Annotated in this window: 47 protein-coding genes and 1 pseudogene (1 of these 48 cut by a window edge); 36 read left to right on the plus strand and 12 right to left on the minus strand. The window is 65.8% G+C overall.

Annotation, left to right across the window (positions count from 1 at the left end):
- Positions 1-43: 43 nt before the first annotated feature.
- Positions 44-430, minus strand: a pseudogene (locus LFL96_RS07670) (transposase); the annotation flags it as partial.
- A gap of 409 nt (positions 431-839) precedes the next feature.
- On the opposite strand from LFL96_RS07670, the gene LFL96_RS07675 reads away from it, so the two are divergent.
- The 9 genes from LFL96_RS07675 to truB all read left to right on the plus strand — a co-directional run bounded on the left by LFL96_RS07675 (position 840) and on the right by truB (position 13,729).
- The gene (locus LFL96_RS07675; RefSeq protein WP_280999808.1) at positions 840-1,742 is read left to right on the plus strand and encodes a LysR family transcriptional regulator; all 903 of its coding nucleotides are present in this window, start codon (positions 840-842) and stop codon (positions 1,740-1,742) included.
- A 217-nt stretch (positions 1,743-1,959) separates the two neighbouring features.
- Positions 1,960-3,267 (plus strand): pyridoxal phosphate-dependent aminotransferase, encoded by a 1,308-nt coding sequence (locus LFL96_RS07680; RefSeq protein ID WP_280999810.1) that lies wholly within the window; start codon positions 1,960-1,962, stop codon positions 3,265-3,267.
- A gap of 359 nt (positions 3,268-3,626) precedes the next feature.
- Positions 3,627-4,733 carry an SMC-Scp complex subunit ScpB gene (scpB, locus tag LFL96_RS07685; RefSeq protein ID WP_280999811.1) on the plus strand — a complete coding sequence of 369 codons (1,107 nt, stop codon included), beginning with the start codon at positions 3,627-3,629 and terminating at the stop codon, positions 4,731-4,733.
- Positions 4,734-4,797: 64 nt separating this feature from the next.
- Entirely contained in the window at positions 4,798-6,675 is a 1,878-nt protein-coding gene (rluB, locus tag LFL96_RS07690; protein WP_280999813.1) for a 23S rRNA pseudouridine(2605) synthase RluB, read from the plus strand.
- Between the two features lie 503 nt (positions 6,676-7,178).
- Positions 7,179-7,637, plus strand: coding sequence for a ribosome maturation factor RimP (gene rimP / locus LFL96_RS07695; RefSeq protein ID WP_280999815.1), 459 nt, complete (start codon positions 7,179-7,181; stop codon positions 7,635-7,637).
- Entirely contained in the window at positions 7,634-9,109 is a 1,476-nt protein-coding gene (gene nusA, locus LFL96_RS07700; protein ID WP_280999816.1) for a transcription termination factor NusA, read from the plus strand. Before rimP ends, nusA begins: the two co-directional genes overlap by 4 nt.
- A 94-nt stretch (positions 9,110-9,203) precedes the next feature.
- Positions 9,204-12,176, plus strand: a complete 2,973-nt coding sequence (gene infB / locus LFL96_RS07705) for a translation initiation factor IF-2 (protein WP_280999818.1) — start codon at positions 9,204-9,206, stop codon at positions 12,174-12,176.
- 247 nt (positions 12,177-12,423) lie between these two features.
- Positions 12,424-12,789: a 30S ribosome-binding factor RbfA gene (gene rbfA, locus LFL96_RS07710; protein WP_105509910.1), complete on the plus strand. Its 366-nt coding sequence runs from the start codon at positions 12,424-12,426 to the stop codon at positions 12,787-12,789.
- Position 12,790: 1 nt separating this feature from the next.
- On the plus strand, positions 12,791-13,729 hold the full coding sequence (gene truB, locus LFL96_RS07715; RefSeq protein WP_280999822.1) for a tRNA pseudouridine(55) synthase TruB: 939 nt from the start codon (positions 12,791-12,793) through the stop codon (positions 13,727-13,729).
- Positions 13,730-13,880: 151 nt separating this feature from the next.
- On the opposite strand, the gene LFL96_RS07720 is transcribed toward truB, so the two are convergent.
- The 4 genes from LFL96_RS07720 to LFL96_RS07735 form a co-directional block, all read right to left on the minus strand.
- On the minus strand, positions 13,881-15,443 hold the full coding sequence (locus LFL96_RS07720; RefSeq protein WP_280999825.1) for a DHA2 family efflux MFS transporter permease subunit: 1,563 nt from the start codon (positions 15,441-15,443) through the stop codon (positions 13,881-13,883).
- A 35-nt stretch (positions 15,444-15,478) separates the two neighbouring features.
- Positions 15,479-16,711, minus strand: a complete 1,233-nt coding sequence (locus tag LFL96_RS07725) for an EmrA/EmrK family multidrug efflux transporter periplasmic adaptor subunit (protein ID WP_280999827.1) — start codon at positions 16,709-16,711, stop codon at positions 15,479-15,481.
- Positions 16,712-16,804: 93 nt separating this feature from the next.
- Entirely contained in the window at positions 16,805-18,316 is a 1,512-nt protein-coding gene (locus LFL96_RS07730; protein ID WP_280999829.1) for an efflux transporter outer membrane subunit, read from the minus strand.
- Between the two features lie 49 nt (positions 18,317-18,365).
- A complete protein-coding gene (locus LFL96_RS07735) occupies positions 18,366-18,881 on the minus strand; it encodes a MarR family winged helix-turn-helix transcriptional regulator (protein ID WP_280999831.1) in 516 nt (171 codons plus the stop codon).
- A 357-nt stretch (positions 18,882-19,238) separates the two neighbouring features.
- Here LFL96_RS07735 and typA point away from each other — a divergent pair, with 357 nt between their 5' ends.
- The 6 genes from typA to LFL96_RS07765 all read left to right on the plus strand — a co-directional run bounded on the left by typA (position 19,239) and on the right by LFL96_RS07765 (position 29,150).
- The gene (gene typA, locus LFL96_RS07740) at positions 19,239-21,065 is read left to right on the plus strand and encodes a translational GTPase TypA (RefSeq protein ID WP_280999833.1); all 1,827 of its coding nucleotides are present in this window, start codon (positions 19,239-19,241) and stop codon (positions 21,063-21,065) included.
- 409 nt (positions 21,066-21,474) lie between these two features.
- Positions 21,475-24,336, plus strand: a complete 2,862-nt coding sequence (locus LFL96_RS07745; RefSeq protein ID WP_280999834.1) for a 2-oxoglutarate dehydrogenase E1 component — start codon at positions 21,475-21,477, stop codon at positions 24,334-24,336.
- A 141-nt stretch (positions 24,337-24,477) separates the two neighbouring features.
- Complete coding sequence (gene odhB / locus LFL96_RS07750) at positions 24,478-25,752, plus strand: 2-oxoglutarate dehydrogenase complex dihydrolipoyllysine-residue succinyltransferase (RefSeq protein WP_280999836.1); 1,275 nt, start codon at positions 24,478-24,480, stop codon at positions 25,750-25,752.
- A gap of 147 nt (positions 25,753-25,899) precedes the next feature.
- A complete protein-coding gene (gene lpdA / locus LFL96_RS07755) occupies positions 25,900-27,330 on the plus strand; it encodes a dihydrolipoyl dehydrogenase (RefSeq protein ID WP_280999838.1) in 1,431 nt (476 codons plus the stop codon).
- 88 nt (positions 27,331-27,418) lie between these two features.
- Positions 27,419-28,516 carry a cell division protein ZapE gene (gene zapE / locus LFL96_RS07760; protein WP_280999841.1) on the plus strand — a complete coding sequence of 366 codons (1,098 nt, stop codon included), beginning with the start codon at positions 27,419-27,421 and terminating at the stop codon, positions 28,514-28,516.
- A 184-nt stretch (positions 28,517-28,700) separates the two neighbouring features.
- Positions 28,701-29,150, plus strand: a complete 450-nt coding sequence (locus LFL96_RS07765) for a transposase (protein WP_280999843.1) — start codon at positions 28,701-28,703, stop codon at positions 29,148-29,150.
- Between the two features lie 103 nt (positions 29,151-29,253).
- Here LFL96_RS07765 and LFL96_RS07770 read toward each other — a convergent pair whose 3' ends face one another.
- The 4 genes from LFL96_RS07770 to LFL96_RS07785 form a co-directional block, all read right to left on the minus strand.
- A complete protein-coding gene (locus LFL96_RS07770; protein WP_280999845.1) occupies positions 29,254-29,739 on the minus strand; it encodes a DUF2147 domain-containing protein in 486 nt (161 codons plus the stop codon).
- Between the two features lie 318 nt (positions 29,740-30,057).
- Positions 30,058-31,776 (minus strand): POTRA domain-containing protein, encoded by a 1,719-nt coding sequence (locus tag LFL96_RS07775; RefSeq protein WP_280999847.1) that lies wholly within the window; start codon positions 31,774-31,776, stop codon positions 30,058-30,060.
- Between the two features lie 419 nt (positions 31,777-32,195).
- Positions 32,196-33,680, minus strand: a complete 1,485-nt coding sequence (locus LFL96_RS07780; protein WP_280999849.1) for a collagen-like triple helix repeat-containing protein — start codon at positions 33,678-33,680, stop codon at positions 32,196-32,198.
- 306 nt (positions 33,681-33,986) lie between these two features.
- Positions 33,987-35,525 carry a collagen-like triple helix repeat-containing protein gene (locus LFL96_RS07785; protein WP_280999851.1) on the minus strand — a complete coding sequence of 513 codons (1,539 nt, stop codon included), beginning with the start codon at positions 35,523-35,525 and terminating at the stop codon, positions 33,987-33,989.
- A 656-nt stretch (positions 35,526-36,181) separates the two neighbouring features.
- On the opposite strand from LFL96_RS07785, the gene LFL96_RS07790 reads away from it, so the two are divergent.
- From LFL96_RS07790 to LFL96_RS07855, 14 genes are all read left to right on the plus strand, one after another.
- Positions 36,182-36,358, plus strand: a complete 177-nt coding sequence (locus LFL96_RS07790; protein ID WP_280999853.1) for a Flp family type IVb pilin — start codon at positions 36,182-36,184, stop codon at positions 36,356-36,358.
- Between the two features lie 138 nt (positions 36,359-36,496).
- Positions 36,497-37,006: a prepilin peptidase gene (locus LFL96_RS07795; protein ID WP_280999855.1), complete on the plus strand. Its 510-nt coding sequence runs from the start codon at positions 36,497-36,499 to the stop codon at positions 37,004-37,006.
- Positions 37,003-37,515, plus strand: a complete 513-nt coding sequence (locus LFL96_RS07800) for a TadE/TadG family type IV pilus assembly protein (protein WP_280999857.1) — start codon at positions 37,003-37,005, stop codon at positions 37,513-37,515. Before LFL96_RS07795 ends, LFL96_RS07800 begins: the two co-directional genes overlap by 4 nt.
- Positions 37,516-37,627: 112 nt before the next feature.
- Complete coding sequence (gene cpaB, locus LFL96_RS07805; protein ID WP_280999859.1) at positions 37,628-38,590, plus strand: Flp pilus assembly protein CpaB; 963 nt, start codon at positions 37,628-37,630, stop codon at positions 38,588-38,590.
- A 41-nt stretch (positions 38,591-38,631) separates the two neighbouring features.
- On the plus strand, positions 38,632-40,077 hold the full coding sequence (locus tag LFL96_RS07810; RefSeq protein ID WP_280999861.1) for a type II and III secretion system protein family protein: 1,446 nt from the start codon (positions 38,632-38,634) through the stop codon (positions 40,075-40,077).
- A 141-nt stretch (positions 40,078-40,218) separates the two neighbouring features.
- Positions 40,219-41,460 (plus strand): fimbrial protein, encoded by a 1,242-nt coding sequence (locus LFL96_RS07815; RefSeq protein ID WP_280999863.1) that lies wholly within the window; start codon positions 40,219-40,221, stop codon positions 41,458-41,460.
- A gap of 3 nt (positions 41,461-41,463) precedes the next feature.
- Entirely contained in the window at positions 41,464-42,888 is a 1,425-nt protein-coding gene (locus LFL96_RS07820; RefSeq protein ID WP_280999865.1) for a CpaF family protein, read from the plus strand.
- Positions 42,881-43,915 carry a type II secretion system F family protein gene (locus LFL96_RS07825; protein ID WP_280999868.1) on the plus strand — a complete coding sequence of 345 codons (1,035 nt, stop codon included), beginning with the start codon at positions 42,881-42,883 and terminating at the stop codon, positions 43,913-43,915. The genes LFL96_RS07820 and LFL96_RS07825 overlap by 8 nt, the downstream gene beginning before the upstream one ends.
- A 5-nt stretch (positions 43,916-43,920) precedes the next feature.
- Positions 43,921-44,946: a type II secretion system F family protein gene (locus tag LFL96_RS07830; protein WP_280999870.1), complete on the plus strand. Its 1,026-nt coding sequence runs from the start codon at positions 43,921-43,923 to the stop codon at positions 44,944-44,946.
- Positions 44,947-44,958: 12 nt separating this feature from the next.
- The gene (locus LFL96_RS07835) at positions 44,959-45,843 is read left to right on the plus strand and encodes a pilus assembly protein (RefSeq protein ID WP_280999872.1); all 885 of its coding nucleotides are present in this window, start codon (positions 44,959-44,961) and stop codon (positions 45,841-45,843) included.
- Positions 45,844-46,140: 297 nt separating this feature from the next.
- Positions 46,141-46,500 carry a DUF3613 domain-containing protein gene (locus tag LFL96_RS07840; RefSeq protein WP_281000614.1) on the plus strand — a complete coding sequence of 120 codons (360 nt, stop codon included), beginning with the start codon at positions 46,141-46,143 and terminating at the stop codon, positions 46,498-46,500.
- 211 nt (positions 46,501-46,711) lie between these two features.
- On the plus strand, positions 46,712-48,370 hold the full coding sequence (locus LFL96_RS07845) for a TadG family pilus assembly protein (RefSeq protein ID WP_280999875.1): 1,659 nt from the start codon (positions 46,712-46,714) through the stop codon (positions 48,368-48,370).
- 9 nt (positions 48,371-48,379) lie between these two features.
- Positions 48,380-49,771: a sigma-54 dependent transcriptional regulator gene (locus LFL96_RS07850; RefSeq protein WP_280999877.1), complete on the plus strand. Its 1,392-nt coding sequence runs from the start codon at positions 48,380-48,382 to the stop codon at positions 49,769-49,771.
- Positions 49,772-49,818: 47 nt separating this feature from the next.
- Positions 49,819-50,535 (plus strand): DUF2968 domain-containing protein, encoded by a 717-nt coding sequence (locus LFL96_RS07855; RefSeq protein ID WP_280999881.1) that lies wholly within the window; start codon positions 49,819-49,821, stop codon positions 50,533-50,535.
- Positions 50,536-50,726: 191 nt separating this feature from the next.
- Here the strand turns inward: LFL96_RS07855 and LFL96_RS07860 are convergent, their stop codons facing one another.
- Positions 50,727-50,930 (minus strand): hypothetical protein, encoded by a 204-nt coding sequence (locus LFL96_RS07860; RefSeq protein ID WP_280999883.1) that lies wholly within the window; start codon positions 50,928-50,930, stop codon positions 50,727-50,729.
- A gap of 312 nt (positions 50,931-51,242) precedes the next feature.
- Here LFL96_RS07860 and LFL96_RS07865 point away from each other — a divergent pair, with 312 nt between their 5' ends.
- On the plus strand, positions 51,243-51,470 hold the full coding sequence (locus tag LFL96_RS07865) for a hypothetical protein (RefSeq protein ID WP_281000616.1): 228 nt from the start codon (positions 51,243-51,245) through the stop codon (positions 51,468-51,470).
- 29 nt (positions 51,471-51,499) lie between these two features.
- Here LFL96_RS07865 and hfq read toward each other — a convergent pair whose 3' ends face one another.
- The gene (gene hfq, locus LFL96_RS07870; RefSeq protein ID WP_280999885.1) at positions 51,500-51,991 is read right to left on the minus strand and encodes an RNA chaperone Hfq; all 492 of its coding nucleotides are present in this window, start codon (positions 51,989-51,991) and stop codon (positions 51,500-51,502) included.
- A 369-nt stretch (positions 51,992-52,360) separates the two neighbouring features.
- On the opposite strand from hfq, the gene LFL96_RS07875 reads away from it, so the two are divergent.
- The 6 genes from LFL96_RS07875 to LFL96_RS07900 all read left to right on the plus strand — a co-directional run bounded on the left by LFL96_RS07875 (position 52,361) and on the right by LFL96_RS07900 (position 56,830).
- Positions 52,361-52,513 (plus strand): hypothetical protein, encoded by a 153-nt coding sequence (locus tag LFL96_RS07875; RefSeq protein ID WP_280999888.1) that lies wholly within the window; start codon positions 52,361-52,363, stop codon positions 52,511-52,513.
- Between the two features lie 38 nt (positions 52,514-52,551).
- Entirely contained in the window at positions 52,552-53,082 is a 531-nt protein-coding gene (locus LFL96_RS07880; RefSeq protein ID WP_281000618.1) for a sigma-70 family RNA polymerase sigma factor, read from the plus strand.
- Entirely contained in the window at positions 53,082-53,927 is an 846-nt protein-coding gene (locus LFL96_RS07885) for an anti-sigma factor (protein ID WP_280999890.1), read from the plus strand. Before LFL96_RS07880 ends, LFL96_RS07885 begins: the two co-directional genes overlap by 1 nt.
- Positions 53,928-54,206: 279 nt before the next feature.
- Positions 54,207-54,689, plus strand: coding sequence for a hypothetical protein (locus LFL96_RS07890; RefSeq protein WP_280999892.1), 483 nt, complete (start codon positions 54,207-54,209; stop codon positions 54,687-54,689).
- Positions 54,686-56,287: an FAD-binding oxidoreductase gene (locus tag LFL96_RS07895; RefSeq protein ID WP_280999894.1), complete on the plus strand. Its 1,602-nt coding sequence runs from the start codon at positions 54,686-54,688 to the stop codon at positions 56,285-56,287. Before LFL96_RS07890 ends, LFL96_RS07895 begins: the two co-directional genes overlap by 4 nt.
- Positions 56,288-56,359: 72 nt before the next feature.
- Entirely contained in the window at positions 56,360-56,830 is a 471-nt protein-coding gene (locus LFL96_RS07900) for a hypothetical protein (RefSeq protein WP_280999896.1), read from the plus strand.
- Here the strand turns inward: LFL96_RS07900 and LFL96_RS07905 are convergent.
- Positions 56,769-57,671: the 3' portion of a DUF1571 domain-containing protein gene (locus tag LFL96_RS07905; protein ID WP_280999898.1), read on the minus strand. The gene runs 21 nt beyond the window's last position; the window shows 903 of its 924 coding nt (coding positions 22-924); its start codon lies beyond the right edge, outside the window; it ends in the stop codon at positions 56,769-56,771. The two genes, LFL96_RS07900 and LFL96_RS07905, sit on opposite strands and share 62 nt — an antisense overlap.

Consider the following 57,671-nt stretch of genomic DNA (forward strand, 5'->3'; position numbering starts at 1 on the left):
CCGCAGGCGCCCGGATGCAGATTGAGTCGCGTCAGGCCATCTTGACCGGCGCGCGCCACGATTCCGGATTGGTCCAGAACGCGCCACGCAGACGGTCGCGGCTCGGCGGTGCCGGCGGTTTCGCCGCCGTCGCGCCGATCCGGCCGCGCAGCGAAATCTCGCGGCCGCTCGTGCCGAGTCGCTTGACTATTTCGGCGAGCGTACCATCGGCCTGCCACTCGTCGAAACGACGGCGGCACGTCGGCGGCGACGGATAGCGGCCCGGCAGCTTGGACCAGCCTTCGCCCGTCGACAGTACCCACAGCACGGCGTTGACCACCGCACGCGCTTCCACGCGTGGCCGACCGCGCCGTTCGCTCCGTGCTGGCTCCGCACAGAACAACGCCTCGACCAGCGCCCACTCGTTGTCTCTCAAATCGTCGAACAGCATCATGTTTCACCTCAGCGAAGCTAACTCCGGTGCGCTGCCCCGCGCCGCGCACTCTCCATGTACCCGATAGGCGGGTACCAAGGAGGGTCGGGCTTGCCACGGTCTGCTATGCAGTCAGAATCATGGCGCCGACCCTTGTCTGCAGGTAAATGCAGGAAGTGTGCCAATTTGAGTCCAACCGCCTGAAAGCCCCGTGACAGCGGGCCAGCGCGGGCGCCAGCTAGGGGCGTATGAGAATCCAAAAAACCCATCCCGCAAATCAGGACAATCACCAATCTTGTGCAATCAGGCCCGTCCAGCGTGCGTTTGCGCCTTATTGCTGCATTGCAGCGATTGATGAGAAAACCCATCTGGTGGGCGCTTTCGTCATACAATGCGCATCAAACGCGGTTATTGATGAGGATGGTAAATGAATGTCACCCTGCGTCAGCTAAGGGTTTTCATTGAGGTCGCGCGCTTGCAGAGCTTCAGCCGGGCGGGGGATGAAATCGGCCTGACGCAGTCGGCGGTCAGTCGCTGCGTGCGCGAACTGGAGGGCGAGATCGGGCTCAAGCTGATCGACCGCACGACGCGCGAGGTGCAGCTCACGGATGTCGGCGGCAACCTCGTCGCGAGCGTGTCGCGGCTGCTGACCGATCTCGACGACGCGCTGCGCGAGATCCGCGAAATCGGCGAACAGCGTCGCGGCCGGGTGGTGGTGGCGGCCAGTCCGACCGTCGCGTGCCGCCTGATGCCCGGCGTGGTGGCGGCCTGCGGACGGGAGTTTCCGTACGTCACGCTGGGTTTGCGCGATGACGTGCAGAGCGACGTGGTGCGCAAGGTCAAATCGGGCGAGGTCGACTTCGGCGTGATCATCGGCCCGTTTTCCGCCGACGACCTCGTGAGCGAAACGTTGATGACCGATTCGTTCTGCGTGGTCGCGCGCGACGATCATCCGCTCGGGCAGAAGACGCAGGTCTCGTGGACCGAGCTGGCGGGCCAGCAGCTCGTCATGCTCGATTACGCGTCGGGTAGCCGGCCGATTATCGACGCGGTGATGCAGGAATACGGCGTGAGCGCCACGGTGGTGCAGGAGTTGGGGCACTCCGCGACCGTCTTCGGGCTGGTGGAGGCGGGCGTCGGCGTGAGCGTGTTGCCGTGGCTGGCGCTGCCGCTGCCGGCGGGCTCCTCGCTGGTGGCGCGGCCGCTGGTGCCGCGCGCTGAGCGCACGGTGGAGCTGGTGCGGCGGCGCGACCGGTCGCTGTCGCCGGCGGCCGAGGCGGTGTGGGGACTGATCCGGCAATTGCCGGCGCGGGCGGAGGATCTGGCGTGAGCTGGCGACGGGCCTCTGCGGCTTCGGCGTCCGAAAACGGGCTTGCGCGCTAAACTGTCGCGGCTGCGTGGCAGTGCCCGGCAATAACCCACGGTGACCCGTGCACAGTGACTCGCAGTGACCCGCGACTCGCAGGGGCCCGTGGCACGCAACCGGCGACCGGCGACCCGCGTTGGCCGCCCCTTTTTCCTCCTCACCCGTTTGCCTGGAAGTCTCGATGAGCGAATCGGATCAGCCTGTACCTGCCGTGCCTTACCTCCCGAATGCCCGCGATGCCGTCCGCGCGCTGCGTCCTTCGCAAATCCGCGAAGTCGCGAACGCCGGTTTTGGCGTGGCCGACGTGCTGCCGTTCTGGTTTGGCGAATCCGACCGCGTGACGCCGGCGTTCATTCGCGATGCCGCGAGCGCTGCGTTGTCCGCCGGCGCGACGTTCTACACGCATAACCTGGGCATCGCGCCGCTGCGCGAGGCGCTCGCGAAATACGTCGGCGGACTGCATGGCGCGACATCGCCGGAGCACGTGGCGGTGACGAGCGCGGGCGTGAATGCGTTGATGCTCGCGACGCAACTGGTTGTGGGCGCGGGCGATCGCGTCGTCGCGGTGACGCCGCTGTGGCCGAACCTCGTCGAGATTCCGAAGATTCTCGGCGCGCATGTGGAAACGGTTGCGCTGCGTTATGGCGAGGCCGGCTGGCAACTCGACATGGCGCAACTGCTCGCCGCGCTGACGCCCGGCACGCGCATGCTGCTGATCAATTCGCCGAACAATCCCACCGGCTGGGTGATGAGCCGCGACGAGCAGCGCACCGTGCTGGCGCATTGCCGGCGTCACGGCATCTGGATCGTCGCGGACGAGGTCTATGAGCGCCTCTACTACGCGGATGGGGGCGAGGACGCCGCCGTGGCGCCTGCTTCGCATGACACCGGGCGCAACGAGATTCCGGGCGGCACGGAGAGTCCAGTGGGCGCCGACGCCGCGCGCGCAGTAGTCGCTCCATCGTTCCTCGATCTGGCGACGCGCGACGAGCGCGTGATCTGCGTCAACTCGTTCTCGAAGGCATGGCTGATGACCGGCTGGCGGCTCGGCTGGATCGTCGCGCCCGCCGCGTTGATGGACGATCTGGGCAAGCTCGTCGAATACAACACGTCGTGCGCGCCCGCGTTCGTGCAGCAGGCTGGCATCGTGGCCGTCCGCCAGGGCGAGGCGTTCACGCGGGAGCTCGTGCGCGACCTGCGGGTGTCCCGCGACCATCTGGTGCGCGCGCTCGCCGACGTGCCGGGCATCGACGTCAAAACGCCGCGCGGCGCGATGTACCTGTTCTTTTCGATGCCCGGCGCCGCCAGCAGCCTCGAACTGTGCAAGGCAATGGTGCGCGACGTCGGCCTCGGGGTCGCGCCAGGCAGTGCGTTCGGGCCGCAGGGCGAGGGCTTCGTGCGGTGGTGCTACGCGTGCGACCCCGCGCGGCTGGATGCGGGCGTCGAACGCTTGAAGCGCTTCCTCGCGAAGCAGGGCGCGGGCGGTTGAGCGTGCTGCGAGAAGCGCCGGGCGGTCGATGTTCGAGCGGAATCGGGCGGAAATCCGTGCTTTCCGGTCGATAGCTCCGTTTTTTCCGGAAAGCACGTCCGCCAACGCATCGGCGGAAAAATGCGCGGGGGATTTCGCCTTTACGCACCGATTGTTTTTGCGTAATATGGCGCTCAGTCACGCGGTTCCCTTCAGGAATATCGCTGCTCCGTCCGGCTGGGTTTGGCTCGATAGTCTGTTTCGCCTCCCCCCGGTGCGTGCTCCCATCAATATGACCGATCAGAATCGGGCGAGCGCGTCTTCAGTTCCACATCGTCTGTTTGATCCGGTTCTTTGACCACAGGGTCTGACCTAGCTGCATGAATACCCAAGAGGCGAAGATCGTCCTCGAGACTGCCTTGATCTGCGCGCAGGAGCCGTTAAAGCTCAACGATTTGCGCAAGCTTTTTGCCGACGGCGTGTCGGCAGACACCGTTCGAACTTTGCTCGAAGACCTCCGTCGGGATTGGTCGGGGCGCGGTGTGGAGCTGGTCGGGCTGGCGTCGGGCTGGCGGTTTCAAAGCAAGCCCGCGATGCGCTCGTATCTGGATCGTTTGCATCCCGAGAAACCGCCGAAATATTCGCGCGCGGTGCTCGAAACGCTGGCGATCATTGCCTATCGGCAGCCGGTCACGCGCGGCGATATCGAAGAGATTCGCGGCGTAACGGTGAATACGCAGGTCGTGAAGCAGCTCGAGGATCGCAGCTGGATCGAGGTGATCGGTCATCGCGACGTGCCGGGGCGTCCGGCGCTGTACGCGACCACGCGTCAGTTCCTCGACGATCTTGGGCTGAAGGCGCTCGATGAACTGCCGCCGCTCGCCGATCCGTCGGCGCAGCTGAACGCGGATCTGCTGGGTCAGCATGCGATCGAGTTTGCCGAAGCGGGCGCCGCGCCGGCTGACGAGGCAGAAGAGGACGGCGCGGCGGAAGTGCCGATGTTGTCTAATGACGGCACGCTCGACGCACCGGAAATGGCCGCCCAAGCGCGAAGCGACGTTGATGCCGCGACGGAACCCCCAGTCGCGGCGCAGCCCCCGGCTGAAGCCGAAGTGGCGACGGAATCCGAAACCACTGCCGAGCCTGCAACTTCAGCCACCGCTGAGGTTGAAGCATCGATCGGAAGCGAATCAGCAGGGCTGACCGAACCGGCCCCCGGCGACACCGCCGGGCAAGCCGCCGTGGAAGCGGCACATGTTGAAGTTGAACCGCGAACCGGCATTGCCGAGTCCGCCATGCATCACGATCCGGTCTCCCAGGCCGATCCTGCAATACCCGCGCACGGCTCCGGCGTACTCCGCGATTCGGAGCACGTCACCGGGCCGAACCCGACCAAGGCGGCGCACGGCGATTCCGAGGATCGCCGCGATGCCGCGCAGGACGCGGGCGTTCTGACCGACGACGAACCCGAGTCGCGCAGCGCCTGACGTAACCGAACTTTTTTTGCCGCGCCCGCAACGGGCGCGCGCGACCTGACATTTTGAGGTTGTTTTGACACATACCCACGACACCGATTCGTCCGAATCCGAGCGCGCCGTGCCGTCGGCGCGCGCTGACGAAACGCGCAACACGCAAGCGTCGGCCGGCGAGGGCGAACGCCCCGCGCAAAACGCGGAAGGCGACGGCGAAGACCGTCCGCGCCGCGGCTTGCGTCGCGGTCCACGCAGCCTGATCGCGCGTCGTCGCGCCGGTGCGAAGACGAAGGGCGCCGAAGGCGCGGCCGCGCAGGGTGCGCCGGTCGTCACCGAGGCGCCGCCGGACGGCGAGGTGGTCGCGCAGGTGCGGATGCCGCGCAAGGACGCGGGTGCCAAGGGACAAGGCGCGCGCCGCAACGCGAACGGCGGTGCGCGGCGCGAAGGTGGTCCGCGTGACGGCGCGCCCCGCGAAGGGCAGCGTGAAGGTGCGCCGCGCGAGCGTCAGCCGCGCGAAGGCGGTCAGCGTCAGAATCGCCGCGGCGCCGAAGCACCGGCGGCGGTGGCGGCGGAAGCCGGCCAGGACGATCTGTTTTCGTATGTCACCTCGCCCGCGTTCGACGCGGACAACAGCGCGACCGGCGGCGTGCGTGCACCGATGCTGCGCCGTGGCAAGCCGGCCGCGCCCAAGCGCGTGCTGTCCGCCGACGACGACGCGCCGAAGCTGCACAAGGTTCTCGCCGAAGCCGGCATGGGCTCGCGCCGCGACATGGAAGAATTGATCGTCGCCGGCCGCGTGTCGGTGAACGGCGAGCCGGCACACATCGGCCAGCGCATCATGCCGACCGACCAGGTCCGCATCAACGGCAAGCCGGTCAAGCGCAAGCTGGCCAACAAGCCGCCGCGCGTGCTGCTGTATCACAAACCGACCGGTGAGATCGTCAGCCATGCCGACCCGGAAGGCCGTCCGTCGGTATTCGACAAATTGCCGCCGATGAAGACCGCCAAGTGGCTCGCGGTCGGCCGCCTCGACTTCAACACCGAGGGGCTGCTGATGCTGACCACGTCGGGCGATCTGGCGAACCGGTTCATGCATCCGCGCTATAGCGTCGAGCGCGAATACGCGGTGCGGGTGGTTGGTGAACTGGCCGAAGGCATGCGTCAGAAGCTGCTGCACGGCGTCGAACTCGACGACGGCCCGGCGAATTTCCTGCGCATTCGCGATGGCGGCGGCGAAGGCACCAATCATTGGTATCACGTCGCGCTCGCCGAAGGGCGTAACCGCGAAGTGCGTCGTATGTTCGAGGCGGCCGGCCTGATGGTCAGCCGTCTGATTCGTACCCGTCATGGTCCGATTTCGCTGCCGAAAGGCCTGAAGCGCGGCCGTTGGGAAGAGCTGGAAGACAATCAGGTGCGCGCGCTGATGGCGTCGGTCGGCCTGAAGGCGCCGGCGGAAGAGCGCGGCAGCCGCAATTCGGCGCCGGAGCGCAAGCAGCCGGATCCGATGCAGACGTCGATGGGCTTTATCGGCCGCGAACCGGTGCTGATGTCGCACGGACGCTTCGATCAGCAGCAGCCGCGCGGGCAAGGCCGGCGTGGTGCGGCGGGCGGCGGCGCGGCCGGTGGCGGGTTCGGCAATCGTGGTGCGGGTCGCGGCGCCGGTGGTGCTGGCGGCTTCGGCGGCGGTTTTGGCGGTGGCTTCGGCAACTCGACGGGCGGCGCGGGTGGCCCGCGCGGTGGCCGTGGTGACGTCGACGGCAATCGGGCGCCGTCGGGTAATGGCAACCGGGCTGGCGGCAAGCGCGCCGGCGGCAGTAACCCGAATCCCGGCAACGGCGGCAGTCGCGGGCCGGCCGGTAATCGCGGCGGCAACGGCGGCCGGGCAGCCAACGGCAACGCCAATCCGGGCGGCGCCAATCGTGGCGGCGCGCAGCGCGGTCGCACGCGCGGGCGTTAAAACCGTTTGGACCTGCCGCGCATAAACCTCGCATTCAACCCTTTTTCGCATCGTCATACACCGCGCGTTTCATGTAACGCATAAAACTGCGGCGTCGACATAAGTAGGGGCAGAGGTATTTCGGGAAATTTCCTGGACGCGGCCCGCGTGGGGCCAGAGCGCCGCGAGCCGTATCGCAAAAGGCTCGCGGCGCTGTCATATGCGCGCAAGATTGCCGTGAAATCGCGCTTGAGCGGGCGTCTCGGGGCGTTCTGCGGTTTGCGTTTGGCGCGAAAAATGGCTACAATCGCGGAGTCGCTGGGCGTGCGGCTTTCTATGTGCGGCTCAGGTGCGACCACCGGCAATAAGATGATGGGCGTTTAGCCCATTTTTTTTTTGCCGATCAGTTCATCGTGGTTCGGCATCTCGGGTAGCACGAACGTGCGCCAGCTTGGCGCGCGGCCCGCATTGGTTGTTTGCAAAACAAGCGGCAGGCTCGCTGCGCGAACATCTAAGAGGGCACTGTGCAACTGACGGAACTGATTGAAACCACGGTCGTGGGACTCGGCTACGAGCTCGTCGATCTCGAGCGCACCGGGCGCGGCATGTTGTGTGTCTATATCGACCAGCCGGGCGGTATCGGGATTGAAGACTGCGAGAAAGTCACGCGTCAGCTCCAGCACGTTCTGACGGTCGAAAATATCGATTATGAGCGGCTTGAAGTGTCGTCGCCGGGACTCGACCGCCCGCTAAAGAAACTGGCGGATTTCGAACGCTTCGCGGGCAGCGAGGCGGTAATCACATTGAAAAAGCCATTGGACGGACGGAAATCGTACCGGGGCATTCTGCATGCTCCGCAAGGCGAGACGATCGGTCTGGAATTTGAAGGGAAGGAAGGCGCCGCGATGCTCGATTTCACGCTCGCGGACATGGACAAGGCCCGCCTCGTTCCGAAAGTTGACTTTAGGAGCCGCAAACAATGAGTCGCGAAGTGTTGATGCTGGTGGATGCGCTGGCACGCGAGAAGAATGTCGACAAAGACGTGGTATTTGCCGCGCTCGAAGCGGCTCTCGCTTCGGCCTCCAAGAAACTCTTCGAAGAAGACGCGGATATTCGCGTCCATATCGACCGTGAAAGCGGCGAGCACGAAACGTTTCGCCGCTGGAAGGTGGTGCCGGACGAAGCCGGCCTGCAGGAGCCGGATCAGGAAATCCTGCTGTTCGAAGCACGCGAACAGCAACCCGAGATTCAGCTCGATGAATACATCGAGGAACCGGTGCCGTCGATCGAATTCGGCCGTATCGGCGCGCAGGCCGCCAAGCAGGTGATCCTGCAGAAGGTGCGCGACGCCGAACGCGAGCAGATCCTGAACGACTTCCTCGAGCGCGGCGAGCACATCATGACCGGCTCGGTGAAGCGTCTCGACAAGGGCAACTTCATCGTCGAAACCGGCCGGGTCGAAGCGCTGCTGCGCCGCGATCAGCTGATTCCGAAGGAAAACCTGCGCGTGGGTGACCGCGTGCGCGCCTACATCGCGAAGGTCGATCGCACCGCGCGCGGTCCGCAGATCGAACTGTCGCGTACGGCGCCTGAATTCCTGATGAAGCTGTTCGAAATGGAAGTGCCGGAAATCGAACAGGGCCTGCTGGAAATCAAGGCAGCGGCTCGCGATCCGGGCGTGCGGGCGAAGATCGGCGTGGTCGCGTACGACAAGCGCATCGATCCGATCGGCACCTGCGTCGGCATTCGCGGCTCGCGCGTGCAGGCTGTGCGTAACGAGCTCGGTGGCGAAAACGTCGACATCGTGCTATGGTCGGAAGATCCCGCCCAGTTCGTGATCGGCGCCCTCGCGCCGGCAGCCGTCCAGTCGATCGTCGTCGACGAAGAAAAGCATTCGATGGACGTCGTCGTGGACGAAAACGAACTGGCGGTCGCGATCGGCCGCAGCGGCCAGAACGTGCGTCTTGCCAGCGAACTCACCGGCTGGCAGATCAACATCATGACGCCGGACGAATCCGCGCAAAAGCAGAATCAGGAACGCGGGGTACTGCGCGACCTGTTCATGGCGCGTCTCGATGTCGACGAAGAAGTCGCCGACATCCTGATCGACGAAGGCTTCACGAGCCTCGAAGAGATTGCCTACGTGCCGCTCAACGAAATGCTCGAAATCGAAGCATTTGACGAAGACACCGTTCACGAACTGCGTAACCGCTCGCGCGACGCGTTGCTCACGCAGGCCATCGCGAATGAAGAAAAGGTCGAAAATGTAGCGCTCGACCTGAAGAGCCTGGACGGCATGGACGCCGACCTGCTCGCGAAGCTGGCTGAACATCAGGTGCAGACGCGCGACGAACTCGCCGAACTGGCCGTGGATGAACTGGTCGAGATGACCGGAATGGAAGAGGATGCCGCTAAGGCGTTGATCATGAAAGCACGTGAACACTGGTTCCAGTGAGAAATGACCATGGCGCACTAAATTGAACGCGGCCGTCAGGCCGCATGACCCGATGCTAACCGCAAGGAATCGGTCCTTGCATTAAGAGGAATGAATGGCGAGTAACAACGTAGCCCAATTTGCCGCGGAACTGAAAATGCCTGCAGGCGTGCTGCTCGAGCAGCTGCAGGCAGCGGGCGTCCAGAAGGCGAGTGAAGACGACAACCTGTCCGAGTCGGACAAGGCGCGTCTGCTCGATCACTTGCGCAAGTCGCATGGCTCGAACGATGCCGACAAGCGCAAGATCACGCTGACGCGCCGGCATACGTCGGAGATCAAGCAGTCCGATGCGACGGGTAAAGCTCGCACCATTCAGGTCGAGGTGCGCAAGAAGCGCACTTTCGTCCGCCGCGACGAAGCCGCCGGTGAAGGCGGTGATGCATCGAATCATGTGGCCGAAGGCGTCGAGGTCGACGACGTCGAACTTCAGCGTCGTGAAGAGGAAGCTCGTCACGAAGCGGAGCTGCTCGAGAAGCAGGCTCAGGAACTGAAGGCGCGTCAGGAACAACTCGAGCGCGAGGAAGCGGAGCGTCAGGCACGCGAACAGGCGGCCGAGGCCGAGCGTCGTCGCGCGGAAGAAGAAGCGGCGAAGAAGCGCGCAGCGGCTGCGGCCGAAGCGGCCGCTCGCGAGAAGGCCCAGCAGCAGACCGCGCAAGCCGCCCAGCCGGCTGCCGCGAAGGCTGAAACGGCGACCGCGAAGGCAGCGGAACCGGCAGCCGCCGCGAAAGACAGCGAGCAGGACGACGAACGGGCCGCGGCGGAACGCGCGGCGCAACGCGAAGCCGCGAAGAAGGCTGAAGACGCAGCGCGTCAGGCAGCCGACAAGGCGCGCGCCGAGCAGGAAGAAATCGCCAAGCGCCGTGCCGCGGCTGAAGCCGAAGCGCGTGCGATCCGCGAAATGATGAATACGCCGCGCAAGGCGCAGGTCAAGGCGCCGGAACCGGCACCGAAGCCCGCCGAGCCGGCCAAGGCCGCCGAAGCGAAGGGCACGCTGCATAAGCCGGCGCGTCCGGCTGGCGAAGCACCGGCGCGTCCGGCTGCCAGAAAGCCGGCTACAACGGCGGCGCCTGCGGCAACCACCACACCGTCCGCCGGCGACAAGAAGAAGCCGGGCGGCGGCAAGGGCGGCTGGCAGGACGATGCAGCCAAGCGCCGTGGCATCAAGACGCGCGGCGACACCAGCGGCGGCGTCGACCGCGGCTGGCGCGGCGGCCCGAAGGGGCGCGGCAAGCATCAGGATCAGAACACCTCGTTCCAGGCGCCGACCGAGCCGATCGTGCGTGAAGTGCACGTGCCGGAAACCATCACCGTCGCCGATCTGGCGCACAAGATGTCGGTGAAGGCGTCGGAAGTCATCAAGTCGATGATGAAGCTCGGCCAGATGGTTACGATCAACCAGATGCTGGACCAGGAAACGGCGATGATCATCGTCGAGGAACTGGGTCACCACGCGGTTGCGGCCAAGCTGGACGATCCGGAAGCGATGCTGGTCGAAGGCGAAGTGTCGGATGCGGAAGCACTGCCGCGTCCGCCGGTCGTCACGGTCATGGGTCACGTCGACCACGGCAAGACCTCGCTGCTCGACTACATCCGTCGCGCCAAGGTGGCGGCGGGCGAAGCGGGCGGGATCACGCAGCACATCGGCGCGTATCACGTGGAAACGCCGCGCGGCGTGATCACGTTCCTCGACACGCCGGGTCACGAGGCCTTCACGGCCATGCGTGCCCGCGGCGCGAAGGCAACCGACATCGTGATTCTGGTGGTCGCCGCCGACGACGGCGTGATGCCGCAGACGAAGGAAGCGATCGCCCACGCGAAGGCCGGCGGCGTGCCGCTCGTCGTCGCGATCAACAAGATCGACAAGCCGGATGCGAATCCGGATCGCGTGAAGCAGGAACTCGTCGCGGAAGGCGTCGTGCCGGAAGAATACGGCGGCGATTCGCCGTTCGTGTCGGTGTCGGCGAAGACCGGCACGGGCATCGACGATCTGCTGGAAAACGTGCTGCTGCAAGCCGAAGTGCTGGAACTGAAGGCACCGGTCGAAGCGCCGGCCAAGGGTCTCGTCATCGAAGCGAAGCTCGACAAGGGTAAGGGTCCGGTCGCAACGATCCTGGTCCAGTCGGGTACGCTGAACCGCGGCGACGTGGTGCTGGCAGGTAGCGCCTACGGTCGTGTGCGTGCAATGCTCGACGAAACCGGCAAGCCGACCAAGTCGGCGGGTCCGTCGATTCCGGTCGAAATTCAGGGTCTGTCGGAAGTGCCGCAGGCGGGCGAGGAAGTCATCGTCATGCCGGACGACCGCAAGGCACGTGAAGTCGCGCTGTTCCGTCAAGGCAAGTTCCGCGACGTCAAGCTGGCCAAGCAACAGGCCGCGAAGCTCGAGAACATGCTGGAACAGATGGGCGAAGGCGAAGTGCAGTACATGCCGCTCATCGTCAAGGCCGACGTGCAAGGTTCGCAGGAAGCGCTGGTGCAGTCGCTGCTCAAGCTGTCGACCGACGAAGTGCGTGTGCAGATCGTGCACGGCGCCGTCGGCGGCATCAGCGAGTCGGACGTCAACCTCGCCACGGCGTCGAAGGCGGTCATCATCGGCTTCAACACCCGTGCGGATGCGCAGGCTCGCAAGCTGGCGGAAGCCAACGGCGTCGATATTCGCTACTACAACATCATCTATGACGCAGTGGATGAGGTGAAGGCCGCGATGTCGGGCATGCTGGCGCCGGAGAAGCGCGAAGTCGTGACCGGTACGGTCGAAGTCCGTCAGGTCTTCAAGGTGCCGAAGATCGGCGCGGTGGCCGGTTGTATGGTCACGGACGGTTTCGTCAAGCGCTCGTCGTCGGTGCGCGTGCTGCGCAACAACGTCGTCATCTTCACGGGCGAGCTCGATTCGCTCAAGCGCTTCAAGGACGACGTCAAGGAAGTCCGCCAGGGCTTCGAGTGCGGTATGTCGATCAAGAACTTCAACGATATCGTCGAAGGCGATCAGTTCGAAGTCTTCGAGGTCACCGAAGTCGCGCGTACGCTGTAATTCACGCGGCACGGCTCTACGGGCGGAGCGGGCTTTAACGCCCGCTCCGCCCGTTGTCTTTGAGGCCGCTGCTTTGAAGCCGCTGCTTTGAAGTCGCTGCTTTGAAGCCGCTGCTTTTAAGGCTACTGCTTCAAGCGCGCCGCTTTTGACGCCGCCGCTTTGCGCCTACGATCCCGCGCAGGTTGTCAGGGACCGCGCCGCGCGAACCCATTTTTTTGCATTCGCCCCGAGCGAATCACTCAACACCATGCCCAAGAAACGTACTTCCCCCAATCGCAACGTGCAGATCGCCGATCAGATCCAGCGCGATCTGTCCGAGTTGCTGCGCGAGGTCAAGGATCCGCGCATCGGCATCGTCACGATCCAGAGCGTCGAGCTGACGCCGGACTACGCACATGCCAAGGTCTATTTCACGACGCTGACGGGCGACCCGCAGCAGACGCTCGAAGCGCTGACGCACGCGGCCGGTCATCTGCACAATCAGCTGTTCAAGCGCCTGCATATTCACACGGTGCCGACGCTGCATTTCCATTACGACCAGACCATCGAACGGGCGGTCGAAATGTCGAAGCTGATCGACGAAGCGAACGCCAGCCGCGCGAAAGAAGACTGACGTGAACTCACCTCAACGCCCCCGCGTGCCGCGTCGCGCGCTTGACGGCGTGCTGCTGCTCGACAAGCCGCTCGGCCTGTCGAGCAACGATGCGCTGATTCGCGCGAAGCGTCTCTATCTGGCGAAAAAGGCGGGTCACACCGGCACGCTCGATCCGCTTGCCACGGGTTTGTTGCCGCTGTGTTTCGGCGAAGCCACCAAGTTTTCGCAGGACCTGCTCGAAGCGGACAAGACCTACGAGGCGACGATGCGCCTCGGCGTGCGCACGAGCACCGGCGACGCCGAAGGCGAAGCGATCGACACGCGCGCCGTCGCCTGCGACGAAGCCGCGGTTCGAACAGCCATGTCCGGCTTTCTCGGCGGGATCACCCAGATTCCGCCGATGTATTCCGCGCTCAAGCGCGACGGCAAGCCGCTGTACGAATACGCGCGCGCCGGCCAGACGGTCGAGCGGGAAGGGCGTCAGGTAACGATCCTGACACTGGAGATGCTCGCGTGCGCGCTGCCGGACGTGACGTTTCGCGTGACCTGTAGCAAGGGCACCTACGTGCGGACGCTGGCCGAGGACATCGGCGAGGCGCTGGGTTGCGGCGCGCATCTGGTGGCGCTGCGGCGCACCGGCGTGGGCGCGCTGACGCTGGAACACGCGGTGACGCTCGACGCGTTGTCCGACGCGCCGCAAGCCGAGCGCGACGCGTGGCTGCAACCGGTGGATGCGTTGCTGTCGACGTTCCCGTCCGTGGAACTGAACGAAGATGCGACGCGCCGCTTCCTGCATGGCCAGCGTCTGAAGCTGTCGGAACTGGGCATCAGCGCCGACGCCGCGAAGGCGCCGCGCGTGCGCGTCTACGCGGAGGCGGAAGGCCGTTTGCTGGGCGTCGCGAAACCCGGCGACGGCGTGCTGGCGCCTGAGCGGCTGGTGGTGACAGCGCAGAGCTAGCTTCACCGCGCACCCTGATCGCGCACCATAAAAAAGGCGGGACCGCATCGAGAAATGCGGTCCCGCCTTTTTTTACATCCAGAAAAACTGCACCCGAAACCGCGCCGCGAAATGTCGACATCGCGACACGGCATCCCGCAACCCGGCAGCCTCAATGCGCGGCCGCCGCCGCCGCACCTGCATCGCCGCCCGCGCGTTCCGGGCGCGCCATCCAGATCAACGCGATCAACGCGACGAAAATCCCCGCCGATACGAAGAACAGATCGTTCACGCCCAACTGCGCGGCCTGCTGCGTCGCCATCGTATTGAACAGACCGTAGGCCTGCTGCTGACTGAGGCCCGCCGCGCCCATCTGCTGGATCGACTGCTCGAACACGGGGTTATACGCGTTCGCCTGCACCGAGAGCCGCGCGTGATGCATGATCGTGCGGTGATCCCACGCGGTCTGGAAGATCGACGTGCCGATCCCGCCGCACATGATCCGCACGAAGTTCGACACGCCCGAGGCCGCCGGAATCCGGTTGCCCGGCAAACCCGACAACGTGATCGACACCAGCGGGATAAAGAACCCGGCCATGCCGATGCCCTGAATCAGCGTCGGCACCAGCAGCGAAAACGTATCGACGCCCGTCGTATAGCGCGAACGCATCCAGAAACACAGCGCGAACACGAGGAACGACAGCGTCGCGATATAGCGCGGATCGGTGCGCGGCAGCACCTTGCCGGTGATCGGCGAGAGCAGCACCGCGAACAGGCCGACCGGCGCCATCACGAGACCCGCCTCGGTCGCGGTGTAGCCGATATCGGTCTGCAGCCACAGCGGCAGCAACACGAGGTTGCCGAAGTAGAGGCCGTAGCCGATCGACAGCGCGATCGTGCCGCTCGTGAAGTTGCGCCGGCTGAACAGCGACAGATCGACCACCGGATGCTCGGCCGTCAGTTCCCACACGATGAAGAACGCCAGCGCGATCACCGCGGTCAGCGCCAGCACGACGATGGTCGTCGACGAGAACCAGTCGAGATCCTTGCCCTTGTCGAGCATGACCTGCAGCGAGCCGACCCAGACGATCAGCAGGCCGAGACCGACGCCGTCGATCGGCGCCTTGCGGATCGCCGAATCGCGATTGCGGAAGATCGCCCACGTCGCCGCGGCGGCGATCACGCCGACCGGAATGTTGACGTAGAAGATCCACGGCCACGAGATGTTGTCGGAGATCCAGCCGCCGAGAATCGGCCCGGCGACCGGCGCGATCAGCGTGGTCATCGCCCACATCGACAGCGCCATGGGCGCCTTCGCGCGGGGATAGCTGGCGAGCAGCAGCGTCTGCGACAGCGGAATCATCGGGCCGGCCACCGCGCCCTGCAGCACGCGCGAGGCGAGCAGGAAGGGCAGCGTCGGCGCGAGGCCGCACATCCACGACGAGATCACGAACAGAATGATCGACGCCATGAACAGGCGCACCTGCCCGAAGCGCTGGGTGAGCCAGCCGGTCAGCGGCACGGAGATCGCGTTGGCGACCGCGAACGAGGTGATCACCCACGTGCCCTGGTCGGACGACACGCCGAGGTCGCCCGAAATGGACGGAATCGACACGTTCGCGATCGACGTGTCGAGCACGTTCATGAACACGGCGAGCGACACCGCGATGGTGCCGATCACCAGTTGCGCGCCCTCGAGCGGCGGATGAGGGACTTGCGCCTGAGCCTGAGCCATTCGAAAAAGCCTTGTTTAAATCGTCGTCGTACGGCTTACATCAGCTTGGCGGCGGGTTTGACCGAGGCCTGCGCGGGCTTCGGCGTGCCGCCGTTCGGGCCGGCGTTTTCGGTGATGATGCGGGCGATTTCCGCGTCGGCCTGGTCGCCGTACTTCTCGAACACGTTGGTCTGGTAGACGGTGTTCGGCGCATCGCCGAGCTGGCCGCCGCTCTGGTCCTTGATGCTGACGTCGGCCTGCATCGACAGGCCGATACGCAGCGGATGCTTTTCGAGTTCCTGCGGGTCGAGCGCGATCCGCACCGGCAGACGCTGCACCACCTTGATCCAGTTACCCGTCGCGTTCTGCGCGGGCAGCAGCGAGAACGCCGAACCCGTGCCGGCCGAGAAGCCGACCACCTTGCCGTGGTACACGACCGACGAACCGTACACGTCGGCGGTCAGTTCGACCGGCTGGCCGATGTGCATGTACTTGAGCTGCACTTCCTTGAAGTTCGCGTCGACCCATACGCCGCCGAGCGGCACGATCGCCATCAGCGGGGTGCCCGGCGACACGCGCTGGCCGACCTGCACCGAGCGTTTCGCGACGTAGCCCGTGACCGGCGCCGGCAGGTTGTTACGCGCGTTGTTCAGGTACGCGTCGCGGACCTTGGCGGCGGCGGCCTGCACGTTCGGGTGATTGGCGATCGTGGTGTTGGCGGTCAGCGCGCGGTTCGAGGCCAGTTGCTGCTGGGCGGCGTCGACAGCGGCCTGCGCGCTCTTCACGGCGTCGCGGGCGTGCGAGATTTCTTCCAGCGACACGGCGCCGGTCTGCGCCACCGCGAGGCGGCGCTTCAGGTCGTCCTGCGCGCGCGACAGATCCGACTGACGCTGCGCGACCTGCGCTTCGTACTGGTTGTCGTCGGCGAACAGGCCGCGTACCTGGCGCACCGTCTGCGCGAGATTCGCCTCGGCCTGTTCCAGCGCGACGCGTGCGTCGGCCGGATCGAGCACGACGAGCGGATCGCCGGCCTTGACCGTCTGCGTGTCGTCCGCATTCACGGCGACCACCGTGCCCGTGACCTGCGGCGTGATCTGCACGACGTTGCCGTTCACGTAGGCGTCGTCGGTGTCTTCGTGGAAGCGCGCGACGAGGAAGTAGTAGAGGCCGTACGCGATCGCGGCGATCAGGATCACGATGACGAGCAGCGTCATCATGCGCTTGCGTTTGCCGTTGTTCGCCGGTTGGGTCGGTTGGGTGTTAGCCGCGGGCTGCTGGGGGGTGCTCATTGATGTGCTCCGGGTTCTCTCAAACGTCGTCGTTTATTCGGATAGTCGTGTGTTCGTCGGCTGGGGGCTGCCAGCCACGCTCGATCAGTTGGCTCAGTTCGCTGCCGCGGTCGCCGCGGTGGCGGCCGATGCCGGAGCATCGGTCGGCACCACGAGGCTGCTCTGCGTCGCGTCGAAACCGCCGCCGAGCGCCTTGATGAGGCCGATCTGCATGTCGCGGCGGCGCATCTTCAGGGAGGTCACCGTCTGTTCGGCGGCGAGGCGGTTCTGGTCGGCGGTCAACACCTGCAACTGCGGCGACAGACCGGCCTTGTAGCGGATCACCGCCAGCTGGTAAGCCTTCGTCGATGCGTCGAGCGCGCGCTGGGCGTCGCCCGATTGCTGGTCGATCGAACGGATCGACGAGACTTGCGTCGCGACGTCCGACAGCGCGTTGATCAGCGTCTGGTTGTAGTTCGCGACGTCCAGATCGAAGTCGGCGAAACGGCCCTTCAACTGCGAGCGCAGCGCGCCGGCGTCGAAGATCGGCAGATGGATCGCCGGGCCGAGCTGCATCTGGCGGCTGCTCGATTTCAGGAAGCGGCCCCAGCCGAACGCGTCGAAGCCGACACCGGCCGCGAGGTTGATGTCCGGGAAGAACTCGGCCTTGGCTTCCTTCACGTCGTGCATCGCGGCTTCGACCTGCCAGCGCGCGGCGACGATATCGGCGCGGCGCGCGACGAGGTCGGCGGGCAGGTTGTCCGGCAGCGCGACCGCGTTGCCGGCGCTCAGCACCGGTTTGTCGATCTGCAGGCCGCGGTCCGGGCCCTTGCCGAGCAGCGCGCCCAACTGATAGCGAACCACGGTGATCTGGCCGTCGAGGTCGGTCAAATTCGACTGGCTGGTCGCGATGTTGCCGTTCGCGGTCTGCCGTTCGACGTTGGTGTCCAGACCCGCCGCGACGCGGCCATTGGTGATGCGGCCGATGTCCTGGCGGTTGGCGATTTCTCGCGCGGCGATGTCGCGCAGCGCGTACAGCTGCGCGAGCTGGTTATAGCTGCTCGCCACCGACGCCGCGAGCGTCACGCGTGCCTGCTGCATGTCGGCCTCGGCCGCCTTTTCCTGCGACACGGCCTGGCCGAGGCGCTGACGGTTCTTGCCCCACAGGTCGAGATCCCACGACGCGCTGGCGAGCACGTTGTTCTCGCTATACCAGGTGCCGCCGTACGGAGGCGGGTAGAGCGCGTTGGCGGAGAACAGTTCGCGGTTCCACGAATAGCTGCCGTTGACCTTCGGGAAGAGCGCCGAGCGCGAGCTCTCGATATACGACGACGCCTTCGCGAGCCGCGCCTGCGCCTGCGCGATCGACGGGCTGCCTTCCAGCGCTTCCGCGATCAGCTTCGGCAGTTGCGGGTCGCCGAACTGGTTGGCCCAGTCGAGCGCCGGCCACTGACCGCCCTGGCCCGGCAGACTCTGGCTGGACTCGTACTGAGCCGGCGACGAGATCTGCTTGTCTGTTTTCATGCCGAAGTAGTTCGCGCACCCCGTGAGGGCGAGCGCCGTCACCGCGGCGGCGACGGCGGTCCGGCGCGACAGCGCGGACGCGGACAGGGAGAGGGATTTCATCGCTCGACTCTTTGAGTGGAATTTAATGATGGACACTGCAAGCAATTCTTTAAGGTTTGCCGTCGGAATTGCTTGCTGCATCACGGGTTAGTCCCGTTTGTTCACCGGAATTGACCAGCACGCGGCGCAACATGCTCTTCAGAAACCCGACTTCTTCCGGCGTGAAGCCGCTCAGCAGGGTGTCGAGCACGCCGTTGAAGATGGCCGGCATGCGGGCCGCGATCGCGTGGCCTTCCGGCGTCAGCGCGAGCCGCACGACCCGCCGGTCCTCGTTGCTGCGCACCCGGGTCAACAGCCCGCGTTTTTCCAGCCGGTCGACCAGCCGCGTGACGGCGCTCGCGTCGATCCCGTATTCGCGTGCCAGTTCGGCTGCCAGCAGGCATTTGCCGCTCGCCACCATGAACAGGATGCTGCCCTGCTGACTGGTGATGCCCAGTTCGGCCATGCTGCGCTGGGTGACCAGATTGGCCATGGTCGATCTCACACGCGACAGCAGATAACCGACGCTTTCGCCTAATTGATACTGGCTGAGGTCCGGCGTGGGAGTGGAAGACGGCTCCGTCATGATTCTCGTGCGAATGCAATGGTTGACTAGGCAGGATTATAGAGGTCCATTGTTTGACTCGGCAAGCGTTATCACAGCTTAGGCAAGGATCTTTTACGGCTCAAGGGGGTAAGCGATCGGTTTCGCGTAGGCGGCGCCAGGAGCGGCCGCCGGCTGTTTTCAGGCGCGTCTTGGTCGCGAAGCAGCGTGGTCCATCGGGGAATACCAGAAAGCTTCATTGCGGCGTGCTATAATGTTGGGTTCCCAAAAGTGCGCTTTGGGCTTGTCGTGGTTCGTGGTGTTTTTGGCAAGTTTTTGGCAACCGCTCAGTAACCGGCAATAAGCAAGCGGCGCACTCCAACTGTCTCCAGGTTTCCTATGACCCGCGCCCTACGCAACATCGCCATCATTGCCCACGTCGACCACGGCAAGACCACGCTCGTCGACCAGCTCCTCCGCCAGACCGCTACGTTCCGTGACAACCAGCAGGTCGCCGAGCGCGTGATGGACTCGAACGACATCGAAAAGGAACGTGGCATCACGATTCTTTCGAAGAACTGCGCGGTCGAGTACGAAGGCACGCACATCAACATCGTCGACACCCCGGGCCACGCCGACTTCGGCGGCGAAGTAGAGCGCGTGCTCTCCATGGTCGACTCGGTGCTGCTGCTGGTGGACGCGGTCGAAGGCCCGATGCCGCAAACGCGCTTCGTCACCAAGAAGGCGCTGGCGCTTGGCCTGAAGCCGATCGTCGTGATCAACAAGGTCGACCGGCCGGGCGCGCGGATCGACTGGGTGATCAACCAGACCTTCGACCTGTTCGACAAGCTCGGCGCGACCGACGAACAGCTCGACTTTCCGATCGTCTACGCATCGGGTCTGAACGGCTACGCCGGTTTGACCGCGGATGTGCGCGAAGGCGACATGCGTCCGCTGTTCGAAGCCGTGCTGGAACACGTGCCGGTCCGCCCGGCCGATCCGGAAGCGCCGCTGCAGTTGCAGATCACGTCGCTGGACTATTCGTCGTACGTCGGCCGTATCGGCGTGGGCCGTATCACGCGCGGGCGCATCAAGCCGGGCATGGCGGTCGCCGTGCGTTCTGGCCCGGACGGCGCGATCCTGAACCGCAAGATCAACCAGGTGCTGTCGTTCAAGGGTCTCGAGCGTGTGCAGGTCGACTCGGCTGAAGCCGGCGACATCGTGCTGATCAACGGTATCGAGGAAATCGGCATCGGCGTGACCATCTGCGCGCCGGAACAGCCGGAAGCGCTGCCCATGATTACCGTCGACGAACCGACGCTGACCATGAACTTCCTCGTCAATTCGTCGCCGCTCGCCGGTCGCGAAGGCAAGTTCGTCACGAGCCGTCAGATTCGCGACCGCCTGATGAAGGAACTGAACCACAACGTCGCGCTGCGCGTGAAAGACACCGGCGACGAAACCACGTTCGAAGTGGCGGGCCGCGGTGAGCTCCACCTGACCATTCTGGTGGAAAACATGCGTCGCGAAGGCTACGAGCTGGCCGTGTCGCGTCCGCGCGTGGTGATGACGGAAGTCGACGGCGTGAAGCACGAGCCGTACGAAAACCTGACCGTCGACATGGAAGACACCCACCAGGGTGGCGTGATGGAAGAGCTGGGCCGCCGTAAGGGCGAAATGCTCGACATGGCGTCGGATGGCCGTGGCCGCACGCGTCTCGAATACCGTATTTCGGCGCGTGGCCTGATCGGCTTCCAGTCGGAATTCCTCACGCTTACGCGTGGCACGGGTCTGATGAGCCACACGTTCGATTCGTATCAGCCGGTCAAGGAAGGCGCGGTCGGCGAGCGTCGCAACGGCGTGCTGATTTCGCAGGACGACGGCGCGGCGGTGGCGTACGCGCTGTGGAAGCTGCAGGATCGTGGCCGTATGTTCGTGTCGCCGGGCGACGCGCTGTACGAAGGCATGATCATCGGTATTCATAGCCGCGACAACGACCTCGTCGTGAACCCGATCAAGGGCAAGCAGCTGACCAACGTGCGCGCGTCGGGTACCGACGAAGCGGTGCGCCTCGTGCCGCCGGTTCAGATGTCGCTGGAATACGCGGTGGAGTTCATCGACGATGACGAGCTGGTCGAAGTCACGCCGCAATCCATCCGTCTGCGCAAGCGCTACCTGAAGGAGCACGAGCGCCGCAGCGCAAGCCGCAAGGGCGCGGTGGACTAAGCGGCGCAGTGCATCGGGCACGCAGATAACCGGGCGCCAAACCCGGTTCGCGGTCAGGCAAAAGCCACCCTCGGGTGGCTTTTGCCGTTTCTGCACCCACGCAACCGATGCCGCCTGCGGCAAGCTGGCGGCCCTGAATAACAGCCCATTGACAACCAATTGGCCCTGTTTGCCGCAGAAGACTGTTGCCCATCTTGAAAGTAGCCCGAAAGCCCCGCCGGAAAAGGCTTGAGCGGCAATCCGTCTGCTATCTGGAGTATCGGTTCTGTGATATGCTCCCCGGGTGCAAAGTTTTAGGTCCTTCCAAGCAAGACTTGATTCGCGCAATCCGCCAAACGGTCAGGCCGTGTCGCGGAAGGTTCTGTAACCCGCTATTTCTCGAGAAACTCGAAGAAAGGTGAGCGTAAAAATGATGAAGCAATTCCAGTCGAACTCTTATCTGTTCGGCGGCAATGCTCCGTACGTTGAAGAAATGTACGAAGCGTATCTCGACAATCCGGCGTCAGTGCCCGAGAACTGGCGCAGCTATTTCGATGCGTTGCAGAACGTGCCCGCATCGGATGGCAGCAATGCCAACGACGTGGCCCACGGCCCGATCGTCGAATCGTTTGCGCAACGCGCGAAGGCCAACGCCTTCATCCCGCGCGCGGCGACCGGCGGCGAAGATATCGCCGCCTCGCACAAGCAGGTCTACGTGCAGTCCCTCATCGGCGCGTATCGCTTCCTCGGCTCGCAATGGGCCAATCTCGATCCCCTGAAGCGCCGCGAACGTCCCGCCATTCCCGAACTCGAACCCGCGTTCTACGACTTCACCGAAGCCGATCTGGACCAGGAGTTCAGCGCCACGAACCTGTATTTCGGTTTCGAGCGCGCGTCGCTGCGCGAGATCGTCAAGGCGTTGCGTGACACGTACTGCGGCACGATCGGTGCCGAGTACATGTACATCAGCGATCCGGAACAGAAGCGCTGGTGGAAGGAGAAGCTCGAGTCGATCCGTTCGACGCCGAATTTCTCGAACGAAAAGAAGAAGCACATCCTGAATCGCCTGACGGCCGCCGAAGGCCTCGAGCGCTTCCTGCACACCAAGTACGTCGGCCAGAAACGCTTCTCGCTCGAAGGCGGCGAAAGCTTCATCGCGGCGATGGACGAAGTCGTGCGTCACGGCGGCGCCAACGGCGTCCAGGAAATCGTCATCGGCATGGCCCACCGCGGCCGTCTGAACGTGCTGGTCAATACGCTCGGCAAGATGCCGGCGGACCTGTTTGCCGAATTCGAAGGCAAGCACCACGACGACCTGCCGGCCGGCGACGTGAAGTACCACAAGGGTTTCTCGTCGGACGTCTCGACCGAAGGCGGCCCGGTTCACCTGTCGCTCGCGTTCAACCCGTCGCACCTCGAAATCGTCAACCCGGTGGTCGAAGGTTCCGCGAAGGCGCGGATGGACCGTCGCGGCGACGACAGCGGCCTGCAGGTTCTGCCGGTGCAGATCCACGGCGACGCGGCGTTCGCCGGTCAGGGCGTCGTGATGGAAACGCTGAACCTCGCGCAAACGCGCGGTTACGGCACGCACGGCACGCTGCACATCGTCATCAACAACCAGATCGGCTTCACGACGTCGGACCCGCGCGATTCGCGCTCCACGTTGTACTGCTCGGACGTGGTCAAGATGATCGAAGCGCCGGTGCTGCACGTGAACGGCGACGATCCCGAAGCGGTCGTGCTGGCCACGCAGCTCGCGATCGACTTCCGCATGCAGTTCCACAAGGACGTGGTCGTCGACATCGTCTGCTTCCGCAAGCTGGGTCACAACGAGCAGGACACGCCGGCGGTCACGCAGCCGCTGATGTACAAGACCATCGCCAAGCACCCGGGCACGCGCGCGCTGTACGCTGAAAAGCTGGTGCAACAAGGCGTGATCACCGCGGAAGAAGGCGACGAATTCGTCAAGGCGTACCGTAAGGCGATGGACGAAGGTCACCACACGGTCGATCCGGTTCTGTCGAACTACAAGAGCAAGTACGCGGTGGACTGGGTGCCGTTCCTGAACCGCAAGTGGACCGACGCGGCCGACACGGCCGTGCCGCTCGCGGAACTGAAGCGCCTCGCCGAACGCATCACCACGATTCCGGCCGAGTTCAAGGTTCACCCGCTGGTCGAGCGCGTCATCAACGACCGTCGCGCGATGGGCCGTGGCGAAGCCAAGCTCGACTGGGGCATGGGCGAACACCTCGCATTCGCGTCGCTGGTCGCGTCGGGCTACGCAGTGCGCCTGACCGGTCAGGACTCGGGCCGCGGCACGTTCACGCACCGTCACGCGGTGCTGCACGATCAGAACCGCGAACGCTGGAACGACGGCACCTACGTGCCGCTGCAGAACATCGCCGAAGGTCAGGCGAAGTTCTCGGTGATCGACTCGGTGCTGTCGGAAGAAGCGGTGCTCGGTTTCGAATACGGTTACTCGACCGCCGAGCCGAATACGTTCGTCGCATGGGAAGCGCAGTTCGGCGACTTCGTGAACGGCGCGCAGGTCGTGATCGACCAGTTCATCTCGTCGGGCGAAGTGAAGTGGGGCCGCGTGTCGGGTCTGACCATGCTGCTGCCGCACGGCTACGAAGGCCAGGGTCCGGAGCACTCGTCGGCGCGTATCGAGCGTTTCCTGCAACTGTGCGCGGATCACAACATGCAGGTCGTGCAACCGACCACGCCGGCGCAGATTTTCCACCTGCTGCGCCGTCAGATGATCCGCCTGTTCCGCAAGCCGCTGATCGTCGCCACGCCGAAGTCGCTGCTGCGTCACAAGGAAGCCGTGTCGGATCTGTCCGAACTGGCGAAGGGCGCGTTCCAGCCGATCCTCGGCGAAGTGGACGAAGCGATCGACGCGAAGAAGGTCAAGCGCGTGGTGGTGTGCTCGGGCCGCGTGTACTACGACCTGCTCGCGCATCGCCGCGAATCGAAGTCGAACGACGTCGCGATCATCCGTATCGAGCAGCTCTATCCGTTCGCGCACAAGCAGTTCGAAGCGGAAATCAAGAAGTACGACAACGCGACCGAAGTGGTGTGGGTGCAGGACGAGCCGCAGAATCAGGGCCCGTGGTTCTACATCGAGCATCACCTGAAGGAAGGCATGAAGGAAGGGCAGAAGCTGGCGTACAGCGGCCGCCCGGCTTCGGCCTCGCCGGCGGTCGGCTACTACGCGAAGCACTACGAGCAGCAGAAGGCGCTGGTCGAAGGCGCGTTCGGCCGTCTCAAGAGCGCGTCGATCGTCAAGTAAAAAACAGACGAACCGGGAAAGCGCGGCGCGCTTTCCCGTGCCGCGCCAACGCACTCACGAAGGGGCGGCGGCGCAAGGCAAGGTTCGCAGGCGGTCGTCGTACAGCGTGCCGTCACCCGATACGTATTCAGGATATTCATAATGGCTATTGTTGAAGTCAAGGTTCCCCAGCTGTCCGAGTCGGTCTCGGAAGCCACCATGCTGCAGTGGAAGAAGAAGCCCGGCGAGGCTGTCGCGCAGGACGAAATTCTCATCGAAATCGAGACCGACAAGGTCGTGCTCGAAGTGCCGGCACCCTCGGCCGGCGTGCTCGCGCAAGTCATCTCGAACGACGGCGACATCGTCGTCGCCGATCAGGTGATCGCGAAGATCGACACCGAAGGCAAGGCAGGCGCCGCCGCGGTCGAAGCCGAAGTGAAGCCGGCGCCGGTCGCCGAAGCCGCACCGGCAGCCGCACCCGCCGCGCAAGCCGCGGCCGCCACCGGCGCGAACACCGCCGCGTCGCCGGCAGCCGGCAAGCTGATGGCCGAAAAGGGCCTGGCTTCGGGCGACGTCGCCGGCACGGGCCGCGACGGCCGCATCACCAAGGGCGACGTGCTGAGCGCGAACGCCCCGGCCGCCAAGGCCGCACCGGCACCGGCCGCCGCGCCGAAGGCCGCCAAGCCGTCGCTGCCGGAAGTCAAGGCACCGGCCTCGGCCGACCAGTGGCTGAAGGACCGTCCGGAGCAACGCGTGCCGATGTCGCGTCTGCGCGCGCGGATCGCCGAGCGTCTGCTCGAGTCGCAGCAAACCAACGCCATCCTGACCACGTTCAACGAAGTGAACATGGCGCCGGTGATGGATCTGCGCAACAAGTACAAGGACAAGTTCGAAAAGGAACACGGCGTGAAGCTCGGCTTCATGTCGTTCTTCGTGAAGGCGGCCGTTCACGCGCTGAAGAAGTTCCCGCTGGTGAACGCGTCGATCGACGGTAACGACATCGTCTATCACGGCTACTTCGACATCGGTATCGCGGTCGGTTCGCCGCGTGGTCTGGTGGTGCCGATCCTGCGCAACGCGGATCAGCTGAGCCTCGCCGAGATCGAGAAGAAGATCGCCGAATTCGGTCAGAAGGCGAAGGACGGCAAGCTGTCGATCGACGAAATGACCGGCGGTACGTTCTCGATCTCGAACGGCGGCGTGTTCGGCTCGATGCTGTCGACGCCGATCATCAACCCGCCGCAATCCGCGATTCTGGGCGTGCACGCGACCAAGGAACGCGCGGTGGTCGAGAACGGCCAGATCGTGATCCGCCCGATGAACTACCTGGCGCTGTCGTACGACCATCGGATCATCGACGGCCGCGAAGCGGTGCTGTCGCTGGTGGCGATGAAGGACGCGCTGGAAGATCCGGCTCGTCTGCTGCTCGACCTGTAAGCACGGGTTTCGTCGAAAGGGTGGGCCGGGCTTGCCGTTGCGCAAGCCGGCCCCACCTGAGCAGTACGTCTTTCGCATTCCGCAGCACAGGAACGCCGCGCGCCTCGAAGCGTGGCCGCGCGCCGTTCCGCCATCCAAAGGATTGTCATGTCCAAAGAATTTGACGTCGTCGTGATCGGCGCAGGCCCCGGCGGTTATATCGCCGCCATCCGCGCAGCGCAGCTCGGCAAGACCGTCGCGTGTATCGAAAAATGGAAGAACCCGGCCGGCGCGCTGAAGCTCGGCGGCACGTGTCTGAACGTGGGTTGCATTCCGTCGAAGGCGCTGCTCGCGTCGTCGGAAGAATTTGAAAACGCATCGCATCACCTGGCCGACCACGGCGTCTCCGTGGAGAACGTCAAGGTCGATATCGCGAAGATGCTGGCCCGCAAGGAAGGCATCGTCGAGAAGATGACCAAGGGGATCGAATTCCTGTTCCGCAAGAACAAGATCACGTGGCTCAAGGGCCATGGCAAGTTCACCGGCAAGACGGACGCCGGCGTGCAGATCGAAGTGAGCGGCGAAGGCGAGACCGAAGTCGTCACGGCGAAGAACGTGATCATCGCCACGGGTTCGAAGGCGCGTCATCTGCCGAACATCCCGGTCGACAACAAGATCGTCGCCGACAACGAAGGCGCGCTGACGTTCGACACCGTGCCGAAGAAGCTGGCCGTGATCGGTGCCGGCGTGATCGGTCTGGAACTCGGTTCGGTGTGGCGCCGCCTGGGCGCGGACGTGACCGTGCTCGAAGCGCTGCCGGAATTCCTCGGCGCGGCTGACCAGTCGCTGTCGAAGGAAGCGGCCAAGCAGTTCAAGAAGCAGGGTCTCGACATTCACGTCGGCGTGAAGGTCGGCGAAGTGAAGGCAACGGACAAGAACGTCACGATCGCCTACACGGACAAGGACGGCAACGCGCAAACGCTGGAAGCGGACCGTCTGATCGTGTCGATCGGCCGCGTGCCGAACACGGACAACCTCGGCCTCGAAGCGATCGGCCTGAAGGCGAACGAGCGCGGCTTCATCGACGTGGACGATCACTGCGCGACCTCGGTGCCGAACGTGTACGCGATCGGCGACGTGGTGCGCGGCCCGATGCTCGCGCACAAGGCGGAAGACGAGGGCGTGCTGGTGGCCGAGATCATCGACGGTCAGAAGCCGCATATCGACTACAACTGCATTCCGTGGGTGATCTACACCGAACCGGAAATCGCGTGGGTCGGCAAGACCGAACAGCAACTGAAGGCGGAAGGCCGCGAGATCAAGACGGGCCAGTTCCCGTTCATGGCGAACGGCCGCGCGCTCGGCATCAACAAGGCGGATGGTTTCGTCAAGATGATCGCCGATGCGAAGACCGACGAACTGCTCGGCGTGCACATCATCTCGGCGAACGCATCGGACCTGATCGCGGAAGCCGTGGTGGCGATGGAATTCAAGGCGGCGTCGGAAGACATCGGCCGCATTTGCCATCCGCACCCGTCGCTGTCGGAAGTCATGCGCGAAGCCGCACTCGCGGTCGACAAGCGCGCGCTGAACATGTAAACGCGCACGCCTGACTGAACGCACATCGGTATCACCACGAAGGCGGGCGGGTTCACTCCCTCCCGCCTTTCTTTTTTGCAGCAACACAATGAACGTCACCGAATACTACGAAAAAGAACTGCAGACGCGGGGCTATCAATCGGACCCGGCGCAGCGCGCGGCGGTCGAGCGCCTGCAGCGGTGCTACGAGGAGTGGGTCGCGTACAAATCGCGCCGCTCTAACGCGTTCAAGAAACTGCTGATTCACCCGGACCTGCCGCGCGGCGTGTACATGTGGGGCGGCGTGGGGCGGGGCAAAAGCTTCCTGATGGACAGCTTCTACATGATCGTGCCGGTGCAGCGTAAAACGCGGCTGCATTTCCACGAGTTCATGCGCGAGGTGCATCGCGAGCTGGAAGAACTCAAGGGCACCGCCGATCCGCTCGACGAACTCGCGCGACGGATTTCGAAACGCTATCGCCTGATCTGTTTCGACGAATTCCACGTGTCCGACATCGCCGACGCGATGATTCTGTACCGCCTGCTCGACAAGCTGTTCGAGAACGGCGTGCAGTTCGTGATGACGTCCAACTACGATCCGGACACGCTGTACCCGGACGGCCTGCACCGCGACCGCATGCTGCCCGCGATCGAGCTGATCAAGGCCAGGCTCGACGTGATCAACGTCGACGCCGGCATCGACTACCGGCAACGCACGCTGGCCCAGGTCGAGGTGTATCACACGCCGCTCGGCGCCGCCGCCGACAAGGCGCTGCGCGATGCGTTCGCGCGCCTCGCCGCGGTGCCCGACGAAAGTCCGATCCTGCATATCGAGAAGCGCGAGCTGAAGGCGCTGCGTCGCGCGGACGGCGTCGTCTGGTTCGACTTCGCGACGCTGTGCGGCGGTCCGCGTTCGCAGAACGACTACCTCGAACTGGCGAGCCGCTTTCACGCGGTGGTGCTGTCGAGCGTGCCGCAGATGTCGGTGCGCATGGCGTCGGAAGCGCGTCGCTTCACGTGGCTGATCGACGTGTTCTACGACCACAAGGTCAAGCTGCTGATGTCCGCGGCGGTGCCGCCCGAGGAGTTGTACCTCGACGGTCCGATGGCGAACGAGTTCACGCGCACGGTCTCGCGCATCGTCGAAATGCAGTCGAAGGAGTATCTCGACGCGCCGCGCCGGATCGTCGATACGTCGTTGACCTGAGTGGCGCGGCGCTGCGGCGGCTGGGTCGTGGCCGAGTCCTGGCGGAGGCTTTTACGATAGGGCGCTGCCCGCCGCGCGCGTCGGCTGCGCGCATCGGCGTATTTTCAGGATTCGGATTGATCTTATATTCCGGGTTCGGACGACTGGATATCTTCTCTCGTGGTTCTGACGAAGGAGAAACCCCATGGATCCGTACCGTGATATCAACGATGAAGAATGGCAGCGCATAGCGCCGTTGCTGCCTGAGCTGCGGCCCCGCGCCGAACTGCGCGGACGTCCGCTGGCCAATACGCGTTCGGTGCTGAACGGCGTGTTGTGGGTCATGTACAGCGGCGCCACATGGTCGGCCATGCCGCGTAAGTATCCGTCCTATCAGACCTGCCATCGCCGCTTCAAGGTGTGGTACGCGTCGGGGGTCTTGAAGCGGGTCACGGCGTTGCTGTTCGGCGCGGCGAGCGAGGAACTCTGCACACTGATGGAAGCACGCATGCGCACCCATCCAGGTCCCGAACAGAAACGTCCCGATGCGGACAAGGCCCGGGACATCGCGCCGGCCATCTACAAACCCACGCCCGCCACCCCGCTGCCTTCTTCTCCCTTCGCATTCGGCTCGCCCTTCAAACACGCTGCATGACGACGCCGAGCTTCACGCCAATTGAAAACGGCCGAACGATAAACATCGTCGGCCGTTTTTTTATGCGCGTTTCAGGCGCGGCGCGCAGGTCAGCGTGCAGAAGTTATTGCTGACGCACCCACGTCTGCGAACGTCCCAGCAGCGACACGCCGATATAGCCGCGCACCACCAGTTTGTTGCCGCCGTCTTCCAGGTGCATCTTGCACTTGTAGACCTTGCCGTTTTCCGGGTCGAGAATCTGTCCGTGATCCCAGCCGTCGCCGTCCTTCTTCATGTCGTTGATGATCGTCATGCCGAGGATCGGCTGATCCTTGCGCGCGTCGGTGCAGGCGGTGCAGCGGCGATCCGGCTGATCGTTCGGGCCGAGCCCCTTGACCACTTTGCCGCTCAGCGAACCGCCGCTGTCCTGCGCGATCTGCACGAGCGCCTTGGGCTGGCCGGTGTGATCGTCGATGGTTTGCCACATGCCGACCGGGGTGTCGGTCTGCGCCATCGCGGTCATCGCGCTGGCGAGCAGCACGCCGGCGAGGGCGGCCTGTCTGGCGGTGCGAACCGCGACGGCGCGCGCGCGTTGAGTGAATTGAATCATTGTCTTCCTCCTTGATTAAAGACAGCGCGATCATGGTCGCGCGGCGTTATCGGCGTTTCATGCGGTCGGGTTGCGAGCATGTCGTTGCATGTCGTCCGCCACATCGCGCCGCATCGTGATGCCCGGTACGGCCCCTCAGGTTCACTGCGTTGCCCTGCGCATTGCTGGTGGCGACGCGCGCGGCGCGCGGTGTTAATGCGGTGGACCGCCCGCCCGACATGGTCAGCGCAGAATACGTGAATCCGCGCGCCACGTTTGATAGTGGACCCTCTAATCAGGCGACGGCACTTTCCCTCTTCAGGCGCGATTCGAGCGTGCTCAATTCAGTTGGTACGAGAACGTCGCGTTGATGCGTGGACTGCGCGACGCGCTTTCCACCGGCGCATCGCCGATGGCTTTCGCGACCGACAGATCCAGGCTGTAGTACTTCGCATCCGAGATGCGGAAGCCGAACGCGATCGACGACAAGCGCGACGGCGACGGCGTGCCCGCATGCAGATAAACGCGCGCCATGTCGAACGATACGTACGGCGTGAGCGTGCGCAGATAGGTGAAGCCCGGCGTGAACGGCCGGTTGATCTCGAACATCGCACCCCAGCCCGAATCGCCCGATGCCTCGCCCGGTTGATAGCCCTGCGCGAAGCGTTGCGCGCCGAACGAGATCTGTTCGGAGGTCGGCAGCGAGACGGCGCTGTATTGACCGGTCAGCGAGACGGCGGTGCCGATCTTCATCGGCCATTCGTTGCTTTGCGAGAAGCTTGCGCCGGTGCGCACGAAGGTGATCGACGCTGGATTCGTGACGGGCTGGCCGGGCACGTTCGAGTCGCCCGCTTTCGATGCGCCGAGAATGTCGAACGCCTTCGCCACGTTGACGCTCGCGCGCCGCACCTGGCCGGTCTGCACGCTGGTGTAGTCGGCCTGCAACTGCATCACGCGGACCTGCGAGCGCAGGCCGATCTGCGCGCCGGTGTCGGTGTTGTTGTAGCGGTCCTCGTCGTGCGATGCGTACACCGACGCGGTGCCGATCACGCTCTGCGTATTGCTCAGCAGCAGCGGATAGGCGAGCGAGCCGCCCACCTTGTCGTTGATCACCGTGCGCTGGATATAGGAGGGCAGGCCGGGGTTGTCGGTCGGATTGCCGCGATAGTGGGTGGCGTCGATCTTCGCGATCAAGCCGTTGCTGCCGATCGGCACCGCGCCGTGCGCCGCGAGATACGTGACGTTGTCGCGGCCCTTGGGCAGCAATGCCGACACGCTCAGCTGTTCGCCGAGCGCGGTGAGGCCGTTTTCGGTGGCGGTCAGCAGACCCTGCACGCCCGGGTGATTGAAATCGATGCCGGTGCTGACGTCGAACGGTTTGCGATCGACGTTCAGTTCGAGCGTGGTCGCGCCGTCGGTGTTCTGCGGCGGCGGCACGTTCGCGGCGACCTTCACGCCCGGCAGCAGACCGAGCACATTGATGTAGCGCTCGAAGGTGGCGCGCCGCAATGGCCGGTCGGCGACGATGTGGTCGGCGATCGCGCGGATCTTGTCCTCGACCGCGCCGGCCTTGCCGGTCACCTTCACCGCGGATACGTAGCCTTCGACGACGGTCACGCGCACCACGCCGTCGTCGAAGGTCTGCGCGGGAATGAACGCGAACGACAGCGCATAGCCGCGATCCTGATAGAGCCTGGTGACGCCGTTGGCGACCTCGATCAGATTGCCGATGGTGGTGTCCTTGCCGACCAGCGGCGTGAAGCGCGCGGCGACTTCATCGAACGGAATCGATTTCACGCCCTCGACCTGCACGCGCGTGGGCGTCAGATGACGGGCGAGCAGTTCCTGGAGTTGGGGCGCCTGCGGGGCGACCTGCACGGTCACGTTCGGGCCTTTGTCGGGCGCCTTGATCTGCGGCAGCGAATCGAGCGGATTGCCGCCGACCGCCGTGCCGCCGGGACGGGCCTGCGCCTGGGCATCCACCTGCATGACACTTGCCGCGACGGCGGCGAGTACGACGGTCCAGCCGGTCCATTTGCTGCCATACCCGAGTTTCATCGGATTGTCCTCGTATGCCGTTTTTCTGTGCGGCCGCGCCGCCTGGCCGGACGGATCGCGATCGCTTATGTGTGGCTCGACGCATACTGCCATGCCTGCATGTATTACGTCACGCGCTCCGTGTGGCTTGAGCGAGGGTATCCGCGGACGGCGGCCGCGCGAAGCACGTGATGAACCGGATTGCTTATGCGTAGTGCTTAGCTGAAGTGCTGGACAGGGTGCTGATGCAGGCGCTTGCTCAATTGCTCTTGCAACTGCCTGCTCGACTGCCCGACTGCTTGCTCAATTGCTCGCTCGGCTGTCGGTTCCGCTGTCCGTTCGACGCGACACGCACCCGTTGCGCATGTCGCGTCTCATCCGGCAACTGTCACGCATCATTTCTAACCGCTGATCGAACCGATGCGTTTTAGTTGGACTACTTATTTATGCGCGACCGGCAGCAAGCCGCCGAGCAGCGTCGTCAGTCCGCCGGCCGGGTTGCTCGAGCCGCTGGTCGAACCCGCCGCCGAGCTGAGCGTACCGGTCACTTGCCCGACCAGTCCGGTGACCGGCGCGAGCGCCTGAGCGGCGCCGCCCGCGCTGCCCGCACCGCTCGCGCTGCTCGTCACGCCGGACAACACGCCGGTGAGCGTGCCGGTCAGCGTCGTCAGCGGATTCGCGCCGCTACCCGCGCCGCCGAGTGTCGAGGTCAACGAGCTCAGCGGCGTGCCGCTCAGGCCGGAGGTCAACGAACCGAGCGGTGTGCCGCCCAGTGCCGAGGTCAGCGAGCTCAACGGCGAGCCGCCTAGGCCCGAACTCAACGAACCGAGCGGCGTGCCGCCCAGCGCCGAAGTCAGACCGGCGAGCGGCGTACCGCCGAGCAGTGTCGACAGCGAGCCGAGCGGGTTGCTGCCGAGCCCGAGGCTTGCCAGCGTGCTTTGCAGCGGTCCGAGCGGATTGCCGTTGGCCGGCGGGCCGCCCGCGACGCTCACGTTGGTGCTGCCGACCAAACTCGTGATCAGCCCCGGAATCGGATTCGCGCCGTTCGGGCCATTCGGATTCACGAGACCGCCGGCGTTCGTCACGGTATTGCCGAGCGACGCGACCAGGTTGCCGACATCCGCGCCGACCGGGTTGCCGGTCGCCGATCCAACCTTCGAGCCGGCCGAGCCGAGCGCGCCGCCGACTTGCGAAAGCAGGCCGCCGACCGGCGCGCCGAGTCCGGTCTGCGTGCCGACCGTCTGCGTGACGAGGCCGGCGGTCGTGACGATCGGCGTGATCGCGGTGCTGATCGGTTGCGTGATCTGTTGCACCGGTCCCGAGTTGACGACGTTGCCGAGCGTCGCGCCGCCCGCGTTCAACGCGCCGGCGGCGGTGGAGAGCGCGCCGGCCAGCGGCGTGGTGAGCGGCGACAGCGGCGCGAGATTGCCGCTGCCCAGACCGCCGACAGCCGTGCTCAGTCCTTGCACGACGCCGCTCGTCGAGCTGACGACGTTGCCGAGGCCGCCGACCGTCGTGCCGACCGGATTCGACGTCGTGCCGATCTGGCCGAGGCCGTTGCTGACCGCGTCGGCGGTTGCGTTGAGCGTGCCGCTGGTGGCCGACACCGCGCTGCCGAGTCCTTGCGTGACCTGCGGGCTGAGACCCGGAATGGTCTGCGAGCCGATCGCGTTGCCGAGGTCGCTGGTGGTTTGCGCCGCGGTGGTGGCGAGACCGCCGGTGCCGGTCGTCGCCACGACGCCGCTGCCGCTGCCGGACCCCGAGCCGCCGCCGCTACCGGTGCTTGAGGTGGTCGGCGGCGCGCTGACGGTGCTGCCGCCACACGCCGCGAGTACGCCGGCGGCCGCTACGGCGATCAGCGGTGCGCGCAACGACGACACCGTCGCGCACGCCGCATGGAGAGTAAAAAAACGTTGGGTGGACATAGGTGCTCCTCGGTGTCTTCTAGATGTAGCGTGCGGTTGGTCAAGTGCGCCGATGCAACGGGTTGCGGTTTTTCCGGGCGGCGCGGCCCGGGTTCCGGCCGAAGTCCGGCGAGCGGGCGCGGCTGGCGGGCCGCGCGCCGTTCGTTGCTGCGTGAAGGTGCTGGGTGATTCGCTACGCAATCGCCACGTCGTCTTCGGACGTGTGCTGCGCGCGGTGTGCAGCCGGCGCGCTTCGGTTGGATCGACGGTACGCGTGACGCAGGCGTTTCCGTCGACCGGCTTGACTCAGCCGAAGCGCGCCGCTGCTTACTTCTTGCCCAGTCCGCCGAGCAGGCCGCCGACCAGCGAGGTCACCGGTGCGAGCGGATTGCTGCCCGTGCCCTTGCCGGCGCTGCTCGTCAGCGACAGGCCGGTGCCCGAGCCGGAGGTGGCGCTCGTGGCGGTGGTGGTCGCCGACGTCGCCGCGGTGGTGGCCGTGGTGGCGACACCGCCGAGTGCGCCCGTGACGCCCGACAACAGACCGGTGACCGGTGCCAGCGGGCTGCTGCTGCCGCCCGTCGCGCTGGACAGGCCGCTCGTCACGCTGGTCAGCAGACCGGTGACGGGAGCGAGCGGATTGCCGCTGCCGGTGGCGCCGCCGAGCGCGCCGGTCAGGCCGGCGAGGGGACCGCTGCCGGTGCCGCCGGTCAAGCCACCGAGCAGGCCGGTGACCGGCGCGAGCGGGCCGCTGCCGGTGCCGCCGCTCAGACCGCCGAGCACGCTGGTGATCGGCGCGAGCGGATTGCCGCTGGTGCCGCCGCCGAGACCGCCAAGCACGTTGGTCAACGGCGCGAGCGGGTTGCCGCCGCTGCCGCCGGTCAGCAGACCGCCGACCGAGGTGACCGTCGCGCCGGTATCGCTGACCGTGTGGCCGAGCGCGGCGGTGACCGCGTTGCCGCCGGTCGAGGTCAGCAGGGCGCCGGCCGTGCCGAGTCCGCCGCCGACCGTCGAGAGCAGCGAGTTCAGCGGAGCGCCGAGACCCGTCGTGTTGCCGACCGTTTGCGTGGTCGCCGCGACCATCGACGTGATCGGCGTGATCGCGGTGCTGAGGGTTTGCGTGACTTGCTGGACCGGGCCGGTGGACAGGGCGTTGCCGAGCGTGGTGCCGCCTGCCGCGACGGCGCCGCCGAGCGTGCCGACCGCGCCGCCGAGCGGCGAGGTGAGGGCCGACAACGGGGCGAGCGGGCCGCTGCCGAGGCTCGTCACGAGGTTGCCGGTTTGCGTGACCGCGCCGCCGACGTTGCTCACCACGCCGCCGAGGCTCGACACCGTGGTGCCGACCGGGTTGCCGCCCGCGCCGAGCTGGCCGAGACCTTGCGACACGCCGCCGCCGAGCGTCGATACCGCCGCGCCGACCTGCTGCACGATGCCGCCGGCTGCCTGGGTGGTTTGCGGGCTGACGCCCGGCAGGGTTTGCGAGGCAATCGTGCTGCCGACGCTCGACACCGTCGAACCGACATCGCTGACGATTCCGCCGCCGTTGTTCACCACCGTGCCCAGTGCGTTCGACACCGGCGTGGTGCCGCTCGTGCCGGACGTGCCGCTGGTGCCGGAGCTGCCCGACGTCCCGCTCGTGCCGGAGCTGCCGACGGTGGTGCCGGACGTGCCCGAGGTACCGGAGCCGCCCGAGCCCATCGAGCCGCTGCCGCTGGTGGACAGCGCGCCGCCGGCGGAGCCCGCGCCGTCGCTGCCGGTGCCCGAGCTGAGCGTGCCGGAGCCGCCGCAGGCGCCAAGAGAAAGCATGGCGGCAATCCCGGCCGCAATCAGGGTTGCCCGTACCGTGGTGGTGGTCGTTTGAATGTTCATGTCGCCCTCGCATCGCATGTGTTGTTGGGTGCTGCTGCGTGCCTATCTCTGCACGACCCATGCCATTTCGAATGAGCAATCCGAACGATTTTTTCGCGGCATGCCGCTCGCCCATATCCGATATGGCTTTGCGACGAATTGATGGAGTGGACGCTAAACCGGAAACGCGTCGCGAACGACCTTGTGTGCGTTCCGAATGTGGTCTGCGTAACGTAACGAGCCGGGCGCGCCGTTACGATCCGTGGCGTAACGCACAGGCGAACAAACGCTCCGCATGCTTGAAACGTTCTGTTCAAACAAATAATTAGTGCAGCGAATCTAACTTATGGTTAGTACTATGTGCTGCAACGCACGAACTGCCGTTAACCTGAGTAAGACGTTAAAACGCATACGGAAAGTGAGTCAGGGCAGCGGACAATTGCTTAAATAAGATTGTTCGGCTATAAAACCCGAAAGCAGGGCGAAGTCACGAGGGAGGTGCGTTATCGAACAGACCACTGACACATACGCGTTTTATTGAAGCCGGCTGCAAGGCGAGTGTTACCGCAGCGCAACAGAAAAGACCACGCATGAGAGAGCAAGGGTCGTCGCGCTAAAGAATCCGCCGTTCGGAGCAGCAGGTAAACAAACGACATAAATGAAGTCCGAGGGTAGAAATGAAAAAGTTCACACAACGCTTCCTGAGAGATAACAAAGGCGTGACGGCCATCGAATATGGGCTGATCGCGGGGTTAATCGTTCTCGTCATTGCCGTTGCGGTGACCAATCTTGGCACTGGCATCAATGGCGTGTTCACCCGTATCGCCGCGGCGATTCCGGCGGCGGCAGCGTAAAAAGCAGCGTTAAAAGTATCGCGAAGCAGCCGGCTATTCAGCGCTCGCTCGCTTCGCATTCTTTTATGCCATTGGCATTAAGTCCAATGCGGATTGGTTAGCAATCCGCATGGCGTTGCTTCGCCTGTCGGGTCCGAAATGAAAGCATTGGCCGGTTTTGCGCTATTTATCGTGTGGTCCGCCGTTGTCGCGTGGTGCGATTGCCGGCGGCGCCGTATTTCCAATTCAATTGTCGTCGCCGGTTTGGCGGCGGCATTTTTCTGTGCGCTCGTTCAATGCGGGCCATTTGGCGTTTCCATTCCGAATGCGGCGATGGGTGCGCTGATTGGACTTTTCGCGCTGCTGCCGTTTTTCGCGCTCGGCGCGATGGGCGCCGCCGACGTCAAGGTATTCGCGGTACTGGGCGCGTGGTGCGGTGTGCATGCGTTGCTGGGCTTGTGGATGGCCGCCACGCTGATGGCCGGTGTTCATGCGCTGTGGCTCATGATCGTCACGCGTACCCGCCTCGCGGGATTGGGCCGTCACGGTGGCGCGACGTTCGAACTGGGCGGCAAGGCGTCGAGTCCCTACGCGGCTTTTCTGACGCTCGCCGCCAGCGCCTGGCTGATGCTGCCCGCGCTGCAAAGGCTGCCCGGAGTCGCACCATGAACGCACCGCGCGCCGCCTATTCACGTAGTTGCTCGTGCCCATCGCGCCAGCGGCGCGGCACGCCTGCCCGCCGTACGCAACGCGGCTCCGCCGCCGTCGAATTCGCGATCGTCTTCCCCGTGCTGTTCATGATCATGTACGGGATCGTTTCCTTCGGGCTGGTCATGGTCGCGCAGCAGAACCTCACGCTAGCCGCCGAGGAAGGCGCGCGCGCCGCGCTGAACTGGCAGAGCAGCACGTCGTTGCAGAACGCGCTGTATGTCCGCGGGCAGAACGCGTGCACGACGGCCAACCAGATGGCGGCGACGCTCGTGCAACCGTACATGACCTGTACGCAGACGTCAGCGCCGTGCGGCAACGGCAACACGATGCAATGCATCAGCGTCACGCTGACCTACGACTACCTGAACCATCCGATCGTGCCGAACATCCCGCTGCTCGGCGTGACGATCCCGAACACGCTGTACAGCATGGCCACCGTGCAACTCAACCCGGAGAACGTTCAGTGATGTCTGCGCCGGTTCTTCGATCCGCTGTTCGCTGCGCCACGCGACCTTGCGTGGCGTGCGCCCCGCGCCGCGCGACGCCTGTCGCCTCGCTCAACCCACGCTGCGAGCCGTCATGCCGAATCTGACCAAAATTCTCGCCGGCGTGCTGATCGTGCTCGCGCTGCTGCTCGGCCTGTTCGCGTGGAGTCTGTCGCGCCGGCCGGTGCCCACGGCGACGCCGGTCGCGGCGCAGAGCAGCTTCCCGGTGGTGGTCGCCGCGCATGCGCTGCCGGCCGGCAAGGCGATCACGCCCGATCAACTGCGCGTGCAGATGTTGCCGATCAACCCGAACGGCGCGTTCACCGACCCGACGCAACTGGCCGGCCGGGTGCCGGGCGTCGAGATCGGCGCGGATTCGCCGGTGCTCGAAAACCAGCTGACCTCGGGACTCGCGGAACGCATCGATCCGGGCGAGCGCGCGCTCGCCGTGAAGGTGGACGAGAGCAACGCGGTGGGCAACCGGCTGCGTCCGGGCAACTACGTCGACGTGTTCTTCACGCTCAAGCGCGACGGCGGCATGGGTGGGATGGGCGGCAACAGCGGCGAGATCGACCGTACCCAGGCGCGGCTGCTGATGTCGAAGGTGCGCGTGCTCGCGTTCGGCAATGCGACGCCCGGCGGCGATACGGCCGGCGATCCGAACGGCATGGTGCGCACCGCCGTGCTGGCGGTGCCGGTCGGCGAGGTCGACCGTCTGACGCTCGCCGAGAGCGCCGGCCGCCTGATCTTCGCGCTGCGGAGTCCGAAAGACACCGAGGTTGCCGATCAGAGTGCGCTGCCGGTTTATCCGGGCGTGCTGAAGACGGCCGCGCATCCGGGCTCGGCCGAGCCCCTGCTCGATTCGACGCGCGCCGCGGCCGGCGTGGCGCTCGACACCTTGTCGGGCAGCAACGGTTCGGCGGCAGCCGGCCCGCGCTTGCCGCCGTTGCCGCCGCATCTGGCGATGCCGGCCACGCGGGTCGCCGAGAGCGTGAACAGTACAAAAGGCGGTATCGAAGTGATACGGGGTGGGCGAGCCGAGACGGTCGCCTGGTAAAGCGGTTTCAGGAAGCAACGGCCTGCTTCGGGCATGACTACATGACAAAACGCATTGCTGTTTCAGGTGGAGCGGTATGGCTCGGGCTCGCGCTGCTGGCGGCATGCCCAGCGGCGAGCGACGCGGCCGGCCCAGTGGTGGTGCAGCGGGGGCAGAACGGGGCGGGTGGGCCAGGTGGGCAGATGCTGCCCATCGCGGGCGCGCCTGCGCAAAGCATCGAGCTGACGGTCGGCGCGCAACGCTCGCTGGCCGGCGGCCGCACGTTGCAGCGGGTGGCGATCGGCGATCCCGCCGTGGCCGACGTCTTGATCATCAAGGGTGACAGGCGCGGCGGCGTGCTGCTGGTCGGCAAGTCGGCGGGCACCACGAGCCTGATGGTCTGGGAGGGCGGGCGCGACGTACCGCAAACCTACACGGTCAACGTGATCACGCCGGCCGCCGCCTCGCTGCTCGGTCCGGACACGCCGAGCCTGAAGGTGCTCGGCGGCACGGCGGTGCTGGCCGGCACGGCGGCGACGATGGAGTCGCATCAGCGCGCGGCGGTCGCGGCGGACGGCTCGATCGGCAAGGACGGCGCGGTGTTCGATACATCGACGGTGGCGAGCCGCGCGGTGGTGCAGGTCGAGGTGCGGGTGGTCGAGTTCAGCCGCTCGGTGCTGAAGGAAGTCGGCTTCAACTTCTTCAGCCAGCGCAACGGTTTCGCGTTCGGTTCGGTGGGACCGAATGGGGCGGCGTCGGTGACGGTGCCACAGAAAGCCTTTGTGCCGACGAACAGCGCGACGGTGGGACCGGCTCTCGCGACGCCGTTTTCGTCCGCCTTCAACCTCGTGTTCGGGTCGGCGACCAAGGGTCTCTTTTCGGACCTGAGCCTGCTGGAGAGCAACAACCTCGCGCGCGTGCTGGCCGAGCCGACGCTGGTGGCGCTGTCCGGGCAGAGCGCGAGCTTCCTCGCGGGCGGCGAGATTCCGATTCCGGTGCCGCAAGCGTTGGGCACCACGTCGATCGAATACAAGCCGTACGGGGTTGGCCTGACGCTGACGCCGACCGTGCTGAGTCCGCAGCGCATCGCGCTGAAGGTCGCACCGGAGGCGAGCCAGCTCGACTTCTCGAACGCGGTGACGATCAGCGGCGTGTCGGTGCCGGCGATCACCACGCGGCGCGCCGACACCACGGTCGAACTTGGCGACGGCGAGAGCTTCGTGATTGGCGGCCTGATCGATCGCGAGACGGCGTCGAACGTCTCGAAGGTGCCCCTGCTCGGCGATCTGCCGGTGATCGGCACGTTCTTCAAGCAGCTGAGTTACCAGCAGAACGAGAAGGAGCTGGTGATCATCGTGACGCCGCATCTGGTGTCGCCGCTCGCGAAGGGCGCGGCGTTGCCATCGACGCCGGGCGAGCAGTCGGAGCAGCGCGACGGCCCGGTATGGCGCTCGTTGCTCGGCGGCATGGCGGCGCCGCGCGACGCCGTGCCGGGGTTTTCGAAGTGAGGCCGGTGCGTGCCGCGAGCGGGCGCCGGTCGATGAAGGCAGTGAGCAGCACGAGCGGCAGGGCATGCGATCAGCGCGCGCCCGCCGCCAGGCAGGACGACGCGGCGGCCTCACGGCCAATGCCGCATGAGGATGTTCCACATGAACGCGAGAACGCATTCATTGACTGAACGGGCGGTCACCGACTATTTCGTGTTCGCGTCGCTTGCCGACGCGCACGTGCATTGGCTTGCCGATACGCTGAGCGGCGCGGGCGTGGTCGAGTCCGCCACGCTCGATCCGGCGATGTTGATGCAGCGGATCGCGACGCTCAACGCCTCGCTGGTGTTCATCGACTTTTCGGCGGGCCGCGCGGCCGCGGCGAGCGCCGCCGCGAGCGCGGTGCGCGGCGCGTATCCGGGCATGCAGATCGTCGCGCTCGGCACGCTGGCCGAACCGGAAAGCGCGCTGGCCGCCTTGCGTGCCGGCGTGCGCGATTTCATCGACATGTCCGCGCCGGCCGAGGACGCGCTGCGCATCACGCGCCAGGTGCTCGACAACCTGGTCGAGCCGGTCAGCCGCCACGGCCACGTGACCGCGCTGCTCGGCGCGCGGATCGGCATGGGCGTCAGCACGCTGGCCGCGAACCTCGCCGTGATGCTGCAACGGCGCGATGTCGCGCAGGGCCGCCAGGCCGCCTTGCTCGATCTCGGTCTGCCGGCCGGCGACGGCTCGCTGCTCCTGAACACGCGCAGCGAATTCAACTTCGTCGAGGCCGTGCGCAATCTGCGCCGCTTCGACCAGACCTTCGTCTCGACCGCGCTGTCGCATCACACGAGCGGTCTCGCGCTGACCACCTTGCCGCCTAATCTGGCCGACATGCGCGAGGTGTCGTACTCGTCGTCGATCGGCTTGCTGAACCGCTTGCGGGCGTTCTTCGACCAGCAGATCGTCGACCTCGGCGGTTTCGCCAACAGCGAGTTCATCGCGCACGTCGTGCAGGCCGCCGACGAAACCTGGCTGCTGTGCGACCAGGGCGTGGCGTCGATCGTGTCGGCGGTGAGCGTGCTCGACGCGCTGCGCGAAGAGGGCGTGGATACCGCCAACGTGCGGCTGATCGTCAACAAGTTCGACGCCGATCTCGGGCTCGCCGCCGCGCAGATCGCGCAGCGCCTGGATATCCCGCTGCTGGGCACGCTGCCGGAGCGGCGCGTGGCGCTGGGGCAGGCGGTCAACCAGGGCCATCTGCTGGTCGACGTCGCTGCGCGCGACCCGTACGCGCGCGCGCTCGAACCGCTGATCGAGCGGCTCGGCGGCGCGCAGCGCGCGGCCGCCGCCGCGCATGGCAAGTCGGCGCTCGGCGCGCTCAAGCGCTTCATTCCCACCACCCACAAGCGGTCATAGACGATGGCAAAAGAAATCGAATTTGCCGACGACGCGCCGTCGTTCGAGCACGGCCAGCAGTTCCAGGACATCAAGAACGCCGCGCACGAACATCTGCTGACGCGCATCGAGGAACTCGGCTCCGAGTTCGGCCGCTGGTCGCGTAACGCGATCAACCAGTTCGTCGATCTGGAAATGGACAGCTTCGTGCGGCTGCGCCGGATTCCGATCAACGAGAGCGAGGTGCGGCTGATCGCCGAGGCGCTGACCAAGGAACTGGCGGGCTTCGGTCCGATCGAGGACCTGCTCGCCGATCCGGCCGTCGAGGACATTCTGATCAACGGCTACAACGACGTGTACGTGTCGCGCCACGGCATTCTCACGCGCATCCAGGTGCGCTTCGCCGACAACGCGCATCTGCTGCGGATCGTGCGCCGGATTCTCGCGCCGATCGGCCGGCGTCTCGACGAATCGAATCCGATGGTCGATGCGCGTCTGCCGAACGGCGGACGGGTCAACGTGGTGATCGAGCCGCTCTCGATCGACGGGCCGATCGTCTCGATCCGCAAGTTCCGCAAGGACCCGATGCGGCCGGACGATCTGCTCGGCAACGGCACCTACAACCCGGAGATCGGCACGCTGCTCGAAGCGGCGGTGGCCGCGCGCTGCAACGTGCTGGTGTCGGGCGGCACGAGTTCGGGCAAGACCTCGCTGCTCAACGCGCTGGCGTTTCACATTCCCGAGCCGGAACGGGTCGTGACGATCGAGGACACGGCCGAACTGTCGCTGAACCATCCGCACGTGGTGCGGCTCGAAAGCCGCCCCGGCGGTTTCGACGGCGCGGGCGTGGTGACGATTCGCGACCTGTTGCGCAATACGCTGCGGATGCGGCCGGACCGCATCATCGTCGGCGAAGTGCGTGGCGGCGAAGTGCTCGAAATGCTTCAGGCGATGAACACCGGCCACGACGGGTCGATGGGCACCGTGCATGCGAGTTCGCCGCGCGAATGCCTGTACCGGCTCGAAATGCTGGCCGGTTTCGCGGGTTTTCAGGGCACTGAGTCGAGCCTGCGCCGCCAGATCGCCAACGCGATCGACTTCATCGTGCAGATCGGCCGGCTCTCGAACGGGCGGCGGCGCATTCTGTCGGTCACCGAAGTCACCGGCCTGTCCGACAACATCATCGCGACGCAGGAGCTGTATCGCTACGAGCCGGTGCTGAACGCCGACGGCGACGAACTGGACAACTGGGCGTCGCTGGGCATTCATCCGCATTCGCCGAAACTCGCGCGGTTCCGGCATGCGCTGGGCGGCGCCCAGGCGGCGGGCGGCGGCTTCGGTAATGCGGGCTTCGGCGGTAGTGGCGGCGGCTTCGGCGGCGGCAGCGGCGGTGGCGGTGGATTTGGCGGTGGCTCGCAAGGCGGCTTTGGTGGAGGCTTCAATGGCTAGCGCGGCGCTCGTCTGCGTCGCGCTCGCGCTGGTCTGCGCGGCGTTGGCGCTGCTGGTCTGGCAACGCGGCGCGCAACGCAAGGGGCAGGTGAGCACGCAACGCTTTATCGACAGTCGCATGGCGGCGGCGATGCCGGGCGCGGCCGGCGCCGGCGCGCCGGTCAATACGCCGCGCGCGGCCGCGTCCGCCGCCACGGCCGCGCGCAACGCGGCGCCGGCCGCGATCATGCCGCAGGCGCCGCCGGCCGGCTCGAGCTGGCTCGCGTATGCGCGCTATCTGCAGGCGCGTGCCGTGTTCAAGGTGCGTCATATGACGGCGCGCGCGGGCATCAACGGCCGCTCGCGCGGTCCCGCCATCGTGGTCAGCGCGATCACGCTGCTGGTCAGCCTGTGGGCCGCGTCGCTCGGCGGCTGGCTGGCCGCGCTCGCGGCGCTCGCAACCTGCGCGATGCTCGTGTACTTCGTGCTGACGCTGCGTGCGAACAAACGCCGCGAGCAGATCGTGCGGCAACTGCCGCTCTTTCTCGATGGCATCGTGCGGCTGATCACCCTCGGCAACAGCGTGCCCGCCGCCTTCCAGGCCGCGTTGCAGAATACCGACGCGCCGCTGCGCGACTGTCTCGATTCCGTCTCGCGGATGCTGCGCAGCGGCGTCGATATCGATCGCGCGCTGTTTCAGGTGTCGCTGGTCTATGGCGTGCGCGAGTTCGAACTGGTGGGCGCGGTGCTGCGTCTGTCGGTGAAGTACGGCGGCCGCGCCGACGTGATGCTCGACCGCATGTCGTCGTTCATGCGCGATCTCGAACAGGCCGAACGCGAACTGGTCGCGATGTCGGCGGAAACGCGGCTGTCGTCGTGGGTGCTGGCGGCGTTGCCGATCGGCATCGGCGGCTTCCTGATTCTGTCCAATCCGAAGTACTTCGGATCGATGTGGTTCGACCCGACCGGGCGGCAACTCGTGTATCTGGCGTTCGCGCTGCAGATCGTCGGCGCGTGGCTGTTGCACCGGATGACCAACCTGAGGTGACGACGATGGAAACCCGCCACCTCGTCGCCCTCGCATTCGCGCTCGCCGCGCTCGCCTTGCTGTTGCTCGCGGGGCTCGTGCTGGCGCGCGTCGCCGCGCAGCGGCGTACCGAACGCACGCTCGGCCATGCGCTCGACGAGCGCGCGTTGCAGAGCGCGGCGGCCGCCGCGTCCGCCGCTGCCGCGCGCGCCGGCCAGAATGCGGCGGGCGGCATGGCGAACAACGCGGCGCGCACCGCGCCGCAGGCTGCGCCGAAAGGCTTCAAAGGTCTGTTCGAGCGCTTCGCGCATGCCGGCATCCGCTGGCTCGATACGCCGTTCGGCCGCCTCGTCGTTGCGGAGGAGGACCGGCGGCTTCTCGAACAGTGCGGCTTCGTCGACACGCGCACGCGCGGGTTGTTCCTGATCGCGCGGCTGCTGGGCGCGCTGTTGCTGCCAATGCTGGCCGGCGCGCTCGCGCGCGGCCACGTGGAAGGCGCGCGCTACGTGATGCTGTTGATCGTCGCGATGGTGGCGGGCTTCCTCGTACCCAAGTTCGTGCTGGGACGGCGCGCCAGCCGGCGCCGCCGCCAGGTGGTCGACGAATTGCCGTTGATGGTCGATCTGCTGCGCCTGCTGCAAGGCGTCGGCCTGTCGCTCGATCAGAGCCTGCAGGTGATGGTCAACGAGTTCAAAAGCATGCTGCCGGTGCTGTCGGGCGAACTCGAAATCGCGCAGCGCCAGTTCACCACCGGCCGCACGCGCGAGCAGTCGTTCAGCCGGCTGTCGGCCAGTTTCAATAACGAGGATCTGCGCGCGGTCATGCGTCTGCTGGTGCAGGTCGACCGTCATGGCGGCGCGGTGCAGGAACCGCTCAAGCAGTTCGGCGACCGCTTGCGCGAGACGCGCCGCGCGGTGCTGCGCGAACGCATCGGCAAGCTCGCCGTGAAGATGACCGGCGTGATGATCGTCACGCTGTTGCCCGCCTTGATGATCGTGACGGCCGGCCCGGGCGTGCTGGCCGTCATGCGTTCGCTCCACTCGCTGCAATAGCAGGAATCCGTCATGACTGACCGTGCTTCGTTTCTCTTTCTTCCGCGCGCCGGGCGTTGCGGTGTGCTGCTGCTCGCGTGCGCGTTGTGCGGTTTGCTCGGCGCGTGCGCGAAGGATATGGGCTACGGCGTCGGTGCGCAGGCCGAGCGCGCCGCGATGGCGCAACAGGCCAATCGCGATCCCGCGCCGGATACGCCCGGCATGTACCTCGGCCTGATCGACCAGATGCAATCGCAAGGCTTGTACTTCGCGTCGCTCGCGCATATCGACGCGTTCGAGAAACAGTACGGCGCGACGCCCGATACGCATCTGCTGCGTGCGGACGCATTGCGTATGACCGGCCAGCCGGCCGCCGCCGCCGATGCGTACGGGCTGCTGCTGAAGACGCCGCTCGCCGCGCGCGGCTATCGCGGCCTCGGGCTCGTCGCGGGCGCGGCGGGCGATTTCGCGCGCGCCGCGCAGCAACTGGAGCAGGCCGCGCAACTCGCGCCGACCGATGCGGTGACGCTGTCCGATCTCGGCTATGCGCGCTTGCGTAACGGCGACGTCAACGGCGCGCGCGTGCCGTTGATGAAGGCGGCGGAACTCGACCGCCGCAATCCGAAGATCGTCAGCAACGTAGTGCTGTATCTGCTGGCCAGCGGCGATCAGGCGCAGGCGCTGGCGGTGATGAACGAGCAGAAATTCGCGCCGGACGTGCGCATCGCGATTCGCGGCGATGCGGCGAAGGTCGCGGTGGCGGAACGCGCGCGCTCGCGCGGCACGGCCCCGGTGGCTGGGGGCGAGCAGGTGACGACGGGTGGCGCGCAGGCGGTTTCGGGCGCTGGTGCCGGGACGGTTGCGAGCGTGCAGGGGATCGAACCCGCGCCGCGTGTGTTGCAGCGGTTTGCGCAGTGAGGAAGGTCGACGTGTGCACGCCGGCGGTTTGGGCGCGGCTGGATGCGGATCGAAAGCGACGTGGGAACGGGTTAGGCGTTGCGTGGGAACGGGTTGCGTAGGCGGCGCGAATCAATTGGCGGGGCTTGGCGCATGAATCAGGCGCACGGGTTCGCGAGGCGTGACCGGCGACAGGCGACGGACGAATCAGGCGCGATCCATCAGGGGGCAAGGATGAAAAGAAACAGGACGTTGTGGGCCGGGCGGATGCCGATGCTGGGCATCGGCGCGGTGCTGGCCGTGGCGATGGTGATGGTCATGTCTGCTCCGGTCGTTGCGCAGACCGCGCCGCTGACGAGCGGGCAACCGGATGCGCAACCGGGCGCGCAGGTGGCTGCGCAACCCGAAGCGCAATCCGACGCGCGACCCGACGCGCCGCGTGTGCGGGTCAGCGAAGTCGGCCACTCGACCCGAGCATGGCTCGACCTGCAAAGCAGCAATGTGGAAGCCGCGCCCGCGCAACCGATGCTCGGCGCCGAGGCCGGTCTCGCTTATCGCCGCTACATGGCGTCGTTCTCCAGCAAGATTCCGGCGCTGTACGGATCGGCACTCGGCAGCGGCTCGGGCAGCTCGGGCAGTAGCGGGATGTCGGGCGGCACCGGTAGCGGGTCGAACTGAGATGTTTTCGCGCCGCCCGTTCGCCGCCCGGATCGCTCGCGCAATGCACGCGCGAGCGGTGGGTTGCGTGCGCGCGGAAGGCAGCGCCGGGCTATGTGCGGATGGCGGCGGCAGTCGCGATGGTCGGGGCAGTCGCGGGGCATGCGGCAGTCGCGGGGTTCGCGGGATTCGCGGCACACATCGCCAGCACGGCAGCATCGCGCTCATCGCCGTGATCTGGCTGAGCGTGGCGGTCGCCGCGCTGGGTGCGCTCGACATCGGCAATCTGTACTTTGCGCGGCGGCAGTTGCAGCGCACGGCCGACCTCGCGGCGCTGGCGGCGGCGCAAGTGATCGGTTCAGCGGGCGGCTGCGCGGCGGCGGGCACGGCCGCGCAACTGAACGCCACCAGCAACGGCCTGCCCGCGAACGGCACGCTGACCACCACCTGCGGCCGCTGGGACACTAGCACCAGCACGTATTTCGGCGCCACCGGCAATCCGCTGAACGCGGTGCAGGTGCAGGCGACGCAAGCCGTGCCGATGTTCTTCATCGGCCCGACGCGCAACGCGACGGCCACCGCGACCGCGCAGGCCACCAACATCGACGCGTTTTCGCTCAGCACCGGCATCGCCACCATCAACACCCAACAATCGGCGCTGCTCAACGCGATTCTCGGCGGCTTGCTGAAAACGAGCGTGGGCTTGACCGTCGGCAACTTCCAGAGTCTCGCGTCCGCGCAGATCAAGCTGGAGAATCTGATGGTGGCGCTCGGCGCGTCGTCGATGCAGGGGCTGCTTTCCACCACGGTCAGCTATCAGACGCTGATGGTCGCGATGGTCCAGGCGTTGCAGGCGGGCGGCGATACCGTCGATGCCGCGATCCTGCAGACGCTCGCCGTCACCGTGCCGGGCGCGCAGAACATCACCATCGGCGACAACGGCACGGGCGCGCCCGGCCTGCTTGCGCTGGGGCTCTCCAATCCGAATTCCGCCGCGACGGCGACCGTCAATGCACTCGACGCGCTGATGGTCGCCGCGCAGATCGCGCAGCGCAGTCCGGACGGCACGGCGGGCAATGCGCCGGTGATCAACGTAACGACCGGGCTGGCGGGTATTGCGGGGCTGTCGCTGCAGATCATCAATCCGCCGGTGCTGGCGGTGGGCGAGGGCGGCACGACCATGGTCAACGGTGTGAGCACGCCAAGAACGATGGCGCGCACGGCATCCGTCAACGCGAGCGTGACGCTGACCAATCCGCTGCCGACGCTGTCTCTCGGCGTTGCCACGATCTCCGCGCTCAGCTCGCCGATCGTGCTGAATCTTGCCGTCGCACCCGGCAAGGCGGTGCTGACGAACGTCGACTGCGAAAGTACCAAGGCGGCCACCAATGCAACGATCCAGGTGACGCCGAGCGTCGCATCGCTTTGCGTCGGCACGAACGCGAGTTGCGGTGGCCCGATCACGCTGGCCAACATCTCCGTGCTGCTGATCGGCAACGTGGCGAGCGTCCAGTTGAACGCCCTCGGACCGTTTTCTCTGACGCCCGGTAGCACGCCAATCGTGTTCAACGGTGCGTCGGGAAGCTTCAATCTCACGCAGAGCGCCAATTCGAATCCGGTGGGCAGCGATGCCGCGGCATTGACCACGCCTTTGCTGGCGGCATTGCCGAGCGCGCTGCATATCCAGGTACTCGGCAATTACGATCTGTCGGCACTACTCGCGCCGCTGCTCAGCCTGGTCACGACGACACTGACGCCGTTGCTGCAGAGCGTTTTCACCCTGCTCGACAGCATTGTCGTCCCGACGCTCTCGCTGCTCGGTATTCAGATCGGCACCGCCACCGTCCACAACATGTCGCTGACATGCGGCGTTCCGCAACTGGTCAACTAGCTATCCACGATGAGAACCACCGCCAAAATCGAGGAACTCGATATCTACGTCTGGGAGGGCAAGGCCGACATCGTCGACCGGGTCGCGCGCTGCATGGCGAGCTTCGACGTCGAAGTGATCCGCGCCGACGACATCGCGATCTCGCCGGAACGCACCGCGCTGCGGCCCTCGCTGGCGATCATCAGCGTGTCGGTGATCGACAGCGGCGCGCTGATCCTGCGCGACTGGCAGGCCGCCCACGGCATTCCGGTGGTGTGGGTCGGCGCCGCGCCGCGCGATCACGATCCGGCCAGCTACCCGTCCGAGTACTCGCACATCCTGCCGCTCGATTTCACCTGCGCCGAACTGCGCGGCATGGTGATGAAGCTGGTGGCGCAGATTCGCGCGCACAGTGCCAAGACGCATGAATCCGACACGATGATCGCCAACTCGGAATGCATGCAGGCGCTGCTGCACGAGGTCGATACCTTCGCCGACTGCGATACGAGCGTGCTGGTGCATGGCGAGACCGGCGTCGGCAAGGAGCGCATCGCGCAACTGCTGCACGAAAAACATTCGCGCTACGGGCAGGGGCCGTTCGTCGCGGTCAACTGCGGGGCGATCCCGGATGGCCTGTTCGAGTCGCTGTTCTTCGGTCACTCGAAGGGCTCGTTCACCGGCGCCGTGGTCGCCCACAAGGGCTACTTCGAACAGGCCGACGGCGGCACGCTGTTCCTCGACGAAATCGGCGATCTGCCCCTCTACCAGCAGGTCAAGCTGCTGCGTGTGCTCGAAGACAGCGCGGTCACGCGGATCGGCTCGGCCACGCCGGTCAAACTCGATTTCCGGCTGGTGGCGGCGACCAACAAGGTGCTGCCGCAACTGGTGAAGGACGGCACCTTCCGCGCGGATCTCTACTACCGGCTCGCGGTGATCGAACTGAAAATTCCGTCGCTGGAAGAGCGCGGCGCTGTCGACAAGATCGCGATCTTCAAGGCCTTCATTGCCCAGGTGGTGGGCGGCGATCGTTTATCGACGTTGCCGGACCTGCCGTACTGGCTCGCCGACGCCGTCGCCGATACCTACTTCCCCGGCAACGTGCGCGAGTTGCGCAACCTCGCCGAACGCATCGGCGTGACGGTCCGGCAGATCGGCGCGTGGGATGCGGCGCGTTTGCAACGCCTGCTGGCGCTCGCGCGCACCAGTCAGCCGGTGCCGGCGGAGAGCGCCGCCGAGGTGCTGGTGGATCGCAGTAAATGGGACATGGCGGAGCGCAACCGCGTGCTCGCGGCGCTCGACGCAAACGGTTGGCGTCGCCAGGATACCGCGCTGCATCTCGGCATCAGCCGCAAGGTTTTGTGGGAGAAGATGCGCAAGTACCAAATTTTCGACGAAGAGCCCGAAACACGCGAAAGTGAGTAATAATGAGACGGTTGTACTAAAACAAAAACTGTTTAAGCAGGAATTACATGGACCACAAGTCGAAACTACGACAGATTGCCCTGGCCGCTTGCATCGCGTTGGGGGCTGTGCAAGGCGTGTATGCGCAGGCTCTGCCGGACAGCAGCGCGAGCGCTGGCGTCGTTTCCCAGCCGGGCACGACGACCACGTTGCCGGTCACCACGCCTCCCCCGGCGGCCCAGACCACCGCGCTGACGCCGGACGAAGCGAAGCAGTCCGCCGCGGGCAATGTCGCGGAATTGCAGCAGATGATCCACGGTTCGGATCTCGCGGAATTACGCACCACATATAACGGCAGTTACGGCGCGAGCCTGCTGTTCTACGGCAAGGAAATGACGTACTACGTGGCGTTGTTCCAGCAGAAGAATTTCTGGCGCGTCATCAAGACGCAGGACGCCACGCGGGCCGATCTGATCTATAAGGATTTCGTGCGCCAGACGCTGCAACTGTCGGACGTCGAGATCCGCCGCACGCAGCTCGAAGCGCAGAAGGCCTTCACGGAACGCATGATCGCGTTGCAGCAGGATCGCGCGAACCGTCTGCAGGCCGACCTCGATGTCGCGCGTCAGCAGCAGACCATCGTCGCGAGCCAGCAGCAGCAGTCGCGTGCGGAAGCGTCGGCGCTGGCTCAGCAGAAGGCCGCCGCGCAGGACCAGTTGCGCGCGACCCAACGCCAGGTGCGCGATCTTCAGCGTCAGCTGGAAAGCGGTCTGCCGGCGCATTGAGCTACGCGGTGAACGGACTGTCGCGCCGCGCGTGATGGTCTGAGGTCCGCCGCTATCGAATCCGGAAAACGTCGCACTGCTTCGGCAGTGGCGGCGTTTTTTTTCGCCTGCGGTTTTGCGCTTCGTTTGTGCGTTGGTTTGTTCGCTTCGACGTGTTGTGCGTTGCCGCTTCGCAGCCGTTGCGCGGTTCGCTAGTGCCGCTTCTTTTCATGCGGCTTCGGGTCGGCCTCCGGCGGCGAGCGGCGTGGTTCGGTGGTGTCGACGGCGATCGGGTCGCTGGCGGGGAAGCTCTCGTCGAGCGCTTCGTCGAGACGGCTGTCGTCGGATTCGAGCGGCTTATGCTCGTGCTTGCGCTCGCGAGCGGGATCGTGGGCGGGCTGCTTTCTGCTGGTCATGGCGTGCTCCGTTCTATCGAGGGCGGTGATTCAGCATAGTGCATCGACGGGGGCGGCGAACATCGGCCGAACGGCCTAAGACGCTGATTCACGACGCGAAGCCATGACGTCCGCCCGCGACGCCGCTTCAAATCATCTGGCATGAACTCGTTCTGTGTGTGTCGCCGGCCGGTGCAAACCGGCATTCTCTCTCAACCGGCGCGAGCATCGTCCGCGCAGCGTAAGCGCTGAGCATGACGCAACCGGCACACGCGTGCGCTCGCGACGCTACACGACCTCATCATGCAGCGAACTCATCAGACAGCGAACGACATGAACCGGAACAAACCCGCGGGCGCGCAACGCTTCAACGCGTTACACGTCGTCGAGGCGGAACTGGAACATCTGGATTGGGCGACCCGGCAGCCGGCGCTCAGCATGCTCGACGCCGGATACTGGCGGCGTCGCGTGATGGCGGTGAAGTGCGGGTTCGAATTGACCGAGCAGCAGCTGCTGCGTCTGGAGAAGATCTTGTTGCGGCTCGGCTATCCGACGGAATAGCCGAGCGTTGAAGCGGAAGGCAGAACGGCTTATTCGCTGCTGCCGTGGCCGCCGTTATTGCCACCATGATTGCCGCCGCCGTGGTTGCCACCGTCGCCGCCGCCCGTGCCGAACAGCCGGCGGCGGCGCGTGACCACGACCGGACCGTCGGACGAACTGCCGCGCTCGGACGGCGGGCGGTCCGACGACGGCGCGCCATACGACTCGCGCGGCTCACGCGGTTCACGATGATCGCGCGGCTCACGCGAGCCATGCGGACCGCGCGTGGTGTGTTCGCCATGCGAAGGCCGCCCGGCGCGCGGCGCGGGACGCGTGCCCGTATCGAGCTGGATGGTCGAGATCGCGCGCTTGTAGATGCCTTGCAGGCCGACAGGCGTGCGCAGCATCACCAGGTACTGATCGAACGACTCGATGCACCCGGTCAGGCGAATGCCGTTGACGAGGTAAATTTCGACGCGCTTACGCTCTTTGCGCGCAGCGTTCATGAAGTCGTTTTGCGGATGCGATTCTGCGGAAGCCATGGACAAGTCAGGTTAGAAAGACGATTGTTCGCCGCGATTCTACCCTGTGTGGGGGCGGAACGCGTCGGCGGGCGAACTCTCCGACCACTATAACGGCTTGTGCGCACATAAGCATCTGATAACTATTGGCTGTAACGTTGCGTTACGAATCTGCTGACTAATGGCGCATTGTTCCAGCCGGGCTCGCATTTCGGGCAACGATCCACGCATCGGTGGCGGAAAAAGATAGCGTGTCGCGCGTTGCCGGGCGGAATAAAACGCCGCTGGTCCACGTTATGACAGACATGGCGACGCCGCATCCCGCGCGCGGCCAGTCGACTCCGGGCACGCAACTGCCGCGGAGCGCTCATCAGGATCAGGAGACGCATCATGAAACCGTTCCGCCTCGTTTCCGCATGCTTCGTCGTGCTGGCGCTCGCGCTGGGTACGCTCGCGACGAGCGGCTGCACCTCGGCGACCGACGCCGGCGCTTCGAGTAGCAGCGGCACCAGCGGCAGCAGCGGCAGCAGCGGCGGCTACTGAATGATCGCGTGCAGCGTCACGAGGGTGTCGCGCATCGGATGACGTTCGAAGCCGAAGTGATCTCCTGGCTCCCGCAACTGCGCCGCTACGCGCGCGCACTGACGGGCGACCGCGCATGGGCCGACGACCTCGTACAGGACACGGCGGAGCGTGCGCTCGCCCGTTGGTCGGCGTTCCGGCCGAACAGCAATCTGCGCGCATGGCTGCTGACGATCCTGCGGCATCTGTATATCGATCAACTACGCAGCCGCCGCGAGATCGCCGTCGATGAAGACAGCGCGCCGTGGCGCAATCTCGAAGCGCCGCGCGGCGAGGTGGACGGTCTGGTGCTGCGCGACGTGCAGCGCGCGCTGTATTGTCTGCCGCTGGAGCAACGCGAGGTGTTGCTGCTGATCGGCGTGGAGGAACTGTCGTATCAGGAAGCGTCGCGCGCGCTCGGCGTGCCGGTCGGCACGGTGATGTCGCGGCTCTCGCGGGCGCGCGAACATCTGCGTGCGTTGTTGACGGAAGGGCCGGCGCTCGAGCCGGCGCGCAAGACTCCGCCGTTGAAAGTGGTGAGAAACCCGTGATGAATAACGACGACCACGATACCGGCCAGCCCGACGGGCTCGATCCGCGAACGCTGTCGGCGTATGTCGACGACGAATTGCCGGGCGACGAACGCGCGGCGCTCGAAGCGCGGCTCGAACGCGATCCGCGCGCGGCCGCGCGGGTGGCGGCGTGGCGCGCGCAGAACGCGGCGCTGCGGGCCTTGTGCGGGGTGCCGCGCGGCGGCCTGCGCGACACCCCCGGCGCGCGCGCCGCTGTCGATGGGGACGCCGCTTTCGTCGTCGTGCGGCGGGCGGCGCCGTGGTGGCAGCGCGCCGGCATCGCCGCGTGCTGGCTCGCGGCCGGCGCCGGTCTCGCGCTCGCCCTGGGGCCGCTCGCGCCGCGACTGACGAACGGCGCGTGGGACGGTCTCGGCGGCCGCACGCCGGGTTTCGCGCAGCGCGCCGACATCGCGTATGCGGTGTACACGCCGGAGCGCCGGCATCCGGTGGAAGTCGCGGCGAGCGACGAGGAACATCTGATCAGCTGGCTCTCCAAACGCCTGAACCGGAATCTGTCCGTGCCGTCGTTGCAGGAGTACGGTTACTCGCTGGTGGGCGGCCGTCTGTTGCCGGGCGAAGCGGGGCCCGCCGCGCAGTTCATGTACGAGAACGCGCACGGCGCGCGTCTGACGTTGTACGTGACCGGCACCGCGCGCGATGAAACCAAGTTCCGGCTGTTTCGCGAAGGCAATCGCCGGACCTTCTACTGGATCAGCGACGGCATGGGCTACGCGCTATCCGGGCCGATCGCGGAGGGCAAGCTGCGGTCGATCGCCGTCGATGTATGCAGCGCGCTGGGCGGCAAACCGGAGGCGTGGCAGTGACGCGCGGCGCGCGCATGAAAACGCGCGCAAACTGTAGTTTCGTTGTCGGGCCACGAGCGCGGCAACCATCATCGCAACAAGCGGTAACGAAACAACCGCGCCCGGTTTCGCGCCAACCGGAATAGCGCCGCGCGACGATTCGTTTACTGCTTGCTGGAACACGTCACGACCTGCCCGCGCAGGCCGCGGCGACGGTTCGAGCAAGGCAAACCGGCGGGGTCTTTACGGCGTCGGCGCCCGCTAGGCGCCGCGACGCCGATGCGTCGAGGTAGCGACATCATGCTCACATTTCATCGATCCGGCACACGGCTCGGCGGCACGCTCACGGTCCTGTGTCTCAGCGCGTCATGCGCCGCGACGGCGGCCGCGCAATCCGACGACAATCCAACCGCGACCGACACGACGACGTGCCGCTTCGTCGTCGGGCAGGCGGAAATCGACGGCGTCATGCAACAGGTCAGCGGCCGCGCGTGCCTGCAATCCGACGGCAGCTGGCGGATCGTCGCGGACGATCCCGGCGCGCTCGCGTTCAGCGGCGACCCGGTCTACTACTACGATCCCTGGTACTGGGGACCGCCGGTGATAGTGGGCGCGGGCGTGTCGTTCGTGTTTATCGACCGCCTTCATCATGTTCATCATCTGGACCACGTGCGTTACGTGCGCGGGCCGTATGGCGCCGGTGTGCGCGGCGTGTGGCGCGGTGGCGCGCCGGCGCACGTGTGGAACGGCGCGTCGCGAGGCGGGGGAGGAATGCGCCGGTGAATCAACCGATCACGCCACCGATTACGCCAGCCCCGGTCACCGCCGCGCAATTCGACCGCGCGCTCGCCGGCTGGCGCGCGATCGTCGGCGAGCCGCACGTGCTGACCTCGGCCGCCGATCTCGCCGCGTACCGCGATCCGTTCGCGTTCGGCGGAACGGACGAGCACGACACGTTCGCGGCCAGCGCGGCGCTGCGGCCCGCATCCGTCGACGAGATTCGCGCCGTGCTACGGATTGCCAATCAATTCCGCATTCCGCTGTGGACGGTATCGACCGGCCGTAATTTCGCGTACGGCGGCGCGGCGCCGCGCCTGTCCGGCTCGGTCGTGCTCGACCTGCAGCGGATGAACCGCATCGTCGAAGTGAACGAGACGCTGGCCTATGCGCTGGTCGAGCCTGGCGTGAGCTACTTCGATCTGCATGCGCATCTGCGCGCCAACGGCATCAGGCTCTGGGTCGATCCACCCGCGTCCGGCTGGGGCAGCGTGGTCGGCAATACGCTCGAACGCGGCTTCGGCTACACCGACTATGGCGATCACGCGGCGACGCAGTGCGGGATGGAAGTCGTGCTCGCCAACGGCGACGTGGTGCGCACCGGCATGGGCGCGATCGATACCGGCACCGCGTGGCAGGTGTACCGGCCGGGTTACGGGCCGTCGTTCGACGCGATGTTCATGCAGTCGAACTTCGGCATCGTCACCAGACTGGGCGTCTGGCTGATGCCCGCGCCGCCCGCGTATCTGCTCGGCGAGATCCAGTTTCAGCACGAGACGGATCTCGACGCGATCGTCGACACGTTGCGGCCGCTGCGGCTCGACGACACGATCCGCAACCACGCGGTGATCGAAGGCGGTCTGCGGCGCGCGGCGGGATTGTCGGCGCGTTCCAGGTGGTACGACGGCCCGGGTGCGATGCCGGAAAGCGCGGTGACGGCGATGCTGCGCGAACTGAACGTCGGCCGCTGGAATCTGCATTTCGCGCTATATGGCACGCCGGAACTGATCGACGCGCGTTACGCGCTGGTGCGCCGCGCGTTCGCCCGCATTCCCGGCGCGCGCTTTCTCGCGACGCGTTATGCGGGCGATGCGCAACCCGTCGATGGCGGCGACCGCAACCTCGCGGGCATTCCGGCGATGAGCGCGTTTCGCATGCTCGACTGGCGCGGCGGCGCGGGCGCGCATGTGGACTTCGCGCCGGTGTGCCCGGCGAGCGGTCGCGACGCGCTGCGTCAGTACACGATGGTCAAGACGCGCGCGGCGGAATACGGCTTCGATTACTACGGCGGGTTCACGGCGGGCACGCGGCATCTGCATCACATTTTCGCGGCGATCTTCGATCGCGACGACGCGCAGCAGACGGAACAGGCGGGCGCGCTGCTGCGCTCGTTGATGAGCGATGCGCGCGCGGCCGGGTACGGGCAATATCGTGCGCATCTCGCGTACATGGATTTCGCGGCGGCGCAGTACGGATTCAACGACGGCGCGTTGCTGCGTTTGTCGGAAACGATCAAGGACGCGCTCGATCCGAACGGAATCCTCGCGCCCGGCAAGCAGGGGATCTGGCCGGCGGCGTGGCGGGATCGGCGGGGGTATACGTAAGCGCGTAAGCGCGTCAGAGCGTGAGCGGCGTGCACGAACTTCGCGAATGGATCGCGGCAAGGAAATCAGGCGATGAAGCGGCGCACTTTCATGATGAGCAGCGTGTGGTTCCCGGTCGTGCCGGAGCGCAACGCGTGGCCGTGGCGCAGGCCTGCGAGCCGGGGTGCGCTGGCGATCGCCGACATGACATTGCCGCAAGGCCGCGCGTTTGCCCGCTCCATGCGACGACTCGGCGTGCCGGTTCTCGACCTGAGCGGCGACATCGGCGCGCTGTGGTATTCGACACTCGCGCCGCTTTTGCACGAAACGGAAACCGCATCCGCATCCGCAATTTCAGCACCGGACATGCGCCCCATTCTGCTCGGCTGCACGCGAGACTCGGACCACTTCGTCCTCGCGCACCTCGCGGCACGCGCGGGCTATCGCGTCGTGAGCAACGATAACGCCGGTACGACGCCCGCAGGCGCCGGCCACACCGCGATCAGAACTTATACGCCTTGTTCTTCGGATCGAAGGTCGAATCGTCGAAGGTCTTCGGCGTAATGCTTTCGAACACGATCTTCTCGAAGATCTTGCCGTCGTTGCCATACGATTCGACGGTGCGGAAATACGGATGCCGCAGGTCGAGCCCGAGCACTTCCTTCTTCGCGTAGAACTGCGGCTGGCCGGTCGGCGTTTCGAACGTGAAGGTGACCACGCGCACGCCGTCGATGGTTTTGACTTCCACCTGGGTCGAACGCGGCAGGCCGGCCTCGACGTACTTCTTGCCCTCCACCAGGTATTGATCGGCAATGTACTCGGTGCCCAGATCGCGCACCTGGTGATTCGACTGCGCGCGGGCGAGCGCGCCGTTGATCGAGGTCCACAGCGGCATCACGTTCATGATGCCGCCGAGGTGCCCGTACATTTCGTCGGTCCGTTTGGACTCGTCGTAGATGATTTCCTGGCCCGCATGCGCGCCGTCGGGCAGCCACTTCGCGTAGATCCGCAACGGGTCGTGCGCGATCCGCACCAGCATGTGATCGGGCTTGTCGGGCCACTGTCCATGAATGCGTTCCGAGCGCGACATCGTGAACTCGTACGACGGGTAGCCGTTCGGCCCTTCCTTGATGTAGCGCGGCAAGGTCAGCGGATCGAGCGACTGGAACAGCGCGACGAGTTGCGCGTCGTCGAGCTTTTCCAGCGCGCCGCTCTGCTGCGCGGCGCGCAGCCACTTGACCTGCTGGTCGAGCGTGAGCTTGCCGACCTGCGCGGGCGGCGTGGACGGCGCCTTGACCGCGCTCGCGGTGTCGAGCGGCGGCGGGGTATCGTCGTTCTGCGCGAACGCGCACGGCGCGGCGACCCCGACGCTCAGCGCCGTGAACGCCATCAGCGCCACGCGCAA

Origin of the sequence: Paraburkholderia sp. D15 (assembly GCF_029910215.1) — a bacterium.
Taxonomy (GTDB): Bacteria; Pseudomonadota; Gammaproteobacteria; order Burkholderiales; family Burkholderiaceae; genus Paraburkholderia.

Bases quoted from the DNA above. Each gene is read 5' to 3' on its own strand.
- LFL96_RS07745 (WP_280999834.1), top strand. From the start codon at position 21,475: ATGATGAAGCAATTCCAGTCGAACTCTTATCTGTTCGGCGGCAATGCT.
- LFL96_RS07865 (WP_281000616.1), top strand. From the start codon at position 51,243: ATGAACCGGAACAAACCCGCGGGCGCGCAACGCTTCAACGCGTTACAC.
- LFL96_RS07860 (WP_280999883.1), bottom strand. From the start codon at position 50,930: ATGACCAGCAGAAAGCAGCCCGCCCACGATCCCGCTCGCGAGCGCAAG.
- LFL96_RS07815 (WP_280999863.1), top strand. From the start codon at position 40,219: ATGAACGCGAGAACGCATTCATTGACTGAACGGGCGGTCACCGACTAT.
- cpaB (WP_280999859.1), top strand. From the start codon at position 37,628: ATGCCGAATCTGACCAAAATTCTCGCCGGCGTGCTGATCGTGCTCGCG.
- odhB (WP_280999836.1), top strand. From the start codon at position 24,478: ATGGCTATTGTTGAAGTCAAGGTTCCCCAGCTGTCCGAGTCGGTCTCG.
- LFL96_RS07810 (WP_280999861.1), top strand. From the start codon at position 38,632: ATGACAAAACGCATTGCTGTTTCAGGTGGAGCGGTATGGCTCGGGCTC.
- LFL96_RS07735 (WP_280999831.1), bottom strand. From the start codon at position 18,881: ATGACGGAGCCGTCTTCCACTCCCACGCCGGACCTCAGCCAGTATCAA.
- LFL96_RS07885 (WP_280999890.1), top strand. From the start codon at position 53,082: ATGAATAACGACGACCACGATACCGGCCAGCCCGACGGGCTCGATCCG.
- LFL96_RS07725 (WP_280999827.1), bottom strand. From the start codon at position 16,711: ATGAGCACCCCCCAGCAGCCCGCGGCTAACACCCAACCGACCCAACCG.
- LFL96_RS07880 (WP_281000618.1), top strand. From the start codon at position 52,552: ATGACGTTCGAAGCCGAAGTGATCTCCTGGCTCCCGCAACTGCGCCGC.
- LFL96_RS07890 (WP_280999892.1), top strand. From the start codon at position 54,207: ATGCTCACATTTCATCGATCCGGCACACGGCTCGGCGGCACGCTCACG.
- nusA (WP_280999816.1), top strand. From the start codon at position 7,634: ATGAGTCGCGAAGTGTTGATGCTGGTGGATGCGCTGGCACGCGAGAAG.
- LFL96_RS07800 (WP_280999857.1), top strand. From the start codon at position 37,003: ATGAACGCACCGCGCGCCGCCTATTCACGTAGTTGCTCGTGCCCATCG.
- LFL96_RS07820 (WP_280999865.1), top strand. From the start codon at position 41,464: ATGGCAAAAGAAATCGAATTTGCCGACGACGCGCCGTCGTTCGAGCAC.
- rbfA (WP_105509910.1), top strand. From the start codon at position 12,424: ATGCCCAAGAAACGTACTTCCCCCAATCGCAACGTGCAGATCGCCGAT.
- LFL96_RS07850 (WP_280999877.1), top strand. From the start codon at position 48,380: ATGAGAACCACCGCCAAAATCGAGGAACTCGATATCTACGTCTGGGAG.
- typA (WP_280999833.1), top strand. From the start codon at position 19,239: ATGACCCGCGCCCTACGCAACATCGCCATCATTGCCCACGTCGACCAC.
- LFL96_RS07770 (WP_280999845.1), bottom strand. From the start codon at position 29,739: ATGATTCAATTCACTCAACGCGCGCGCGCCGTCGCGGTTCGCACCGCC.
- LFL96_RS07720 (WP_280999825.1), bottom strand. From the start codon at position 15,443: ATGGCTCAGGCTCAGGCGCAAGTCCCTCATCCGCCGCTCGAGGGCGCG.
- LFL96_RS07790 (WP_280999853.1), top strand. From the start codon at position 36,182: ATGAAAAAGTTCACACAACGCTTCCTGAGAGATAACAAAGGCGTGACG.
- LFL96_RS07680 (WP_280999810.1), top strand. From the start codon at position 1,960: ATGAGCGAATCGGATCAGCCTGTACCTGCCGTGCCTTACCTCCCGAAT.
- LFL96_RS07675 (WP_280999808.1), top strand. From the start codon at position 840: ATGAATGTCACCCTGCGTCAGCTAAGGGTTTTCATTGAGGTCGCGCGC.
- LFL96_RS07825 (WP_280999868.1), top strand. From the start codon at position 42,881: ATGGCTAGCGCGGCGCTCGTCTGCGTCGCGCTCGCGCTGGTCTGCGCG.
- LFL96_RS07900 (WP_280999896.1), top strand. From the start codon at position 56,360: ATGAAGCGGCGCACTTTCATGATGAGCAGCGTGTGGTTCCCGGTCGTG.
- LFL96_RS07785 (WP_280999851.1), bottom strand. From the start codon at position 35,525: ATGAACATTCAAACGACCACCACCACGGTACGGGCAACCCTGATTGCG.
- zapE (WP_280999841.1), top strand. From the start codon at position 27,419: ATGAACGTCACCGAATACTACGAAAAAGAACTGCAGACGCGGGGCTAT.
- LFL96_RS07830 (WP_280999870.1), top strand. From the start codon at position 43,921: ATGGAAACCCGCCACCTCGTCGCCCTCGCATTCGCGCTCGCCGCGCTC.
- LFL96_RS07855 (WP_280999881.1), top strand. From the start codon at position 49,819: ATGGACCACAAGTCGAAACTACGACAGATTGCCCTGGCCGCTTGCATC.
- LFL96_RS07835 (WP_280999872.1), top strand. From the start codon at position 44,959: ATGACTGACCGTGCTTCGTTTCTCTTTCTTCCGCGCGCCGGGCGTTGC.
- LFL96_RS07730 (WP_280999829.1), bottom strand. From the start codon at position 18,316: ATGAAATCCCTCTCCCTGTCCGCGTCCGCGCTGTCGCGCCGGACCGCC.
- lpdA (WP_280999838.1), top strand. From the start codon at position 25,900: ATGTCCAAAGAATTTGACGTCGTCGTGATCGGCGCAGGCCCCGGCGGT.
- LFL96_RS07875 (WP_280999888.1), top strand. From the start codon at position 52,361: ATGAAACCGTTCCGCCTCGTTTCCGCATGCTTCGTCGTGCTGGCGCTC.
- LFL96_RS07775 (WP_280999847.1), bottom strand. From the start codon at position 31,776: ATGAAACTCGGGTATGGCAGCAAATGGACCGGCTGGACCGTCGTACTC.
- infB (WP_280999818.1), top strand. From the start codon at position 9,204: ATGGCGAGTAACAACGTAGCCCAATTTGCCGCGGAACTGAAAATGCCT.
- LFL96_RS07780 (WP_280999849.1), bottom strand. From the start codon at position 33,680: ATGTCCACCCAACGTTTTTTTACTCTCCATGCGGCGTGCGCGACGGTG.
- LFL96_RS07840 (WP_281000614.1), top strand. From the start codon at position 46,141: ATGTCTGCTCCGGTCGTTGCGCAGACCGCGCCGCTGACGAGCGGGCAA.
- LFL96_RS07795 (WP_280999855.1), top strand. From the start codon at position 36,497: ATGAAAGCATTGGCCGGTTTTGCGCTATTTATCGTGTGGTCCGCCGTT.
- hfq (WP_280999885.1), bottom strand. From the start codon at position 51,991: ATGGCTTCCGCAGAATCGCATCCGCAAAACGACTTCATGAACGCTGCG.
- scpB (WP_280999811.1), top strand. From the start codon at position 3,627: ATGAATACCCAAGAGGCGAAGATCGTCCTCGAGACTGCCTTGATCTGC.
- LFL96_RS07765 (WP_280999843.1), top strand. From the start codon at position 28,701: ATGGATCCGTACCGTGATATCAACGATGAAGAATGGCAGCGCATAGCG.